This window comes from bacterium (assembly GCA_018812485.1).
Lineage (GTDB): Bacteria > JAHJDO01 > JAHJDO01 > JAHJDO01 > JAHJDO01 > JAHJDO01.
The window spans coordinates 1-46603 of the sequence record JAHJDO010000011.1; the positions used below are offsets into that span (position 1 = coordinate 1).

39 protein-coding genes and 1 tRNA gene are annotated in these 46603 nt (G+C 37.6%); 27 read left to right on the forward strand and 13 right to left on the reverse strand.

Going from position 1 to position 46603, the window contains the following annotated elements:
- Positions 1 to 62: 62 nt before the first annotated feature.
- From KKC91_00635 to KKC91_00675, 9 genes are all read right to left on the reverse strand, one after another.
- Positions 63 to 290, reverse strand: coding sequence for a type II toxin-antitoxin system HicA family toxin (locus KKC91_00635; GenBank protein ID MBU0477065.1), 228 nt, complete (start codon positions 288 to 290; stop codon positions 63 to 65).
- Positions 287 to 499 (reverse strand): type II toxin-antitoxin system HicB family antitoxin, encoded by a 213-nt coding sequence (locus KKC91_00640; GenBank protein ID MBU0477066.1) that lies wholly within the window; start codon positions 497 to 499, stop codon positions 287 to 289. The genes KKC91_00635 and KKC91_00640 overlap by 4 nt, the downstream gene beginning before the upstream one ends.
- Positions 500 to 735: 236 nt before the next feature.
- The gene (locus KKC91_00645; GenBank protein ID MBU0477067.1) at positions 736 to 6573 is read right to left on the reverse strand and encodes a LamG domain-containing protein; all 5838 of its coding nucleotides are present in this window, start codon (positions 6571 to 6573) and stop codon (positions 736 to 738) included.
- 110 nt (positions 6574 to 6683) lie between these two features.
- On the reverse strand, positions 6684 to 7031 hold the full coding sequence (locus KKC91_00650) for a four helix bundle protein (protein ID MBU0477068.1): 348 nt from the start codon (positions 7029 to 7031) through the stop codon (positions 6684 to 6686).
- 58 nt (positions 7032 to 7089) lie between these two features.
- Positions 7090 to 8511 carry an undecaprenyl-phosphate glucose phosphotransferase gene (locus KKC91_00655; GenBank protein ID MBU0477069.1) on the reverse strand — a complete coding sequence of 474 codons (1422 nt, stop codon included), beginning with the start codon at positions 8509 to 8511 and terminating at the stop codon, positions 7090 to 7092.
- A gap of 65 nt (positions 8512 to 8576) precedes the next feature.
- Positions 8577 to 9749 (reverse strand): glycosyltransferase, encoded by a 1173-nt coding sequence (locus tag KKC91_00660; GenBank protein ID MBU0477070.1) that lies wholly within the window; start codon positions 9747 to 9749, stop codon positions 8577 to 8579.
- Positions 9746 to 11023 (reverse strand): DUF1015 domain-containing protein, encoded by a 1278-nt coding sequence (locus KKC91_00665; protein ID MBU0477071.1) that lies wholly within the window; start codon positions 11021 to 11023, stop codon positions 9746 to 9748. Before KKC91_00665 ends, KKC91_00660 begins: the two co-directional genes overlap by 4 nt.
- A gap of 12 nt (positions 11024 to 11035) precedes the next feature.
- Complete coding sequence (locus KKC91_00670; protein ID MBU0477072.1) at positions 11036 to 12313, reverse strand: DegT/DnrJ/EryC1/StrS family aminotransferase; 1278 nt, start codon at positions 12311 to 12313, stop codon at positions 11036 to 11038.
- A gap of 15 nt (positions 12314 to 12328) precedes the next feature.
- Positions 12329 to 13654: a neutral/alkaline non-lysosomal ceramidase N-terminal domain-containing protein gene (locus KKC91_00675; protein MBU0477073.1), complete on the reverse strand. Its 1326-nt coding sequence runs from the start codon at positions 13652 to 13654 to the stop codon at positions 12329 to 12331.
- A gap of 278 nt (positions 13655 to 13932) precedes the next feature.
- Here KKC91_00675 and KKC91_00680 point away from each other — a divergent pair, with 278 nt between their 5' ends.
- The 26 genes from KKC91_00680 (at position 13933) to KKC91_00805 (ending at position 42366) form a co-directional block, all read left to right on the forward strand.
- The gene (locus tag KKC91_00680) at positions 13933 to 14754 is read left to right on the forward strand and encodes a sulfide/dihydroorotate dehydrogenase-like FAD/NAD-binding protein (GenBank protein ID MBU0477074.1); all 822 of its coding nucleotides are present in this window, start codon (positions 13933 to 13935) and stop codon (positions 14752 to 14754) included.
- The gene (gltA, locus tag KKC91_00685; GenBank protein ID MBU0477075.1) at positions 14730 to 16118 is read left to right on the forward strand and encodes an NADPH-dependent glutamate synthase; all 1389 of its coding nucleotides are present in this window, start codon (positions 14730 to 14732) and stop codon (positions 16116 to 16118) included. Before KKC91_00680 ends, gltA begins: the two co-directional genes overlap by 25 nt.
- Before the next feature lie 196 nt (positions 16119 to 16314).
- On the forward strand, positions 16315 to 16989 hold the full coding sequence (locus KKC91_00690; protein ID MBU0477076.1) for an amino acid racemase: 675 nt from the start codon (positions 16315 to 16317) through the stop codon (positions 16987 to 16989).
- Positions 16989 to 18344, forward strand: coding sequence for an adenosylmethionine--8-amino-7-oxononanoate transaminase (gene bioA / locus KKC91_00695; GenBank protein ID MBU0477077.1), 1356 nt, complete (start codon positions 16989 to 16991; stop codon positions 18342 to 18344). Before KKC91_00690 ends, bioA begins: the two co-directional genes overlap by 1 nt.
- Before the next feature lie 152 nt (positions 18345 to 18496).
- Positions 18497 to 19012 (forward strand): TlpA family protein disulfide reductase, encoded by a 516-nt coding sequence (locus KKC91_00700; GenBank protein MBU0477078.1) that lies wholly within the window; start codon positions 18497 to 18499, stop codon positions 19010 to 19012.
- Between the two features lie 197 nt (positions 19013 to 19209).
- Positions 19210 to 19668: a hypothetical protein gene (locus tag KKC91_00705; protein ID MBU0477079.1), complete on the forward strand. Its 459-nt coding sequence runs from the start codon at positions 19210 to 19212 to the stop codon at positions 19666 to 19668.
- A gap of 96 nt (positions 19669 to 19764) precedes the next feature.
- On the forward strand, positions 19765 to 20883 hold the full coding sequence (locus KKC91_00710; GenBank protein ID MBU0477080.1) for a pyridoxal phosphate-dependent aminotransferase: 1119 nt from the start codon (positions 19765 to 19767) through the stop codon (positions 20881 to 20883).
- Positions 20876 to 21625, forward strand: coding sequence for a glycosyltransferase family 2 protein (locus KKC91_00715; GenBank protein ID MBU0477081.1), 750 nt, complete (start codon positions 20876 to 20878; stop codon positions 21623 to 21625). Before KKC91_00710 ends, KKC91_00715 begins: the two co-directional genes overlap by 8 nt.
- 5 nt (positions 21626 to 21630) lie before the next feature.
- Positions 21631 to 22653 carry a lipopolysaccharide heptosyltransferase II gene (gene waaF / locus KKC91_00720; protein MBU0477082.1) on the forward strand — a complete coding sequence of 341 codons (1023 nt, stop codon included), beginning with the start codon at positions 21631 to 21633 and terminating at the stop codon, positions 22651 to 22653.
- Positions 22653 to 23390: an adenosylcobinamide-GDP ribazoletransferase gene (gene cobS, locus KKC91_00725; protein MBU0477083.1), complete on the forward strand. Its 738-nt coding sequence runs from the start codon at positions 22653 to 22655 to the stop codon at positions 23388 to 23390. Before waaF ends, cobS begins: the two co-directional genes overlap by 1 nt.
- Positions 23387 to 24316, forward strand: a complete 930-nt coding sequence (locus tag KKC91_00730; protein MBU0477084.1) for a bifunctional hydroxymethylpyrimidine kinase/phosphomethylpyrimidine kinase — start codon at positions 23387 to 23389, stop codon at positions 24314 to 24316. Before cobS ends, KKC91_00730 begins: the two co-directional genes overlap by 4 nt.
- Positions 24317 to 24452: 136 nt before the next feature.
- Positions 24453 to 24523: transfer RNA gene (locus tag KKC91_00735), tRNA-Gly, on the forward strand.
- 73 nt (positions 24524 to 24596) lie between these two features.
- Positions 24597 to 26180 carry a type IV pilus assembly protein PilM gene (gene pilM / locus KKC91_00740; protein MBU0477085.1) on the forward strand — a complete coding sequence of 528 codons (1584 nt, stop codon included), beginning with the start codon at positions 24597 to 24599 and terminating at the stop codon, positions 26178 to 26180.
- Positions 26181 to 26184: 4 nt separating this feature from the next.
- On the forward strand, positions 26185 to 26904 hold the full coding sequence (locus tag KKC91_00745) for a type 4a pilus biogenesis protein PilO (GenBank protein MBU0477086.1): 720 nt from the start codon (positions 26185 to 26187) through the stop codon (positions 26902 to 26904).
- Positions 26905 to 26973: 69 nt separating this feature from the next.
- Complete coding sequence (locus KKC91_00750; protein ID MBU0477087.1) at positions 26974 to 27543, forward strand: hypothetical protein; 570 nt, start codon at positions 26974 to 26976, stop codon at positions 27541 to 27543.
- Between the two features lie 18 nt (positions 27544 to 27561).
- The gene (locus KKC91_00755; protein MBU0477088.1) at positions 27562 to 30648 is read left to right on the forward strand and encodes a hypothetical protein; all 3087 of its coding nucleotides are present in this window, start codon (positions 27562 to 27564) and stop codon (positions 30646 to 30648) included.
- 175 nt (positions 30649 to 30823) lie between these two features.
- Positions 30824 to 31687, forward strand: a complete 864-nt coding sequence (locus tag KKC91_00760) for a hypothetical protein (protein MBU0477089.1) — start codon at positions 30824 to 30826, stop codon at positions 31685 to 31687.
- A gap of 26 nt (positions 31688 to 31713) precedes the next feature.
- Complete coding sequence (gene coaE / locus KKC91_00765; protein ID MBU0477090.1) at positions 31714 to 32304, forward strand: dephospho-CoA kinase; 591 nt, start codon at positions 31714 to 31716, stop codon at positions 32302 to 32304.
- Positions 32295 to 33569 carry a transcription termination factor Rho gene (gene rho / locus KKC91_00770; protein ID MBU0477091.1) on the forward strand — a complete coding sequence of 425 codons (1275 nt, stop codon included), beginning with the start codon at positions 32295 to 32297 and terminating at the stop codon, positions 33567 to 33569. Before coaE ends, rho begins: the two co-directional genes overlap by 10 nt.
- A gap of 250 nt (positions 33570 to 33819) precedes the next feature.
- Positions 33820 to 35475 carry a hypothetical protein gene (locus tag KKC91_00775; GenBank protein ID MBU0477092.1) on the forward strand — a complete coding sequence of 552 codons (1656 nt, stop codon included), beginning with the start codon at positions 33820 to 33822 and terminating at the stop codon, positions 35473 to 35475.
- Between the two features lie 117 nt (positions 35476 to 35592).
- Positions 35593 to 36795, forward strand: a complete 1203-nt coding sequence (gene nusA / locus KKC91_00780; protein ID MBU0477093.1) for a transcription termination factor NusA — start codon at positions 35593 to 35595, stop codon at positions 36793 to 36795.
- 12 nt (positions 36796 to 36807) lie between these two features.
- Positions 36808 to 38754 carry a translation initiation factor IF-2 gene (infB, locus tag KKC91_00785; protein ID MBU0477094.1) on the forward strand — a complete coding sequence of 649 codons (1947 nt, stop codon included), beginning with the start codon at positions 36808 to 36810 and terminating at the stop codon, positions 38752 to 38754.
- Positions 38755 to 38775: 21 nt separating this feature from the next.
- On the forward strand, positions 38776 to 39117 hold the full coding sequence (gene rbfA / locus KKC91_00790) for a 30S ribosome-binding factor RbfA (GenBank protein ID MBU0477095.1): 342 nt from the start codon (positions 38776 to 38778) through the stop codon (positions 39115 to 39117).
- Positions 39095 to 40078 carry a bifunctional oligoribonuclease/PAP phosphatase NrnA gene (locus KKC91_00795; GenBank protein ID MBU0477096.1) on the forward strand — a complete coding sequence of 328 codons (984 nt, stop codon included), beginning with the start codon at positions 39095 to 39097 and terminating at the stop codon, positions 40076 to 40078. Before rbfA ends, KKC91_00795 begins: the two co-directional genes overlap by 23 nt.
- Positions 40079 to 40082: 4 nt before the next feature.
- Entirely contained in the window at positions 40083 to 41240 is a 1158-nt protein-coding gene (gene lpxK / locus KKC91_00800) for a tetraacyldisaccharide 4'-kinase (GenBank protein ID MBU0477097.1), read from the forward strand.
- Positions 41230 to 42366, forward strand: coding sequence for a glycosyltransferase (locus KKC91_00805; GenBank protein MBU0477098.1), 1137 nt, complete (start codon positions 41230 to 41232; stop codon positions 42364 to 42366). Before lpxK ends, KKC91_00805 begins: the two co-directional genes overlap by 11 nt.
- On the opposite strand, the gene KKC91_00810 is transcribed toward KKC91_00805, so the two are convergent.
- The 4 genes from KKC91_00810 to kdsB form a co-directional block, all read right to left on the reverse strand.
- On the reverse strand, positions 42351 to 42914 hold the full coding sequence (locus tag KKC91_00810; protein MBU0477099.1) for a hypothetical protein: 564 nt from the start codon (positions 42912 to 42914) through the stop codon (positions 42351 to 42353). The two genes, KKC91_00805 and KKC91_00810, sit on opposite strands and share 16 nt — an antisense overlap.
- Positions 42915 to 42933: 19 nt before the next feature.
- Positions 42934 to 43512, reverse strand: a complete 579-nt coding sequence (locus tag KKC91_00815; protein ID MBU0477100.1) for an RNA polymerase sigma factor — start codon at positions 43510 to 43512, stop codon at positions 42934 to 42936.
- Positions 43513 to 43523: 11 nt separating this feature from the next.
- A complete protein-coding gene (locus KKC91_00820) occupies positions 43524 to 44045 on the reverse strand; it encodes a hypothetical protein (protein MBU0477101.1) in 522 nt (173 codons plus the stop codon).
- 144 nt (positions 44046 to 44189) lie between these two features.
- On the reverse strand, positions 44190 to 44969 hold the full coding sequence (gene kdsB / locus KKC91_00825) for a 3-deoxy-manno-octulosonate cytidylyltransferase (GenBank protein MBU0477102.1): 780 nt from the start codon (positions 44967 to 44969) through the stop codon (positions 44190 to 44192).
- Between the two features lie 150 nt (positions 44970 to 45119).
- Between kdsB and KKC91_00830 the strand changes: the two genes are divergently transcribed.
- The gene (locus KKC91_00830; protein MBU0477103.1) at positions 45120 to 46415 is read left to right on the forward strand and encodes a transposase; all 1296 of its coding nucleotides are present in this window, start codon (positions 45120 to 45122) and stop codon (positions 46413 to 46415) included.
- Positions 46416 to 46603 lie beyond the last annotated feature (188 nt).

Below are 46603 nucleotides of genomic sequence, written 5' to 3' on the forward strand. Positions count from 1 at the left end.
ATTAAAAAATTAAAAAATTAAGATTTGATTAAAAATTGAAAACTCAAAATTAAGAATTGTTTTTATTTGATTAGCTTGATGAATTCTTCTGCAGTCAGTCCAGCTTGTCTGATTATTGCTCTCAAGGTTCCCTTGGCAATTTCTTTATGATTGGGAACTGTCAATCTTCTGTATGGAAAAACATTTCTTCTAAGTATCATATGGCTGCCCGTTTGATGATCCAGCTCGTAACCAATCTTCGAAAAAGCCTTTGTAACATCCTTGCCTGATACCACAGGTAACCTGCTCATATAGCAACCTCAACTATCTCTTCTGTAATCCCAAGCGGAACAGGTTCTCCATGTTTTTTTAAACTCTCAAGATATCCTTTAATAGCATCCTTTATGTTTTCTTCGGCTTTTTCTCTTGAGCTGCCTTGAGAAATGCATCCAGGCAGACTTGGACATTCAGCCACAAAAACTCCGTCTTCATCCTGCTCTATATGGACTATATATTTCATAGAATTCACTCCTTTTCTTAATTTCATCTTAATTATAACATAAAACTTAATTTTTAATTACTAATTTTATAATCTCTAAGTGTCTGCTCGGCATATGTCTTGCCTCCGCAGCAAACACTCTCCTGTCTCCCTTACGACGCACTGGAGCTGGCAGGCTCAACATACACCTCGCATTCATAATTAAAGAATTAAGACTTGATTGAAAACTCAAAATTAAGAATTTAAAATTGTCTTTTCTATTCGCTTTCTTCTCTCCAGTACTTCACAGGATCGCTTGGAGGAGCAACGGCTGAAGGATGAGCAGGATCTTCGATTGTGAATGTAACTGAGGCAGGGGTTTGGTCTGTATCTGATGCGAGGCCAGTTACAGGGTCACCGCCACTATTTGCGGCTCGCACTCTAAAAGTATGATTGCCATATCCTAAAGAAGAAATCGTTACTGTGCCTGTAGTATTGTTCGTCCATGCACTTCCATCAATACTGTAAGCAAACGTGTATGACGGTGTTCCTCCCTCTCCTTTAAATTTAAATGTTGCGCTATATGTACTTGTAGGGCTTGTTATAATCCCCGACGGCCCTGAATATATGATTGTGTTGGGGACAGGAGTAAGGCACTGGAAATAATACACTGCGCTGTCTGCTTCGCTGCATTCGTTAAGCGCTTCATCCTTTGCCATGACAAAACACCTGTACCAATTTTGAGTAGCGGTAGTACTTAAATCTGTAAATATTGCTGAGCCCTCATCTGATGTTGGGGACCACGGCTGATAAGAGGTCCATGATCTGTAACTGGGGGCAACACTAGCGGGGTCAGCTTTGGTGGGTCCCTGCTGCAGCATTGTCTTGAATGCAGAGAGCAGCGGGCTGTCATTAGCAGAATTATCATCAAACTCAAAGCTTGCGGATGTTGAGTAATTCGCTTCCCTTGGACCCGCTGTGATTCTTGGGTCTGGCGCTAATAAGTCAACATTAATGTAATATCCTTTACCTGTAGTAGAACAGCCCGAAGTTTGAGTTGCGTAATAGGTGGCTGCTCTGTGCGAATAACCCCAGTTGCCAGCTTTGTCTTTTTGCGCAAGCTGAATTAGAACATTCTCTCCTTTAGTAGCATAGTCGCTTGCGCCTGGATCAAGACTGGCAACTGAATAGCGATAATTGTCTGCGCCTGTACCACTATTATCTGCGGTTTTTGCCTCAGCAGGAGCATCTTTTATAACTATGTATCTATCTGTCCATATATTCGTATCAGCAAATGCCCATTCTGCTATATCAGCGCTTATGTTTGTTTCTGAAGCTGACGCATTCCACGTGTTTCCACCGTCTAATGAATACCTATACCTTATGCTTGAGTCAGTTTCATCCAGATCTGAACAGTCAGTTGTTCTGCCTGATGCTTGATTCTGGTCAACAACCTTTACCCTTATGCCTGAATCATGCGTAACGCTGTCAATATTAAACCAGACATATTCGGAATTCGTATTATAAGAGGTATATGCCGTAGCGTTTTCAGGATAACTTATAACACTCTTTACACCCACATTTGTCCATAACGTATTTGTCCCACTGTTTGCGCAGGTAAGATAATCGTATCCTGATAACGATGCTGTTCCGTCCACTCCCCCTGTAGTATTTGCAGAACCGGGCGGTGTAATATCTCTCATCATATATATTATTGCCGTGTCGCGCCTGTCATTATCATCATTGGGCTGGAAATTTGTTGGATCCGGTTCTGTGCCATCGGAGGATACAGCCCTTGACTGCAGGATATATCCTCCCTCTGTTGCAAAATCCGTTGCAAGATTTGTGGTTGAATATGTGAGTTCCCATGTTATAGTGTCTCCGCTTACCGCTCCGTAACCGCTTTCATACTGCCTCCAGTCGCTCCAATCATAATCATCTATATCCTCAGGCCACTCGTCTGGATAGTTGACAGCGGTTGTCTTTCTTATACCGAGTCTGAGGTCTACTCTCGAAGCTGTTGTCGGAGTAGCTACATTGACTGTTATAGCGCCATTAGGAACGCCTATATTATCGCCCTGGTTATCATAATTCTCTAGGTTGTAGCACCAAACTGTGTCTGCGCCGTCTATATCCGTATAATTAAACTCAGCTGGTGTTATGCTAGTATCTCTTGGAGTAAGAGTTGAATATGTATACCTGTCCTGAATAATCCTGCTCCATATACTGTCATCGCTTGTTGTGTCCTCATATGTCAGTCTGACCCAGTAGAGATACGGAGTGGTGTCTCTACACACATTATCCGTAAGTGTCGCTTCGTAGCGGCAGTAGCGGTCTATTGGAAAAACCTTGAAGTCGTCAAAGCGAGCCTCCGCGTTATCAATTGTAGTACTTGCTATTAACCCTGCGTAGCCCTTGTAAGTATAAACCAAAGATGTAGAAGAAGGATATGTAATATAAATTTTATCCCCCATATACACTCTGATTCTACTTCCGTCATACTGAGCTTTGAGCGTGTACCATGTGTCTGCATTTAAGGTGTAGGTATAAGTTTTAAGAGGGGCTGCAGTAGTAACGCCGTTTGTATCCATAGCGTATAATCCGATCTGCTCTGCAGCCTCATCCAGCAGAGCTGCATAGCCGTTATTGCTTCCGGTACGGTTATAGTTCAAAATAATTCCTGCTTGACTGCCAGCTTTTAACTTTACCTTTGCCTCTACCTGATAATTATACCAGTTTGTATTATTCGCCTGTATTATTCCCGTATCGCCTGATGTTAAGCCTGTTATCTTCAATGCCCCGGTATCTGAGATAGTATTATCTATAAGCCATGTCCCTGTTCCATAGTCCTGCCAATAGCCTCCCATTCCCACATCTCCATCATTAAAATTATCCTTATAAAGGACAATCTCGTCCTCATCCGCATTCTTGTAATACGGCGACCATCGCGACCAGCCACGCGCATCCATGGCAATTTGAGTAGATGAGCGGGCATAGTTGTAGATTGCAACTTCGTCTATAAGGCCTTTCCATGCATACGTCTGACCTGCTGAAGCATCGAAATGGCCAATACATGCTACACGTGTTCCTGCTGTAAATCCTAATGCCCGATCATTCTTTTCTGCCCCATCAACATATATTCTATGAGTGGTTCCATCATTCGTTACAACTATAAAATGCCAGTCTGTATCTACGGTAACTCCGCTATCCAACCATGCACCAGTTGTTCCATTATGGGTATAACTTTGCCATTTGTCAGAATATATTACAATATTCAAACCAGTACCAGCCGCTGAGCCTCTGTGAATGGTTACGATTCTTGCATCTGGATTAGCTGCAGCATATGAAGCATCTGCTTTGACCCAAGCAGCTAATGTAATGCCAGAGTCAGAAGCCAGCACATTAGAAGCTGGCAACTGGATATAATCGTCTGTTCCGTCAAACTCTACGCATTTCCCGAACATCCCCCATTGATACCAAGCAGGTTCTCCTGTGCCTTTAAAGTCTCCATCATTTCCATATACTGACGAATCATAGGCAACTACTGATGTAGAACTGTTCTCCAGATTATCAAAATGCCACAGGCCTATCGGGCTGTCAGCGCCGGTTCCGTCAAGAATGCTTGATGTTGTCTGCGTCCTGAGCCGCGTCTGCGTTCCCCGCGCGTCCTGCCAGATCTCCTCAGCTGTTTTTGCGCGGCTGTAGATGGCGACTTCGTCAATTGCGCCGTCAAAAAATGAGCTATGACCTACACTGCAACCTATTCGGCATTTACCAGTAGTAGCACCAATAATTATATCTTGAGACTCCTTGAATTCACCATTAATATATAAATAATCTTTATCTGTTTCTCCACCTACATGAACAACAGCAACATGATACCATTGATTTACAGACGGAAATTTATATGTAGAATTTATTATTGGAGCACTATATGCTGAGTGAAATATTCCAGAATTTCTTACTCCAATGGCGGATTGTTCTCCAACCGCATTATTACCTATCGCAACAATGTAACGATAAGCAGTACCTGTTATTGATGCTGGATAAATCCAAGCCTCAAAAGTATGGTCTCCATCTCCTACATTAAAAACACTATTAGTCCCGCAATCAACATAATCATTCGTTCCATCAAAACTCAACGCGCTCTGAAACACTGCTGAATCCTCCGACGCATCTCCCCACACACAGCCGTGAACAATGCCTGTATTGCTGTTTGTGGATTCATCATATACCGTAGAATCATCAGCGCTTGTCCCGCCTGTTAAATTTTCTCCTTCATCAAAGTGCCATAGACCTACCAATCCTGTTGCCTCATCCTTTCTCAGGCGAGAATCTCCTCTTTCATATGGATTAGTTAAAGTGCTAGGGTCATTCCATTCTATTGTTTTCCACACAACAGGCGAATCCGCGTCAAATGTGGAGGAAAGCAGCACACCTCTGGGAGCATTATCTCCCAGACTCTGTATTATTGATGTATCTGCATGTGCGGCTATTTCATCCGCGCTCAGAGCGTGATCATAAATTTTGACTTCGTCAATGGCGCCGTCGAAATATCTATATTCTTGATTATCTTTGCCTATAACGGTATTGCCATTACTATCACCAACATCGACACTGCTTGTTCCTGATGCAGTAAAAATTCCATTAATATATCCATCAACATCCGTTCCGTCTCTTGTTACAGCTATATGAACCCATTCACTCGCTGGAATATTACCAGAATTTATCTCCGTAACATTATCTAATCTTACATATAATGCCCCGTTATGCGCAGAAATCCATAAATCCTGAGAAAAGGCACTTTGCCCGTTGTGGAAAATGCTTTGATAAGAATTGAGTTCATTTTGATAAACCCACGCCTCCACAGTAAAATCGCCAGTGCCAAAATCTAAACTACTCCCACTCTCGCAATCAACATAATTATCTATACCATTAAAGTCCAAAGCTTTTCCAAATACTCCATCAACCCATGTATAAGTAGGAGGCACAGAATATAAAGAGAAGTCATCAACTACCATGCTATGGGTGGGTTTGCCACTATTTAGCAGCATTATAACCCTGGCATATTTGGTTCCTGACCACCACTGAGTAACAGGGGAAATTCCAGAAACAAGCTCTCCTGTGATTGTTCCGCTATACTCTGTCCATACACCGGTATCGACATCAGCGTTAGAGGCAGCATTATATATATATGTACTGCCTGCTTTATGTTCTCTAACTTTAGTTCCTGCTGAATAGGATTGTCCACAAGTCGTATTGAACTCAACCTCCCAATAGATGCCCATATCTTCGACTCTGGTAATATTGTAATTGCTCACATTTCTATTCGGTAAATCGTTATAACTTCCGGAATCATCAACATCAAAAGCCACACAAGCATAGATGTAAACCCCCCAATTGGTTCCATCTACAATCTTAATTATCGTAGAGTCCGTACCACAAGCTTCATATAACGTGGTCTCCGTTCCGGCAGCATACGGTAAAACATGCTGCGGTCCGATCTGAACTTTATTTTCATCATAAGGAATATAGCCGAGATACAATTTGCCTACGCTTCCATCTCCGCCATACGCTTTAGCCCAGCCTGAAAGATAATATGTTTTATTTGTTGTATCTATTTCAATATAATCAATACCTAAGGCAGAGCCGGTAAGGTCGTGATAAAAAGCATAAGTACCCGAATGTGTAGTATCAGCAGTAACTCCATCAAAGCCACTCCAATGGTCAGTTGTGCCTTCTTCAGCTCCTCTATTTTCAAGTAGCTCTCCAGTACCATAAAGTGCTCCATCATTATCATATGAACTCAAATCATAAATATTGGTATCTCCATCTATGTTAAAACCCCAGAAAGCAACAAGCCCTGTATCTGTCATGGAAACAGCGCCTGCGGGATTATCGCCTACAACATTAACCCCTGTATCATATCGGGTTGTCTCACACCAGAAAAACTGCGAATCCCCGCCTGACCAGTCTGTCTGGGTCCACGAGAAACACACAGTGGGGAAAGAGAGTATTAAGATAGACAACAGACCGATTAGACCACAGACCATGGACCATAGACCACGGTCTGTTACTGTTGTCTGTCGTCTGCCGTCTGTTTTTTTATTTCTCATTATTTATTCCCCAACACATAAACAAGCAATTTTCATGCCAAAACGCTAGACATAAATTCTTAATTTTCAATTACTAATTTCCAATCAATTACTAATTTCAGAATTTCTAATTATTTCTTATTCATGGTTGAGATAATCTTTGAAAATATTAATGTTAACTCTTGGGCCTCTTTCCATAATTTTCTTGTATCTTCTTTAACCTCATCGCAAGCTTTTGTCAGCATTCTTAGCCAATACTTTGTCTCTTGAATTTCTTTTTTGCAGATATGGATTTTATTTTTAAAATCTTTCTTTGAACTTGCACCTGTTGCCTCGCAGTAATTTGCTCCCGGACTTGTGCCTGCCCTTATCAATTGAGAGATAATAGGCAAGGTTACTGTATTTTGGGGCACTTTCTTGGCAAGGACAATAATATCTTCACCAAACTTTGCTGTTCTCTCTTCTAAATCGTAATTCATAATTAAAGCATTAAAAAATTGATTAAAAATTTAAAATTAGAAATTGAAAATTGTCCCATCAGTATGCATGTTTATGAAAGCAGAACTCCAGAATTGTTCTTACAAGGATTTTCAGGTCAAAGGCTATAGACCAGTTCTCAATATAATACAGGTCGTATTTGGTTCTTTCTGCAATTGATGTATTGCCCCTCAGCCCGTTTACCTGCGCCCATCCTGTTATGCCCGGTTTTATCCTGTGCCTTGACATATACCCCAGTATATCATTCTTAAACTGCTCTACAAAGAATAGTCTCTCCGGTCTCGGGCCAATAAGACTCATATTTCCCCTGATTATATTTAAAAGCTGTGGAAGTTCATCAAAGCTCATCTTTCGCATGAACGAGCCAACTTTAGTCCGTCTCGGATCTTTTTCCTGCGCCCATACGGGGCCAGAATGTTCTTCTGCATCCATGCGCATTGACCGAAATTTATACATAGTAAAAATCTTATTGTCCTGACCGACTCTCTCTTGCTTGTACAAGACAGGACCCCTTGAATTCAGCTTTATAGCTATTAAAAGAGCTAATAATAAGGGGGAAAGTATGATCAGCAGTACAGCGGACAATATCAGGTCAAATGCTCTTTTCAGGAAAAGATTGAAACCCTGAAGAGGGGACTCCTTAAGCCCTATTACAGGTATGCCGTCTATGTCAGCCACATTTACTTTGCTTGTTACAATTTCATACAGACCCGGTACAATGGTGAAATCTACGTTTAGCTCAGTGCATTTTAATATGATGTCTAAAGTGTCTTTGTTTGACACATTAGGTGATGCAAAGATGATTTTATCAATTTTTTTTTCTCTCGCTATTTCAGGGATTTCGGAGATTCTTCCTAGAATTTCTGGTCCCAGATTTTCTGGATTATTTTTGCTTTCTGAAGAAGCAATTTCCTTATCTGAAATATACCCGATTATTTTGTAGCCCAGCGCAATATGTTTCTGGATTTTAGACGCTATTGCTTTTGCGGTTTCGTCTGTGCCGACAATAATTACATTTCTAATGCCAAAGCCTCTCTTTATAGCTGTTACTTGTATTTTCCTAATCACAACGCCCATAAGCGTAATACACAGGAAATTAAGTCCGGAAGAATACGCAAATGTTAATCTGGAATAAGAGAACTGGCGGTACAGGAAGGTTATAGCCATTAAAACCAGAGTGGCAAACAAGACTGCTTTAAAGATGAGGTACACTTTATCAATCGGTGAAATGAAAGAATTCCTCTGTTTATACAATCCGTGATATGAAAGAGATATCAGCCAGATAGGGATTACAATTATCAGCAGTTTTAGATAAGGATGGAAAGCAGGAATGTATTCTGCAGGAACCTTGTGTATGTAAAAGCGGATATAATAAGCTAATAAGAAGGATACTGCAGTCATTAGGGTATCTGAAATCACAGAGAGTATTATAAATGGAGACTGTTTTGGATTTTTAACCATCCTTCGAAATCCGAAATCCGAATATCGAAATCCTAAACAAATCCGAAATCCGAATTTTCAAAATCCTAAACATTGTTTTGATCATTTGTGTTTTGGTTATTTGATATTGTTTCGTATTTCGTGCTTCGTGCTTCGAATTTATTCATAATCGCATCCTTAATTTCCTTCTTGAATCTTTGCTTGTTAAAAGGAAGAGCGTTTTGGCGTATTTTATCTTTGTCAAATCTCATTTTTCCAAATATTCGTACAGCTTCAATCAAAGAATGCGGATTTTGTTCTTTAAATAGAACTCCATTTAGACCATGTTTAATTGTTTCCAGAACGCCGCCTTCGGCGTAAGCAATTACTCCTTTGCCGCATGACTGGGCCTCAATAGGAGTTATGCCGAAATCTTCCTTGCCCGGGAATATAAAACCTTTGCACATAGCATAGTATTCGTGCAGTATATTGTCAGGCTGCCAGCCTAAAAACGTTATGTTAGGCTTTGCTAAGGCTTTCAGCCTTTTTTCTTCCGGGCCGCTGCCGATTATTACAAGGGGCAGTTTTAACTCGTTGAACGCTTTAATGGCTATATCAATTCTTTTGTAATAGGTTAGAGCTGAGATCATAAGATAAAAGTTTTTACCCCGAGACATTGTCTGAGACATTGTCTCAGGCATCGGTGTATAGAAATCAGTGTCCACAGGCGGATATATAACGCTTGATTCTCTTCTGTAATAATGCTTAATTCTTGTTGCAACATGTTTTGAAATAGCGATAAAATCATCTACTCTGCGGGATGACGCTTCATCCCATACTCTTATGCGGTTCATAAAAAAAGGCACGGTAAACTTGGAAACAGGACCGAGCCGCTCGTGGGAGAAATACTCGTGATACATATCCCATGCATATCTCATTGGCGTGTAGCAATAGCATATATGATAGGTTTCAGGAGGTGTTAGGGCGCCTTTAGCAACACAATGGCTGCTGCTCAGGACAATGTCATATCCACGCATATCAAATGACTCTACAGCAATAGGAAAAAGAGGCAGGTAATTTCTGTATTTTGTTTTTGAGAAAGGCATGTTCTGAATAAAGGATGTTTTGATATTCATTCTGTTTATAGTATCTGTTATTTTTTCAGGTATATGAACAAGTGTAAAGATTCGAGCGTCAGGAAACAGCTCGCAGAATATCTCCAGACACTTTTCTCCACCTCGCATACCTGTGAGCCAATCATGGACTATTGCTATTTTCATAATTGATTAATTACCAGTCCAGTAAGCAATTTAGGATAGAAATATGTGGATTTTTGAGGCATAACTTCACCTTTAAGCGATATATCCTTAATCTGGCTGAGCTTTGTCGGATTTAAGAACAATAAAAGCTCATAGGAACCATTATCTATTTGTCTGATGCCTTCTTCTTTGTCAGATACGTATTTTATGTTCTTTTGGCTCTTTACTTCCTCTTCTGTAATTCCGAGTATGTTTTCAATAATTACCTTATGCAGGATTGCAACATCGAGTTCTTTCCATGCATCAGGTATATTTTCTTGAACAAAGGGTTGAAACCCCTTGTTCAAACTTAATGCGTAAAATTCTCCTTTTCCCATGTATAGGCCAAATACATGTTTATCTTTGTTTTTCTCCATATATTTGAACAGATCTTTTTTATTAGTCTGGATTACATCAAAATAGGTAGATAAATTTTGTTTGAATGCCTCCTTACGGAACGCAGGTAAATCTTTTATAAGCCTGTGTGTTGGGAGAACAACAAGACCTGAGTCATTCATTTCACATAGGTACGTCATGATAAAGTTATAAGGTTCATTACCTGTATGCGCACTATTAGTTTCAGCTAATTTTTTCTTATAATTAAGAGCTGTTTCATACCTGTGATGCCCGTCAGCAATAAAAACCTTTTTATTTTTTAGGACGCTGGTAATTGCAGCAATATCATTTTTGTCCCGAACTGCCCATAGTTTATGTTTTTCTCCTTTTATATCTGTAATATCTATAATAGGTGAGTCGGAAGTGTATTTTTTGAGTATTTGAGATATAGTATGATTTGTATCTTGATATAATCCGAATATTTGAGAGAGGTTCGCTTTACATGCGTTCATTAAGCGCAGTCTGTCTTCTTTAGGCGCGCTCAATGTTTTCTCATGCGGCAGAATAGTTCCATGTTTGAATTCTTCCAATTTCAGCAAACATATAAAACCTGTTCTTATTATATCTTCTCCATCAATACTAAAAATCTGCTGGTATATGTATATTGAGAGACATTCGTCTCTTTTTATAATATCAGAGCTTAACCACTGATTGAGCAGATTACGCGCGGAGTTGTATTTATCATTTTCTCCGTCAGACTCAGGCAATATAAGTCTGATGATATTATAGGGGCTGGAATTAAGATAGTCTCTTTTTTCCTGTTCAGGGATCACATCATACGGCGGCGAAACGACATTTTCTAGGTTCTGTATTTTTTCTTTATTGTACCTAATGCCTCTAAAAGGTTTAATAATAGCCATATTTATCTCCCATTAACGCATATATGCTTCTGCGACTTTTTTGAATGCATCTATCATGTATTGAATATGTTTTTCTTCATACACTGGATGAACAGGAAAGGTGCATGTTCTCTGCTCAAGCCACGAAGCATTTTTGCATATAAAGCCTGAATAGTCTACTGCTTCAGCTCGTGTATACTCCTTTGACTCAAATGGGAATTTAGCTGTGCCAAAGCCCATATGATCAGTAAATGCTTTTTCCCTGTAGGATTGCCACCACTGAACAGGCATAACAGGAACGCCCTCTTTTGCTATAGAATCTACAAAGGTCTGAATATCGCATGTCAAATTATCCATATTCAGTGTAATTGGAAAGAGCCAGAATGCATTTAATCTGTCAGATTTATGAGGCGGTAAATACTTAATCGCATTATGATTGGATAATGCTTTTATTATCATCTCTCCGTTTCGTCTTCTATTTTTTAAATGATAGCTGTCAAGTCTTGCCAGCTCTTTTAGTCCTATAGCTGACTGCATTTCTGTCATTCTATAATTAAAGCCGACCATCTCGTGAATATATGGGAGCCTCTTGCCCTCTGCTTGGGCTTTGAGTCTTGCCGGGATGTTATATCCATGGTCTCTGAATGACTTACATTTCCATGACAGGTCTTCATCATTTGTAATTGTGCATCCACCTTCACCACCTGTAGTGAAGTGTTTAGTTTGGCAGAAACTAAACGCTCCGGCATTGCCTATGGTGCCGACTTTTTTACCTTTGTAAACTCCTCCGAAGCATTGTGCACAGTCTTCAATTACAAAGAGGTTATTCTTTTTTGCAATCTCCATAATTGGATCCATATCGCAGACAATACCGTAGAGATGCACAACAAGAATGGCTTTAGTTTTTTTGTTTATTTTTTCTTCAATGCTCAAAGGGTCAATTGTATGATTTTCCTTTTTAACATCAGCAAAGATTGGTATAGCCCCTGCCTGAAGAATACAAAAAGAAGATGCTATAAAGGAATATGAAGGGCATATTACCTCGTCTCCGGGTCCTATTCCTAGGCATGAAACTGCTGTATGCAGCGCAGCAGTTCCGTTCATTACGGATATACCGAATTTTGCTCCGTTCCACTGGGCAAACTTATTCTCAAATTCCATTCCCAGAGGACCTGTCCAGTAATTAGTTTTTCCATTTTTTAAGGGACCCATTGCGGCCTGAATTGTTTCCTCTTCAAAATGTGGCCATTTTGGGAATGATTCTTTGCAAACTGGTTCTCCTCCGTTTATTGCAAGTTGTTCTTTACTCATATGTTCTTCTCCTCACTATTCACTTTTATATAGTTTATTAAGTAATTCTACTGCTTTATCTCTTAATATATAACCTGCTTCGGGCTTGAAAGCTGCCCCGCTTGATTCATATCCTCCCTGTTCAAAAGATTCCTTTCTAGCGATATATCCAAGGTAATCTCCAGCGAGTTCTATAATGAAAGTTTTTGAGAAAGGAGATTTTTCTTTTATCTCAAGCCCGAATTCTACAAAATATTCACATGGTACAGTTACGAATGCTGTATCTCCTATTCTGATGGCAGTAATTTCTGTGGTGTATTCACCTTTGCCAAGCTCTTGAGCTCTGAGCAATCCCCGGCTCGCAAGAAATTCTTCCATATGTCCAGGCCAATCTGAACCTGCGTAATTTTTTTTACTTGATACTATTTCTCTCGCTTTCCGGATAGAATTCTCATCATAATCTTTTAAAGGAAGTTTTAGCGAAATTCTTTCTCCTGAAACGGTAACATCCTCTCTGAATTTCTCCATTCTTGCAACAGTTTTAATTACCTCAGAACCTAGAACTCTTCCTGTGCGTAATGCATGTTCAAAATATTCGTATTTTTTATTTGGGTCTCCTTTTACATTATGATGATTGATATTGCCCATAGCTCCTGAAGTATAAGCAAATCCTATATCTCCCATTTCTCTCGCAACAACATTGTTTATGACTCCCGGGAAATCTGCCGATACCTCATATCCATCAACAGTATCTGTGTGCAGAGCAAAATTAACTATAAGCCCATCAATTTTATTATAGCCTTCTCCAAAAGCCAAAACTCCCACTTCAGGGTCAATTGGTCCGGCAGGCTTAACAATATCAGGATTTCCTATTCCGGGATTTGTTATGACTTTTCCATTTTTCATTATAAATCTGCGGTTAAAGGAAACACCATGCTCTTCTCCACTCAAGCATGCTACTTTTGTTTCTTTAGTTGAACAATCTGCCTGTATTGCTGCAGAAGCTATTTTTGATGGTAACGCTGTAAGCCATTTTTCATCCAGTCCATGTGTAATTCCAGGGTCATTTTTATATATTAATGAAGGACCTGTATGTGTGTGTGTCGCGCAGATAATGATATTCTCATCAGGGATTCCAGTTTCTTTTTCTATGAGGTTTCTGGCAGATTTAACTTCCTCCTTCTCCATTCCAACTAAATCACATGAAACTATGCAAATTTTGTTTTTGCCGTCATCAAATACTGCGGCTTTAGCAAATAATGGATCATGGATTTTTTTAGCTATTCTTACATCAAAATGCCCTTGAAGATAGCATCCAATATCTGGAGTGATGTCTATCTTTGAAAATCCTGCTTTTAACATTTCCCCTTTTTCTCCTTTCCTTTTTTGAAGAATCTAATAAGCATTATATCTGATATTTTATTTGTATCATAGAAAATTTTTGCGCTTGTAATTTGATAAATGCTAAAGTATATTAAATTCAAAGCACGAAGCACGAAATACGAAGCACGAAACAAATATAAATGACTAAAATGCCAATGTTCAAAACAATGTTTAGGATTTTGAGAATTAGAGTTTTGAATTTGTTTCGGATTTCGATATTCGGATTTCGGATTTTTTAAGCAAGAGGGCGATTCAATATGTTTGAAATATTAGATGCAAAACAGTTATCTAAAGAAATAAAGAGCATGGTAGTCTCAGCGCCGGAAATAGCCAAAAAAGCAAAGCCGGGACAATTTATAGTGCTTAGAATAGACGAAACAGGCGAGAGAATACCTCTTACAATAAATGATTTTGATTCAAAAACAGGCAGTATTACCATAATATTTCAGGAGGTTGGAAAAACAACAAAAAAATTGGGAATGTTAGAAAAAGGGGATTACTTAATTGATGTTGCAGGGCCTCTTGGGCATCCCGGAAGAGTAGAGAAGATTGGGACAGTTGTATGTATTGGAGGAGGAGTCGGCGTAGCGGTTATATATCCTGAAGCCAGGGCATTAAAAAAAATAGGGAACGAAGTTCTCTCAATAATTGGAGCAAGAGCTAAAGATATGGTTATTCTTGAAGACCAAATGCGGAAGATCAGTGATAAATTGTTTATTACAACAGATGATGGTTCATATGGAAGAAAAGGAGTTGTTACAGATCCGTTAAAAGAGATATTGACAGAAAGCAAGATAGATCTGGTCATAGCTATTGGGCCTATAATTATGATGAAGTTTGTATGTCTTATGACAAAGCAGTTCAACATTCCGACAATTGTTAATCTTAACCCTATAATGGTGGATGCAACAGGTATGTGCGGTTCATGCAGAGTGACTGTAGGGGATGAGGTAAAGTTTGCGTGTGTTGACGGACCTGAATTTGACGGGCATCTTGTTGATTTTGACGAGCTGACAAACAGAAATGCCAGATTTTTGGACGAAGAGAAGGAGCCATGCAGGTGCAAAAAAGACTCTTAATGCCTGAACAGCTGCCGCAGGAGAGAATAAAAAACTTTAATGAAGTTGCTCTTGGATATAATGAGGATCAGGCAGTTGCAGAAGCAAAAAGATGCCTGCAATGTAAAAAAGCTCCGTGTATGGCAGGATGTCCTGTAGAAATAGATATTCCGGGATTTATAGAACTTGTTGCAGAACGCAAATTTTCTGAGGCGCTAGATAGAATAAGAGAGAAGAATAATCTTCCTGCTATTTGCGGTCGTGTTTGTCCTCAGGAGACACAATGCGAAGTAGTGTGTACTTTGAAGAAAAAAAATGAGCCTGTTGCAATTGGGAGGTTAGAAAGATTTGTTGCAGACTGGGGGGAAAAAAATAGACCGCAGACCATGGACCATAGACCACAGACTATAGATGATAGACCACGAGCAGCAGTTATAGGGGCAGGGCCAGCCGGGTTAGCGTGCGCCGGAGACCTTGCAAAAGCTGGTTGGAAGGTAACTATCTTTGAATCCCTGCATGCGCCTGGAGGGGTGTTAAGATACGGCATTCCTGAATTCAGGATGCCGAGAGATGTTCTTGATTATGAAATAGAATATGTTAAAAATTTGGGAGTAGAGATCAAGACAAATATTATAGTTGGAAGGACTATTACAATTGAGGAATTATTTGACGTAGGCTATAAAGCTGTGTTTATTGGCACAGGTGCAGGATTTCCGTATTTTCTTGGAATACCGGGTGAAAACTATAATGGTGTTTATTCTGCCAATGAATTTCTTACAAGAGCAAATCTTATGAAGGCTTATAGATTCCCTGAATATGACACTCCAATCAAGATAGGAGAGAAGGTTGCTGTAGTTGGAGCAGGGAATGTGGCCATGGATTCAGCAAGAGTTGCGAGACGTCTTGGGGCAAAAAAGGTTTGCATAATTTATCGCCGTTCGCGTTCTGAAATGCCTGCAAGAGCTGAGGAAATTCATCATGCAGAGGAAGAAGGAATAGAACTTGATCTGCTTACATTGCCTATTGAGATAATAGGGGACGGGAAAGGTTGGGTTAAGCAGGTAAAGTGCCTCAAAATGAAACTTGGAGAACCTGATGATACAGGAAGAAGAAGACCTCTTCCCATAGATGGATCAGAGTATTTAGTAGATATAGATACAGTAGTTATTGCAATTGGGCAGGGGCCAAATCCTCTGCTTTTATCTATGACTCCCGGGTTGAAATTAACTAGAAAGGGGAATATAGTTGCTGATAATATTACAGGAGAAACCTCTCTTGAGGGAGTATATGCTGGAGGAGACATTGTAACAGGTGCAGCCACAGTAATTGAGGCTATGGGAGCAGGCAAGAGAGTTGCTAGAGCTATAGATGAGAAATATAGATAACAGTGTAAATTCGAAGCACGAAGCACGAAATACTAAACAATATCAAATAACCAAAATCTAAAATTCGAAACAGTTTGGAATTTCGAAAATTTGAATTTAGAGTTTGTTTCGAGTTTCGGATTTAGAATTTCGGATTTTTATGTAACGGAGTTCAGTGAATATTTACAAAGAAAAAATAATCGGTATTCTGGGCGGAATGGGCCCTGCAGCAACATCTGACGTTTTTCGCCGAATATTACAACTCACTCCCGTTGAAGAGGATCAGGAACATATTCATATAATTATTGATAATAATCCCAAGATTCCAGACAGATCTCAGGCAATATTCGGAAAGGGCGAGAGCCCTGTTTCTGCGTTAATAGAGTCTGGGAAAATGCTTGAGCGGGCAAAAGCAGATTTTATTATAATTCCTTGCAACACAGCGCATTTCTTCTATGATGAACTTAAGGGTCATCTTAAAATTCCGATAATTCATATGATAAAAGAAGTGGCAAAAAAGATTCACAAAGAATTCCCAGCTGTTAGGAAAGCAGGGTTACTATCTACTGTAGGTACAATAAAAGCAGGGTTGTATCAGAAAGAGTTAAAGGTTTTTGGTATAGAGGTAATCAAACCTGATGAGAGAGTACAGGACATGGTTACTGAAGCAATATTCGGCAGAGAAGGAATAAAATGCGGATGTTTGGAAGGAAAGAGCAAGAAGCTAATTTATAATGCAATTGATAATCTTATAAACAATGGTGCAGAACTTATAATAGGTGGATGTACTGAGATCCCGCTTGTGGTAGATTTTAAAACAGTCGTTCTGCCATTTATTAATTCCAATCAGGTATTAGCAGAAGTAGCTGTAAGCATAGCTAAAGGTGATTGATGCATAAGGATATAAAAAAGAAGCTTAAGCAGATTGATCTGGCCCATATCTGGCATCCCTTTACTCAGATGCAGGAGTATGGAAAAGAGGAACCAGTTATAATAGAGAAAGCGTATGATTCTTTTCTTATTGATATTGACGGCAAAAAGTATCTTGATGGTGTTTCATCTCTTTGGTGTAACATTCATGGTCACAGAAAAAAAGAGATAGACAGAGCAATAATAAAACAAATTAAGAAGGTGTCTCATACAACGCTTCTTGGATTGTCCAATACGCAGACAATATGTCTGGCTAAGAAACTTGTTGAGATTACGCCTCCGAATCTTAAAAGGGTATTTTTCTCTGATAATGGTTCTACAGGAATAGAAATAGCCTTAAAAATAGGTTTTCAATACTGGCAGCAGAAGGGAGAATCTCAAAAAAACAAGTTTGTCTCCTTTATTGGAGGATATCATGGAGATACTTTAGGCGCAGTTAGTGTTGGCGGCATGGATCTCTTTCATAGGAAATATAAACCGCTTTTGTTTAGTAGCTTTAAAGTACCATATCCATATTGTTATAGATGCTCAAAAACATTTCGGCTATGTAATATGGCTTGTTTAAGGAGATTAGAAAATATACTGGAGCAAAAACACGAAAAAATTATTGGTGTAATTATAGAGCCGTTAGTGCAGTGCGCAGGTGGAATTGTAGTAGCTCCAAAGGGTTTTCTGAGGGCAGTAAGCAAATTATGTAAAAAGCACGGTATTCTCTTGATAGCAGACGAAGTAGCTACAGGTTTTGGCAGAACAGGAAAGATGTTTGCTTGTGAGCATGAAAAAGTGAGACCCGACATTATGGTCGTGTCTAAGGGGATAACAGGCGGATATCTTCCTCTAGCAGCCACATTAACTACAGAAGAAATCTATAATCAGTTTTTGGGGCAGTACGATGAGCATAGAACTTTCTATCACGGACATAGTTATACTGGAAACTCTCTTGCCTGCGCAGCTGCATTGGCAAATATAAGAATTTTTGAAGAAGACAGAGTTCTTGAATCTCTGGAAGAAAAGATAGAATTTTTAAAGGTGGGGCTTAAAGGATTTAATAAACTGGCTCATGTAGGAGATATTAGAGAAAGTGGGATGATAATAGGAATTGAGTTGGTTGAGAACAAAGATAGCAGGAAACGATATCCTCTAGGAGCGCGAATAGGGCATAAAGTGATTCTAGAGGCTAGAAAAAGGGGATTGATTATTCGCCCTCTGGAAGATGTCATTGTCTTAATACCTCCATTGAGTATTAGAATTAAAGAACTTAGTCAGATTCTAAAGATAACCTATGATTCTATTCAGGCAGTTACAGAGACATTATAAAGAATGTTAAATTCGAAGCACGAAATACGAAACAATATCAAATGACAGGAATCCAAATGTCCAAAACAATGTTTTGAATTTTGAAAATTTGAATTTAGAATTTGTTTCGAGTTTCGGATTTAGGATTTCGGGTTTTTCTTTAAAGGAGTTCAGTGAATATTTATCACAGGACTATAATTGGGTTGGCGGTGTGTGTATGTTTTCTTATTACATCATGTGCCAGAAGTAAGCCACGGGTAACACTTGACAGACATCCTCAAGCCCCGGATTTTACGCTAACGAGTCTTGATGGGGACAAAGTATCTCTTTCTTCATTCATTGGCAAAGTTGTTATTCTGGAGTTTTGGTATAGTTGGGATCCTCTTTCAAAAAAACAGGCAGAATACTTGCAGTATATAAAAAATGTTTATGATAAACGAGGTGTTGTAATTCTGGCAGTTGTAATGGATGAAGAGAGTTTATATTCTGCAAAGTTGTTCACGAAAAAATTTGGCATAACATATAAAGTTCTTATAGGGGAGAAGTATGTATATGAGCTATATGGAGGTGTTAGAAGTTTTCCGACTATATTTATGATTGATAGGCAGGGCAGAATATATGGAAAGGGATTTGGCTTGCAAAAGCTAGATGTGTTGGAACCTGCTGTTTTGAAGTTGTTGGAGGAGTGAAGCTCAATATTGTGTACGCATTTGCATTTTATTGCTATTTTTGTTCATAAAAGTATGATACTATAAAGTTGTTATGGATAAAAAGTATTTTGAGGTTTTACCTTTAGGAAAAAATGATGACGATACATATTGGAAAACAAAATCTTATATAGAAAGACTTCAATGTATTGAAACGATGAGAAAGCATATGTTTAATTATGATAACCTTTCCGAAAGACTTCAAAGAATTTATACAATTGCTCCACTCAAAAAAGATTGAGTATCTTGTCATTGGTGGTTATGCAGTAGGTCTTTATGGTCATCCTCGCGCAACTGGTGATATGGATATATGGGTGGCAATTCACGAAAATAATGCTTTAAAATTGGTGGAAGCATTGCATGAATTTGGATTTACTTCTCAAGAAATAAAAAAAGATTTCTTCTTGAAAAAAGCACAGATAATTCGAATGGGGGTTCCTCCACTTAGACTTGAAATTGTTACTTCCATTGATGGTGTTCTTTTTGAAGAATGCTATAAAAATAAAAACACAGTATTAATAGAGAATGCCGAAGTTGATTTCATTTCCTATGAAGACTTAATAAAAAACAAAAAAGCGAGTAAGCGACATAAAGATTTAGACGATATTGATTATTTAGAAAAAATTAATGAGACATAATAAACTGATTTACTGAATGCTATTCCAATTTCGTTCCTATCAATGCTTGCCTAAGTCGCTGATTTTGGATTTTTAACATAGAAGGAGTGAAGCTTAATGAACAGTGCAATTGCTGAGAGGATGTCTTTAATAGATTCTTCTGGAATAAGGAAGGTTTTTGCTTTGGCTTCTAAATTAAAAAATCCGATAAATCTGAGTATAGGCCAGCCGCATTTTGATGTGCCGGAAGAGATCAAAAAAGCTGCCATACAAGCAATTCAAAATGGATTGAATAAGTATACACTCACTCAGGGTATACCTGAATTGAGGGAAAAGATTAAGGCTCAGCAAAAAGAGAAAAGGAATATAAGTCTTGAGGAGATAATGATTAGTTCTGGTACATCAGGACTGCTTCTACTGGCTTTTATGTGTCTCATTAATCCTGGTGATGAAGTTATTATATTCGACCCTTATTTTGTAATGTATAAACATTTGGTCAGAATAGTTGGAGGTGTCCCCGTGTTTATTGATACATACCCATCATTTAATATTCCTGTTGATAAGATTGAAGGGGTTATATCTAAAAAAACCAAAATTATTGTAATAAACAGTCCATGCAACCCAACAGGAGCCGTATATAGCAAAGATCAGTTAAAAAATCTTGCGGATATAGCTGCGAAACACAATATTCTTATAATTTCAGATGAAATTTATAATGAGTTTGTTTACGGGGAAGATTCTATTTCAATTGCAGAAATCTATGAAAACACATTGGTGCTGAATGGATTTTCAAAGACCTATGCTATGACAGGATGGAGACTTGGCTGGGCTGGGGGTCCGAAATGGCTGATTGATGAGATGATTAAATTGCAGCAGTATACTTTTGTTTGTGCCCCTTCAATTGTTCAATATAGTGGGCTTAAAGCCATGGATTATAATACAGCTCACTTAATAGATTCATATAAAGAGAAAAGAGATTTGATGTATAATGGCTTAAAGGATTATTTTGAGATATTAAAACCGGAAGGCGCATTTTATATGTTTGTAAAGATTCCAAATGGGGTGACTGATGAAAAATTTATTAACGAAGCTGTGAAGAACAATTTATTAGTCATACCAGGAAGTGTGTTTTCAGAAAGAAATACCCATTTTCGCATCTGTTATGCTGCAGAGAATAAAGTGCTCTATAAAGGTATAGAGATTCTTCAAAACTTATCAAGGAAGCAATATGTCTAATTTATCCGCAATAATTTTAACCCATAATTCATCCGACACATTAGAGAAATGTCTTGAAAGCATTAAATGGATAACCGACATAGTTATAGTAGATTCCGGAAGCACAGACAGAACAATTGAAATAGCTAAAACGTATACTGACAGAGTATATTATAACAAGTACGTAAACTATGGAAGACAACTGAATTGGGCACTGAAGAAGATAGCGAATGACTGGATATTGGTGGTTGACTCTGACGAAGCAGTAACAACTGAGTTATCCAGGAATATAGAAAAGCTTATAAAAAGCAGGCCTGCTCTGAATGGCTATTACATAACTCGCAAGAATTATTTTTTAGGAAAACCAGTTAACTATTGTGGATGGTATCCTGATTATGTCTTGCGACTATTTCAGTGTGAGAAAGCAGTATACAAAGATAGAGAATTAGGTTCAAGCGTTGAGTTGAAGGGGAAAAAAGGCTATTTGTGCGGAGATCTGATTCATCAGCCATATCGTAATCTGGAACATTATTTCCAGAAGTTTAATAAATATACTGATTTGGCTGCTAAAGAGATATTAAAGAGGAAACATAGGATAGGAATATTTCATTTAGTTCTATGGCCTTTTGGTAAGTTCTTCAAAATGTATATTCTTAAAATGGGTTTTTTGGACGGAGCGGTGGGAATAGTAGTGTGCACATTAGGCGCTTTTTATACGTTCTCTAAATATGCAAAGGCGTGGGAAAGAAAGTGCCAGAGATAAATACCATGCAAGTTAAAAAAATTGTTATCAGAGGTGTTAACTGGATAGGTGATGCTATTATGACTACGCCGGCAATCACACAACTGGCAGAGAATTTCCCAGATACAAAAATTACCATTGTTGTAAAAGAATGGGTTAAAGATGTATTTATTGGCAATCCATTTATTGACGATATTATTGTTTGCAATCCAAAGAACCTGATCGGATACATTAGATTGATTAAGAAGTTAAGAAAGGAAAAATTTGATATAGGAATAGTGTTCCCTAATTCTTTTAGTTCAGCACTATTTTTATTTCTACTTGGCGCAAAATATAGAGCGGGATATAAGACGGATTGTAGAAGCATGCTTTTAAACATAAAGACTCCACGCACACCAGATTTGGAGTTTGAAAAGCTCAGGATAGATTATTTTTTAAATATAGCTAATTTAATAGGCAAAAAGCAAGCAGATAGAGGACTAGTTCTAAATGTTTCAAAAGAGTCGGAAATCTTTGTGGAAAATTTTCTTAAGGAAAATAAGATAGATGAAACAGATACAATAATAGGATTTAATCCTGGAGCTGCGTATGGGAAAGCAAAGTGCTGGCCTGCTAAAAAATACGCAGAATTAGGTCTCAGATTGATTAGTGCTTATAACGTAAAATTAGTTTTGTTTGGCGGTTTCCATGATCAAAATGTTGTAAATGTACTGGCGAAAGGATTGAGAAACAAATGCGCTATAGCAGCTGGAAAAACAACTCTTCAGGATAGCATAGGTCTTGTTAATAAATGCAGATTATTTATAACAGGAGATACAGGGCCTCTGTATATTGCATCTGCGTTAAGAGTTCCAACAATGGCAATCTTTGGTCCGACGAATCCGGATACAGTTGCAGTTCCATCTGAAAAATTACAGATAATATATAAGAGAGTTAGCTGCTCACCGTGCTTTCTTCGAGAATGTCCAAATGACCACAGATGTATGGAAGAGGTGAGTGTGGAAGAAGTGTTTGCTGAGATTTCAAGAATGATGGAGAAGTTTGCATAATGAAAAGTCTATTCTTTGCAGTAAATTTTTTAACTATCCTTCCATTTGAGAAATTCTCAAGAAGTATTAAAGAAGAGAAAATAAAGGACTCCGTCCTGTTTTTCCCTGTTGTTGGCATACTTCTTGGATTAATGCTTTCAATCATCTACTTAATTCTTGGGAATATGTTCTCTCCACTCGTGTTGAGTGCGTTTATTGTAACATTCCTTGCAATACTAACAGGAGGACTGCATCTGGACGGATTTATAGATTCTGTAGACGGCTTATTTGGCGGCAAGAATAAAGATGATATTCTGAGGATAATGAAGGATCACAATGTAGGCGCGTTCGGCGTTATTGGAGTAGTATGCTTATTAATGCTAAAATTTGTGCTTATAGGTTCTCTTTCTAAAGATATATTTGCGAAAACAATATTCATAATGCCTGTTCTTTCCAGGAGTAGCATGAGTTTTATTTTATTATTAACTCCAAGTTCAAAGAATAATGGGTTAGGAAGCATTTTTGCAGGAGAAAGGAAGGCGGTGTATTGGTTAATTCCTGTACTTATTCCCTACATTCTTGCAATCTTGCTGTTCGGAGTAAAAGGGAATTTTCTTATTTTTTCTATTTTATTGTTTGCACTTATTGTACGAGGATATTTTTTAAGGAAGATAGGCGGTATTACAGGAGATACTCTTGGCATGTTGAATGAATTAGTGGAGGTGTTTGTTCTGTTTTGTGTGCAGGGATTTGTATGAGCATATTAGTAGTAGGTTCTGTGGCTTTGGATTCCGTCAGGACTCCGTTTAAGGAGGCGAAGGATGTTCTAGGCGGCTCGGCATCTTATTTTGCGTATGCAGCAAGCTATTTTGGAGAAGTCAGTTTAGTAGCAGCGGTAGGAGGGGACTTTCCGCAGAAGTATGTGAATCTGTTTGCAAAAAAGGGGATAGATGTTACTGGATTGAAAAAAAATGATGGAAAAACATTCAGATGGTCTGGAGTTTATAGGGAGGATATTAATCAAAGGGAAACATTATCTGTGAATCTGGGCGTTTTAGAAGACTTCTGTCCTGAACTTTCAGATAGACACAAGAAATCAGAATATATTTTTCTCGCAAATATTGATCCTGAACTTCAGCTCCATATCTTAAATCAGATTGAAAATCCGAAACTAGTTGTCTGCGATACAATGGATATTTGGATAGAGAATAAAAAAAGCGAACTTCTGGAGGTATTTAAGCGGGCAGATGTAGTTCTGCTGAACGATAGTGAGGCAAGACAGCTGGCTAAAGAATCTAATTTTGTGAAAGCAGCTGATAAAATATTAAAGTTAGGTGCAAGATATGTGGTGATAAAAAAGGGGAAACATGGAGTGATGCTCTTTACGGAAGATGCATGTTTTTCTTTGCCAGCATATCCAGTGAGGGATGTACTTGATCCTACAGGCGCAGGAGACAGTTTTGGAGGCGGATTCTTAGGCTATGTTTCTAAAAAGAATGATACAAGTTGCAATGCCATTCGTAACGCCCTGGTTTATGGAACAATAATGGCCTCTTTCACTGTGGAGGATTTTAGCCTTAACAGGTTAATAACTCTTAAAGAACATGAAATAGAAAAGCGTATCAAGGAGTTCAGGAAGATACTAGAGACAGAGAATTTGACACAGTCTTTTGGCTGTGTATAATAAAAGCATTAAATTCGAAGCACGAAGCACGAAATACGAAACAATATCAAATGACCAAAATAGTGTTTTGAGTTTTGAAAATTAGAATTTAGAATTTGTTTTGGATTTAGATATTCGGATTTTGGAATTTAAGGCCGCGGGTGTAGTTCAGTGGTAGAACTTTAGCCTTCCAAGCTAATAGCGTGGGTCCGATTCCCATCACCCGCTCCGGTCGGTCGCTTGTTGTTCTTGACAATATGAGATGACAATGATAAACTCCTGCTAAAAATATGGATACTGTATGCTTAAGACTAAAAGTGGAATAGGGCTCGATATTGGAAGTAATTCCGTTAAGATTGTAGAGCTTGTAAAAGCTTCTCAAGGAATAGAGCTTAAGAATGCAAACATTGTTAGTATAAAGACAAAGGATGGAAGGCCAAAAGAGGAAAATATACTCTCAGCACTTACAGAGGCAATCGCTCCTTTCGAAAAACTTTCAAAATCTCAGCTAGTAGTATCTATGCCCGGACGTTCTGTTATTGTCAGACATTTTAAAGTTCCATCCGTAGGAGCAAGTAGGATAAGGCAGATCATAAAGTATGAAGCTCAACAACAAGTTCCCTTCCCATTAGAAGAGGTTATTTGGGACTATCAGATTTTAGAAGATGATGATAAAGCAGCCCAAGAAATAAATATTGCTTTAGTTGCTGTAAAATCAGGGCTGATTAATGATCTTCTAGCCAGAATTTCCGGACTAGGAATTGCAGCGGATCTAGTTGAAGCTACTTCATTTGCAGTATTCAATTGTGCTAAATTTAATGATGTGTTAGATAACGGACCGATTGTGCTAATAGATATAGGAGCAACATCAGCGGATATTAGTGTTACAAAGGGGAAGCAATTAGTTTTTGCTAGATCAATACATATTGCAGGAAATGACATTACTAAAGCAATTCAAAAGGAGCAGAGCATAGGGTTTGAAGATGCCGAAAAGGTCAAGTTTAAAAAAGAAGACCTTAATGCGACTGTGTCTGTTTTAGAAACCTTGAGTAGTGAGATACATCGGTCAATTAGTTTTTATATGTCTCAGATGGATAGAAAATCGGAATTTAGGAAAGTTGTTTTAACTGGACAGACTTTTAATTTAAAAGAGATTGCAGCGTTTCTATCTAATAATCTCAAAATGGAAGTAGTCGGACTAAATCCTTTTTCAAATATTCTGATTAGTAGTAAGAGAGTACTTGATATTGTTGATCAAAACCCCAATGCTTGGAGCGTTGCTATTGGATCTGCGTTAACAGCACTTGGTGAATCTGATACAAAAGCAAATCTTCTTCCTCCAGAACTAATTACAGAGAAGAAACTTAAGAAGAAAAAAGTACCATTAATTATGTCAGCGGTTTTGCTAATATTAATCTTTATAACCGTGCATATATTTACACTCCAGAGTTATACGATTAAGGACTCCAAGCTTCAGAGGATAGATGATATATTGAAGAAATACGACTTTTTTATCCCGAGAATAAATGAGTTAAAGGAGGAGAGAACAAAGATAAAACAAAGATTAAATGTTTCTAAGTCTGTAATTTTAAAAAGAGATTTATGGACTAGAACACTAATGGAAATAAGCAGACTTATCTCTTCTAACATTGTTATTTCACAATTTTCTTCTACTGCGAAAAAGGGAAGCAATGCTCTGTCAGTAGTCGGAGTAGCCGGCTCATACCCTGCTATAGATGATTTTATTTCTCGATTGAAATTTTCGCCATATTTTGAAGATGTTAAATTGATCAATTACAAAGAGACTAAGGTTAAGGATGGGGCTGAGACGGGTGAACTAATTAAAGTCCAATTCGAATTAAATCTTGTGTTAAAGAAGGAATAAAAGATTGAGACGTGTTTCTGAAAAGTATGTACTGATAGGAATAGGTGTAATTACACTGGTTATTCTTGGTGTGTTGTATTTTACATTAGCTGGGCCTATACGAAAAAAGGAGCATATTGTGGAGCGTCAATATACTTCCAAATCTTCCAAGCTGAGGGAGTATTTGTCTGGAAGCGAAGGACCTCCGTCTAAAAGGATTATCGAGGTATTGGAGGAGGGGAATAAGAGGTTAGAAAAAGAATATGAATTGGTAAAGAAACGGCTGACTTTTGAACAAAGCAATCAGATACCAACATCGGGAAACCCTGTGCTTTTTTTCCAGCAGAGACTGTTAACTGTAAGAGGAGAGATGCTTAAGCTCTCCAATAAATCAGGTGTAGAGATTCCTCCATCATTGGGATTCTCAGATGCAATGCCTGATGGGAAACAGGTTCCTGCTTTATTAAGGCAGCTTAAAGTTGTACAGGATATTCTTAAACTGGGTATCAACAGCAACTTACTCTCGATTAGTAGCTTAGCATTTGATGAGATTTCCGATAAATCTTATTTTGAAGAAATTCCTATAAAGCTTACTGTGACTGGCAATCTCATGGTGACTGCTCAGTTTTTATATAACGTGCAAAATGCTTCTGAATTGTATGTTATAGAGAAAATCTCTATAACTTCAAATGAAGCAAATATACTTTCGCTTGAATTGTTGATAAATACAATTGTTTGGATTTAAACCCACGATTTTTAAACCCACGATTTAAATCGTGGGTTTAGAGATGTTGGAAAGATGTGGAGGAAAGAAGTGACAGCGCTATTAATTCGAGTTTTAGCTATTCTCAAGGACAATTTTGAAAGAGTGATTTTTTGGCTTATTCTGGCTGTTTTTCTCTTTATTTCTGTCAGGCTGGGCATGCAGTGGGGTCATAATAAAGAAATAGGCATATCTTTGGAGGCTGAATTTGGGTTGGAACAAAGATATAATCCAGCCGTCTTGAATAAGGATATTCCAAAAGAGGAAGCTTTAGATGCTTCTGCCGGGCTTTTTACCAAAAAGCCTATTCTATACTATCGTGATTTTTATAAACGTAACGCCTTTTCTCCTGTGCCGGGGCTTAAGATTAAAGAAGAGCCAGTAATAGAAAAGAAAATGGAAAAGAAAATAAAACCGGCAGTAGAGTATGAGTATATCGGTGTTATTGATATTGGAGGACGATTGGTTGCAACGATAAGGAATAAAAGCACAGGAGAAGGATTTTATGTGGAGAAAGGTGAACTTGTTGAAAATCTTAAAGTTCTTGACATAACAAAAACTTACATGCTACTATTCGACGAAAATAAGAAGAAGGACATAAAAATAGAAATTGGGAAGTAGTTTATCTTTGGGGGTTTAATGATGAAAAAATGTAGTTTAAGCGTAGTTTTGCTGGCTTTTTCTTTCCTAACTGTTCACTTTACGTGTCCAGAAGCATTTAATTTTTTCCCTCAGATTTCCTCAGCATTTTCCAGTCAAGTCGCTTATGCTGATACAGCTTTGTCAGAAAGTGATCAGGGGAAAGCAAATGAATATTATAAATTAGCCGGGCAGTATTATAAGCGAGGAGACTACGAAAGAGCAATTATCGAGTGTCAGAAAGTGCTCGAGATTGACCAGTATAACGCAGGTGCTCACCGTCTTCTTAAGAAGGCGCAAGTTTGTATGCAAAAGAAAAGGGATAAAGAACTAGAGGAACAGCGTGAGAAAGAGGAGCTGGCGAGAAAACAAGCTGAGAAGCTAAAACAGAAAAAGCTGGACGAATTGTTTGGTGTTGCAAAGAGTCTGTATTCAGACGAGAGATATGATGAGGCAATAGCGCAATGCAATGAAATTCTCAAAATTGACTCAGATAGCAGGTCTGCGCATAAACTAATTACAAAATCAGAAGAGAGAACTCAAATTGCCAGAGAAAGGGAATTAGCTAACAAGGGAAAACTTGCTGAGCAGGCGCGCTTAGAAGCGCAGAAGCAGGCAGAAAAAGAGAGCAAGTTAAAGGAAGAAGCGCTAGAAGAACAGCGTAGAAATGAAGCGAGGATAGAGAAAGAAGCGCAGGAGCAGGCAAAGCTTAAGGAAAAGGAAGAGGTAAAGAAATTAGCAAGGATGCAAAAAGCAGAAGCAAAAGCACAAATTGCCAAAGAAAAGGAGTTAGCTGAGAAGGAAAAGCGTGCCGAAAAAGCGCGTTTAGATGAGCAAAGGCAGGCAGAGAAAGAGAACAAGTTAAAGGAAGAAGCAGAGGAATTAGCAAGACAAAAAGAGGCAGAAGAAAAATCAGCAGCCGAGACATCAAAACTTGCAAAACAAAAAGCAGAGGAGGATACAGAGAAAGAGGCGGATTTAATAGCGCTTCAAAAAAAGAAGATAGAAGAGCGCAGGCAGATTGAAAGGGATGAATTAGAGAGTAAGATAGAAACACGTTACAGGAATGGCAAAAAATTATACCGTAATGACGAATATTCTGATGCAATTAAAGAATTCAATGCTGTTTTGAGTCTTGATTCTGCGCATGAAGGGGCAAAGGAATACTTGAAAGCCTCAGAGGAGTCGCTTAAAGAGCAGAATGAAAGGGAATCTGCTCAGCAGGCAAAGACTGCAAAAAAGCAGATAGAGAGAAAAGAGGTCTTAAAAAAGAGGGATATACAGGATAGGATTACGGATGCCAAGATAAAGGCAGACGCAGGAGAGTATGATGAAGCAATTAAAATACTTGAAGAGATTCTCTCTGATGTTTTAGATGAAAATATTCGCAGAAGTGTAGAGCTTCTAATATCAAAGGCCAGGACAGAGAAGACTGTTAAGGAAGAGAAGATTGCTGAAAAGCGACTTCGGACTATTTCTGACGAGCGGATGTTAGAGGTCACTAAAGCGCAGTTGCCACCGGCTGAGGCGAGAAGGATAAAAGAATTAGAACGCAAGAAAGAAAGGGCAGGAGCAGCTATAGAATTAAAAGATAAGGCAAGCAGCATTAAGGTCCCGCTTGTAAAGTATACAGGTACGGATTTAAGAGATGTAGTACTATTCTTAATAAAGCAGACTGGCATCAATATTGTTGTTGACGAAGCAATATTTTCTGGCGAAGCGTCTGCTCAGGCGGCTCCTGCAGCAGAACAGGCTGAGGGCTGGGCAGGAGAGACAGCAGCAGTTGCTCAGCAGCCAACAGGTCCTGTAAATACAAAGGTAACATGTTTTCTGCAGGATATGACTCTCTTAAGCGTGCTTGAAGCAATACTAAGGCCTAAGGGATTGGATTATAAATTTACAAAGGAGTATATATGGGTCTCTACCAGAGACAGGATTCTAACTCAGCCTCTTGAAGATTTGGAAACAAGAGTCTACACCTTGGAGTACGGGGCCTCAATGAATATAGTGCGTTTAGAAGATTCAGGTTTTAAGACTACGGCTGAGGATCAGGCAACTGGATTGGGAACAGCAGGGGAAGAGACTGGCGGAGAGGCTGGTGCAGTAAGCGGCGAAAGCATAAAAGCGCTTTTAGAAGCACTAGTTCCTCAGCCAACAGGCGCTAGCATCACTGTACAGAGCGAACTCAATAAGCTGTTTGTTAAGAACACTCCTGAGAATCTGGATAAAACAGAGAAGATATTAGCTGAGCTCAGAACGCCCGTTCAGGTCTCCATAGAGGCAAGATATGTTTATGTAAGATTGGTGGAAGGGGAGGAAATAGGTGTTGGATTTTCAGATATTTCAAGAACATGGAATGAAGACGCAGAAGGGCAGCACACACAGACTCATACTGTAACAGGAGATCTTCTTTCTGGTATTACAGGTCTTTCAACTGCTGGATTCTCTTTACAAAACGTAGCTGTTTTAAATAGATTACAGTTCACAGCTTATCTAAGAGCGGTCCAGTCCAGAGTAGATACCAATACTCTTTCAGCTCCAAAGCTGACAGTGCTTAATAATAAGCCTGGAATCGTCAAGTTTATTACTACAATAAGTTATGTAGATACTGTAACAAGCAGTAGTACAACTACGGATGGAGTAACTACTACGAGTTATGATTATACATTCACGGATAAGGATGTTGGTATGATACTAAATGTTACGCCGCAGGTGAATGAAGCCACAAATTGTGTTACATTATTTCTGCAGCCTGTGGTTAGCAATGTTGACAGTTGGACAAATTATACAATTTCGACAGTAGGAACAACAGCTTATACTCTTGCTAGACCTAATTTTTACAGCAAGGACATAGAGACATATGTAACTGTTCATGACGGCGATACAGTGGTTCTTGGCGGTTTTATGGAAGATACAAAGGGGAAAACTGTGTATAAAGTGCCTTTTCTTTCGGATATTCCTCTACTGGGTAAATTGTTTCAGTACAAATCCGGGTCTGGTGATAAGCAAAAACTATTGATATTTGTAACAGTGAATATATTAGATGCCAGCGGAAATGCGCGGATTGCCTCACAAGACACACTATAAAGAAAATTCTTAATTTTTAATTTCTAATTTTCAATCAATTATTAGTTCTTTAATTCTTAATTGTAACCATAATAAAGATAGATATCTGAAAAACACATGTCATTGCGAAGGACAAAGTCCTGAAGCAATCTCGTTTTAGATTTATGCAACGGAGTTCACTGAATATTTACTAGCAATGAGTCAAAAAAAATCGTTATATCTTATAGATGGTAATTCATACGCTTACAGGGCTTTTTACGCTATAAAGGAACTAAAGACGAAGGAAGGGCTTCCGACAAACGCTGTGTATGGATTCACTGTAAGTCTTACAAAAATATTGCGCATTAAGAAACCGGATTATATTGGAGTAGTTTTTGATCTGCCGGAGCCTACTTTCAGGCACAAGGAATTTGCTTCTTATAAAGCGAATCGTCCTAAAATGCCGGATGATCTAATTATCCAGTTTCCAATACTTAAAGAGGTAATACGTGCTTTTAATATTCCTATCTTTGAGCTGGGAGGATATGAGGCAGATGATATTCTTGCCACACTTGCCAAAGAGGGAGAGAAGAATGAATTTGATGTGTTTATTATGAGTCCCGATAAAGACCTTCTGCAGATTGTAACTGACAATATCAGGATTATACGCTCTGTTAAAGAAGGAGCTGTTTTTGATAAGAACAAGGTTCGCGAAAAATATGGTGTTGAGCCTGAAAAGCTTGTTGATATTGCAGCTCTTGGAGGGGACAGCTCTGATAATATTCCTGGAGTTATGGGGATTGGAGAAAAAACAGCAACAAAACTGGTTAAACAGTTCGGTGACCTAGAAGGGGTTTTGGAAAATATAGACAAAATACCAAGTGAAAAGATTAGGAAAAATTTGAGCCAGTTCTCTCATCAAGCAGAATTAAGTAAAAGATTGGTTTGCCTTAGGGCAGATGTTCCTATCAAAATATGCTGGGAGGATTGTGGTTCGAAAGTTTTTAGGGAAGATTTTGACAGGAGTAAAGTTAACAGGCTTTTTGCAGAGTTGGGGTTTAATAAACTGATTTTGACGTAAAAAAAGCAGTATTAAGTGATAAAGAAATGATAATTGGGCTAACGGGGGGAATTGCTTCGGGGAAAGATACAGTAGCTGTAATGTTTGCTGATCTTGGCGCAGAGATAATAGATGCAGACAAAATTGCAAATAATTTAATAAAGGCTAGGATTAATAGGAATAATGTTCCTGCAAGAATAGTTGGCTTCTTTGGCAAGGATATTCTTAATAACTCTGGAATGATTGATAAAAAAAGGTTAGCAGATATTGTTTTTAAAGATAGAAAGAAGCTTGAGAGTCTTAATCGCATAATGCACCCGGAAATTATTAAGATTATAAAAGAACAAATAACTTCACAGATTGCTTCTGTAATTATTGTTAATGCGCCTCTTATTGTAGAAGCAGAAGCTGTCTCGCTTGTTGATAAGTTAGTAGTAGTTTCTGTAAGTATGGAGAATCAGATAGCAAGATTGAGAGCAAGATCATCTTTAACCAAGGAAGAAGCTTGCCGAAGAATAAATGCGCAGTTGCCAATAAAAAAAAAGGAAAAAATTGCCAATTTTGTAATTGACAATAATGATGGATTAGAAAAAACAGAAAAACAAGTCAAAAAAATATGGAAGGAGTTATGCACATGAATAAACGTTTAAATGTTATAGAACTTAAAAAGATGAGTGTTGAAAAAGTTCAGAAAATAGCCGAAGAACTTAAAATTAAAGATTATACTAGTTTGCCTGAACAGGAACTGGTTTTAAAGGTTACTAGAGAACATGCAAAAATGGGTGGGCACATTCACGGAGAAGGGGTTCTTGAGGTATTAAATGAAGGATTTGGGTTCTTGAGGTCATCAGACTACAATTATCTTCCATGTCCTGATGATATTTATATCTCTCCATCGCAAATACGCCGTTTTAGCCTTCATACAGGCGATTTGATATTAGGAGAGATCAGACCGCCAAAGGAAGGCGAAAAATATTTTGCTTTACTTAAGATAGAAAAAGTAAATTCTGACGACCCGGAGATTGCAAGAAAAAAGATTAAATTTGATCGTCTTACCCCGATTTTCCCGCAGCCGAGAATTGTACTTGAGACAGAACCTGATGAAATATCTATGCGGGTCATGGATATTCTAGTTCCTATAGGAAAAGGGCAAAGAGGATTAATAGTATCTCCTCCAAGAGCAGGGAAGACTGTGCTTCTCAAAAAAATAGCCAACAGTATATCAAAGAATCATCCGGAAGTGGTTTTAATAGTATTGTTAATAGATGAACGACCTGAGGAGGTTACAGACATGCAGCGTTCTGTTAATGGGGAGGTAATAAGTTCAACCTTTGACGAACCCCCAGAGCGTCATGTGCAAGTGGCTGAAATGGTGATTGAAAAAGCAAAAAGATTAGTTGAGTGCAAAAAAGATGTAGTTATATTGCTTGACAGTATTACAAGACTTGCCAGAGCATATAATGTGCTGGTGCCGCATAGCGGAAAAATTCTCTCAGGAGGCGTGGATTCTAATGCTCTTCATAAACCAAAGCGATTTTTTGCAGCTGCTAGACGCATAGAAGAAGGAGGAAGCCTTTCAATAATAGCAACAGCGCTGATTGATACAGGCAGCAGGATGGATGATGTGATTTTTGAGGAATTTAAAGCAACGGGAAATATGGAAATTCATCTGGATCGGCGGCTTGTGGATAAAAGAGTTTTTCCTGCTATTGATATGGAACGTTCAGGAACAAGGAAGGAAGATCTCTTAATAGATCAAAAAGACTTAAACAAGATTTGGCTATTACGCAAGGTGTTGATTTCAATGGGTGTAACAGAAAGAATAGAATTCTTAATTGAGAAATTGAAGAAGACCAAAACAAATAGAAAGTTTATGGAAACCATGAATCAGGTGGAGGTATAAATTAAAAATTAAAAATTCAAAATTAAAAATTATCCTTGCCCTACTTCTCATATATCTAATCTCTGTATTTATAAGATTCCAGATACTCGACCACAGAGCAGAGGCTTATGGTTTTCTCCCTTTTTCTAACGAATCCGCTCCTCATTTTATCTATACCAAAATCATTGTTGAGACAGGTAACCTGCCCGTTATAGACAATAAAATTCAATATCCAGAAAACATTAATATTCGAAAGAAAGTTTTTGTTTTTATGGAATATTTCTATGGGTATCTGTATAGAATTTCAACATTTCTGGGCAAATTTCAACTAACTAGTTTTATAAGACACATTATTCCTTTACTTTTTTCATTGAGTATAATTGCGGTTTTTATATTGGCATATAATGTCTCTAAAAATCGGGTTGCAGCTTTAATTTCCTCAGCATATTATGGTGTGATGCTTCCTTCTGTGCTGGAAACTACAGGAGAAATTTTCCTGAAACAGACTTTTACTTTACCGCTTATATTCCTTAATTTAAGTTTACTGTTTTTTATTTCAAATCAGTATAGATACAAAACAAGGCTGATTTTATCAATTCTGGCTGGACTATTGCTTTATATTGCTGTTATATCATGGGATCTTACCCAACTCTATTTGGGGATTTTATTTGGGTCAGTAGCGTTTTTAATTATATACAGTAAGAGCAGCTCAAATTATTTAGAATTTGTTTTTATAGGTCTTTTATTTATGATGTTTGCAGGTTTTACCAACCTTAGGCTTAGAGAGATAGGATTTCTCTACAGTCATGGGATGCTTTTTGGATATTCTATAACTGCAATTGCTGTAGTGATGAAATTGAAGAGATTAAACAAATTAAAAATATTATTATTACTTCTTAGTGTATTTGCTTCTTTAGAGGTTATTAATTCTCTTGTGCCAAAAAATCAGTTTAGCACGTACTCTCATATAACGTCTCTATTTCTCTACAAACTCAGGTTCTTAGGAGTAAAACCAGATAATCCAGCTCTTTTGCCTTTTGATATAAACTTCATGTGGTTACCTGCTGATGTTACGCCTTCGCTTATAGAGATAGTAACTTTTTTTAGCTCAACTCTTTTTATTGGAATTACAGCTTTTATTTTGTTTTTCAAAGTATGCAGGAGGCGAAACTCTCTAAAAGAAGACATTCTTCTGGTATCTTTAACTTTTTTATTTCTGATTTTCTATCTTCTTTTTGCAAGAATGAGTGTATTTCTAATCTTCTTCCTATGTTGTTCTATCTCCCTTATATATAAATACATACCCCAATTCAAAATTAAAAATTCAAAATTAAAAATTCAAGTGCTGGTTACAGCTTTACTTCTAATGTTCCTGCCTTTTGAATATATAAAGACAGCCCATATTTGCAAAAAACTTGGATTTATTGAACATCCTTCGTCCATAATGGATGTATGTAAATGGCTTAAAGAGAACACTCCTGAAAATAGTCCTATTGCAACAAACTTTTCAGTAGCAGGATTTATAAGGTTGTATGCAGACAGACCTGTATTAATTCATGCAAAAGTAGAGTCGGATGATATAAGAAATAAAATAAAAAATTATATGTACTCAATGTTTTCAAGAGATGAAACTGAATTGTGGAGATTCTGTCAGGATAGGGACGCAAATTATCTTGTTTATACAATGGGGACTTATATTACTAGAGGAGTGTATTCATGGAGGTATATAACGGGCAATTTAAGATTTGATGAAGCAACAACTGCTTTTAAACTTGAATTCAAACCTGAAGAACTGAAAAAGTTCGAATTAAAGTATAAGAATAGGTATTATAAAGTTTATAAGATATTCTCAAGAGAGGAGATTGAAGAGGAGGGCAAAATAAGAAAAGCTATTGAAGCATTTAAAAAGGCGAGGATGCCTCGCTGAAAACAAATTTCTTGCAAGGTCTTCTAAATTGTGATATAAAATCCCGAGAAATAACCCGGCAAATAGAAAAGAGTGGGTGATACGTTTCCCGCTCTTTGTTATTAATAGAGGATTATCATGAATAAAGAAATTTTTGGAATTATAACAGCGCTTTGTAAAGAGAAAAATATAAAAGAAGATATTCTTGTAGAGGCTGTCGAGACGGCTTTATTATCAGCTGCGCAAAAAAAATTGGGAGACTCTATAGACCTTAAGGTGTCTATTGGTGGAGATAGGAAAGAGATTTGTGTTTTTTTGAGAAAAAAAGTTGTACGTAGTGTAGTAGATCCACATAAGGAAATTGGCATTAAAGAGGCAAAAAAGATAGATGAAAGCTTAAAAGTCGGCAGCATATATGTCGAGGAGATAACACCTCATGATTTTGGTAGAATAGCCGCCCAGACCGCAAAGCAGGTAATAATGCAAAAGATAAGAGATGTAGAAAATGACAATCTGTATGAAAAGTTTAGAGAGAGACAGGGCACTTTAATTAATGGAGTTGTGTATAGATTTGACTATGGAGATGTGATAATTGACCTCGGCGATGCTGAAGCTCGGATGCCGTATAGGGAGCGTTTGCAGAATGAGAGATACAGACAGGGTGATAGAATACGGGCATATATTTTAGAGGTAACAGATACCGGTAGCAAAGTTAAGATAATTGTTTCCAGAACGCATCCAGATTTTGTGAGACGATTGCTTGAGTTAGAAGTTCCTGAAATTGCTCAAAGTATAGTTGAAATAAAAGCTATTGCAAGAGAAGCAGGAGATAGAACGAAAATAGCTGTTTGCAGCAACAAAGAAAATGTTGATTGTGTCGGAGCGTGTGTCGGGATAAAAGGGACCAGGATAAAGGCAGTTATTGAGGAACTTGCTGGTGAGAGGATTGATGTTATTGAATGGGATAAAGATCTTAAAACCTTTATTAGAAAAGCATTAGCCCCAGCTGAAATAAAAAGTGTGAAATTGGATGCGGAAAATAAAGCAGCAACTGTACTAGTTGAACAGGATCAACTTGCTATTGCAATTGGCAAAAAAGGGCAGAATGTGAAGTTAACGTCACGGTTAGTTGATTGCAGGATTGATATCGTTGCTGATGAAAAGAAAGATGAAAGAGAAAAAATTGACATACCGGGCATTGGTAATGGAATAATAGGCATTTTAGAAACTCATGGATATGATACAATGAACAAGATTAGTAAGATATCAGTAAAGGATTTACTTAAATTGCCTGGTATTGGAATAAAAACAGCTGCAAAGATAAAAATGCTTAAAACTTAGGCTTATGAAAAAATGAAAGTACACAAATTAGCGAAAAAAGTTGGTCTGCCAAGTAAAGAGGTCATAAAAGAGCTGAAAAAGTTAGGGGTTAGTGTAAAAACCCATATGAGTGATATAGAGGATGACGCATGTAACCTTTTTGTTGAGATGTTAAGAGAAGAAGGGAAGCTCAAAGAACAGAAAACTGTAAAGAAAGAGAAATCTTCGTTGGATTACTCGTCGGATGGTCTTTCAATACCTTCGGGTATCACTGTTGGACAGCTCGCAACAATGATTAATGTAAATGCAACTGCACTAATTAAGAAGTTAATCGAAAGAGGCATTTTTGCTAATGTTAATCAGATGCTCAATCCTGAACTTGCTGTTGAAGTTGCTATAGAGTTAGGTTACGATCCCAATCTAATTAGAGTTGATGATGAAAAAGATATTATTGTCAGGGCAAAAACAAAAACTAAGGGATCCCTCTCAAGAGCTCCTATTGTAACAGTAATGGGTCATGTGGACCACGGGAAAACATGTCTCTTAGATGCTATTAGACATGCAGATGTTGCTGGTAGTGAAAAAGGAAGCATTACACAGCATATAGGGGCATACAAAGTAAATGTTAACAAAAGAGATGTCGTTTTTATTGACACTCCTGGGCACGAAGCATTCACCTCTATGAGAGCTAGAGGTGCACACGTTACAGATATAGTGGTATTAGTTGTGGCAGCAGATGATGGTATTATGCCGCAAACAATAGAGGCTATTAATCATGCAAAGGCGGCTAATGTGCCAGTTGTAGTAGCAATTAATAAGATTGATAAGCCGGATGCAGATGTAGAGCGAGTGAAACAGCAATTGTCAGAGCAAGACTTGACCCCTGAAGAATGGGGAGGGAAAACTGTATGCGTAGAAGTGTCAGCTATTAAGAAGCAGGGATTGGATAATTTATTGGAAATGCTGCTCCTGGAGGCTGATATGCTGGAGCTGACTGTAGACACCTCTTCTCCGGCAAAGGGCACAGTCATAGAATCTAGAATAGATAAAGGCAAAGGGCATGTAGCTACAGTTATTATACAAGAGGGAACTTTACGAATGGGAGATGCTTTTATTTCCGGGATATGTTGTGGTAAGGTGCGAGCTTTAATAAATGATGAAGGCAAAAGAGTGTATGAAGCAGGTCCGTCTACTCCCGTAGAAATACTTGGTTTTTCAGAAGCTCCAGAAATAGGTGAAGGGTTTTTAGCAGTAGAGTCTGAAAAAGTTGCCAAAGAAATAAGTTTGAGGTTAGAAGCTGGAAAGCATGGTAAAAGAGGTAATACTACTGATTTTAGTGGTTTGGTTCTAGACATTAAAGATAGCGGGATAAAAGTAGTTTCTCTTATAGTTAAAGGAGATGTTAGAGGATCCATTGAGCCATTATGTAACTCATTAGAGGTTCTGAGCCTAAAAAAAGTCAAGGTAAATGTTATTCATAGCGGAATCGGAAATATTAACGAATCGGATGTTTTACTGGCATCTTCTTCTGGCGCAATAATACTGGGTTTTGGCGTTCATGCAGAATCAGGAGCGTTAGATATTGCAGAAAAAAATGATGTATCTATAAGATATTATAGCATTATATATGAAGCTATTGATAATATTAAAAAACTGGTTGAAGGGTTGATTGAGCCTGAATATAAAAAAGTTTTAATAGGAAAAGCAGAGGTGCGTCAGATTTTTAAGATTTCAAAAACTACGTTAATTTGTGGGTCGTATGTTTTAGAAGGGAAGATCAGGAGAGATTGCGTAGCTACTTTAACAAGAGAAGGCAAACCTGTTTATCAAGGCAAAATATCTTCTTTGCGTAGATTCAAGAATGATGCAAAAGAAGTTAAAGCAGAGCTTGAATGTGGAATTGGGCTAGACAACTGCAAAGATGTTCAAGAAGGGGATATCATAGAAGCGCATGTCATGGAAAAGGAAAAGCTGAAATAATATAGAATTGGCTGAATTATTGTGTCAAAACGACGAACAGATCAAATAAATCAATCCTTAAAAAGAGAAATCAGCAGGATATTGCTTATAGATATGAATGATATAGCTGTAAAACTTGTTACAATCAATAGGGTTGAAGTAAGTTCTGATCTACACTATGCTAAGGTTTATCTAATTCCTTTTGGGGAAGATAAAAATAGAGTTATGAGACATATCCGGCAAGCTAGTGGATTTATCAGAACTCGTATTGCCAATAGTATGAATCTAAGGATTACTCCTGAGCTACACTTTATATATGATAAGGCTTTTGAAGACGGAATGCGTGTTCTAAAGAAGATAGATGAAATTTCTAAGCAAAAATGAGAAGATTATAAACAGGATTATCAGTCAAATAGACTGCCACAAAAAATTTCTTATTACCACTCATGTCTATCCTGACGGAGATGCAATTGGTTCCCAAATAGCTTTATATCTGCTTTTAAAGAGAATAGGAAAAGACGTTGAGCTAATTAATTCATTTCCCTTGCCAGCAAGATATAAGTTTCTTCCAAACAGCAGGTTAATTAAGCATAATGTAACCCTGCCGTATAGTGAAATAGCGTTCGTATTAGATGTTGGGAGCAAAGGCAGGCTGGGGAATATGAGAGACCATATAAATAATATAAAAACAGTAATAAATATAGATCATCATCTGAGTAATGATTGTTTTGGCATTATAAACTGGATAGATTCTCATATGAGTTCAGTTGGTGAACAAATTTTCCATCTTTATAAGTATATGAAATTAGAGATAAGGAAACCTGAGGCGGTTTGCCTATATACAGCTATTGTAACTGATACAGGGTCCTTTCAGTATTCTAATGCCAGCGCTGAGACGCATTTGGCAGTTTCTGAACTTCAAAAAACAGGCATTGACCATACTGAGATATGTAATCAAATATATCAGAACATTCCTGTAAGTAAACTTAAATTATTACAGCTTGCGTTGGAGACATTGAGTTTTGCGGCTAAAGGAAAGATAGGTTATATGTTTGTTACATCTGATATGTATGCAAAGGCATGTGCAAGAGAAGAGGACAGTGAGGAAATAGTTGAGTATGCGCGCAATGCGGAGGGAGTTGAGGTAGGTATTCTCTTCAAACAACATTCTCAGGAAAGTATAAAGATAAGCTTTCGCTCAAAAGGGAAAGTCAATGTTAATAAAATTGCATCGAAATTCGGAGGAGGCGGACACCACAATGCATCTGCATGCACAATTAGCGGAAAATTGAGCAGTGTATTAAAAAATGTTTTAAGAACTACAGTGTTAGAATTGAGAGTTTAATACTATGGACGACAGATCACAGACGACAGACCACGGTAAAAGACTATGGTCTATGGTCTATGGTCCATGGTCTGGTAGATATTGGCACGATTTTTTTTACAGAAATATAGTGTCTGATAATAGGAGGCATAGATTATTAAAACTGTGCCTTTTCTTTATTTCATTCTTAGTGACTATTAGCCAGAGTATACTGCTTTTTATGTATTCCATGAATCTTCTAAAGAAAAGGAAACTTTCTTCAAAAGTTATAAGTATCGGAGCTATAACATTGGGTGGAGCTGGTAAAACTCCTGTTGTAGAACTTCTAGTGAAAACGCTTATTAAAAAAGGGAAAAAAGTTGCAATATTGAGCAGAGGATACAGAAGAGTCGTAGAGAGTGATATAAAACTTGTTTCTAATGGCAAAGAGATTTTGTGTAATGTAGAAGAAGCAGGAGATGAGCCATATCTCCTAGCAAAAAACCTGAAAGACGCAGTCGTTTTTGCTGGTAAGAATAGATATGAAACGGGAAAAATCGCAGAAGAAAAGTTCAATGTAGATACAGTAGTTTTAGATGACGGCTTCCAACATTGGCGTTTACATAGAGACATAAATATAGTAGTTATAAATGCTTCCAGCCCTTTTGGTAATGGGTATGTTTTCCCAAGAGGGAATTTGCGTGAGCCATATAAGTGCTTAAAAAGAGCCGATTGCTTTATAATAACAAAGACTGATATGATTAAGGACGTAGGGATAATTAAGAAAAGGCTTCTTGATGTTAACAGTTCAGCACAAGTCATAACCACTATTCATAAGCCTGTATGTTTAAAGAATATTGCTGGAGAAGAACAGCTGGATATTGAATGTATAAAAGGGGAAAAGGTAATAGCGCTTTCAAGTCTTGGAGATCCAGTATCTTTTGAGAACACATTGGAACATGTTGGAGCCGAAATAGTAGCAAAGATTGGGTATCCTGATCATCATTGGTACTCAAAAGATGATATAGATAATATACAGGCAAGGCAAAAAGCGCTTAAGGCAAAATTTATCATTACTACACAAAAAGACGCTGTAAGGTTGCAAAGGTTGAATATTAGGAATCCTGAAATACTTGTTCTCAGAATTGAAGTAGAGATTATTTCAGGAAGCGATAGATTGGAGAAGTTGATTAATGCAATATAAACCTAAACTTTTAAGAATAATAACATGGCTGCCAGTCGGAGGAATAGAGAAAAGGCTGGTTAGAGTACTTTCTTTATTAAGGGATAAATATGATATAACGGTCTGCTGTATTCGAGATAAACAGGGAGCTTATGAGAATGATCTGGGAGATCTTGGAATAAGAGTGTGCAAGATACATATGAAGAGTAGATTGGATCCTGTGGGATTGTACAGGCTATACAAATTTATGAAGAATGAGAAATTTGACATAGTTCATACTCATATGTATCGGTCAAACACACCTGGCCGTATCGCTGCAAAATTTGCAGGCATACCAGCGATTATTGCCAATCTTCACAATATAGACACATGGAAAACAAGAAAACACTTTCTGATTGATAGGATGCTTTCAAGGTATACAGACAAGATAATAGCTGTTTCAGATGCCGTAAGAGAGTTTAACATTAAAAATTCAGGAATTGATCCAGATAAGTTTGTAACAATATATAATGGCATAGATATTGAAGAGTTTAATAAAGACTTTGGCTATCAGGTTAAGAAAGAGGAGCTTGGCATCGAGAAAGATGAGCTGTTAGTTGGGATTTTTGCACGTCTTTATCCACAAAAAGGGCATAAGTATTTTTTAGAAGCTGCGTCTAAAATCAATGGGATTATTGATAATGTAAAATTCATGATTGTTGGAGAAGGTCCGTTAGAATCCGAGCTCAAGGAACAGGCAATGCAGCTGGGGATAAGAGGAAGGGTAATCTTTACAGGACTTAGGCATGATATCCCTGACCTGCTTCATATCATAGATGTTTCTGTGCTTTCCTCTTTCGTAGAGGGGTTTTCAAATATTATATTGGAATCAATGGCAGCAGGCAAGCCTGTTGTAGCAACAGATGTTGGTGGGAATAGGGAAGCAGTAATTGATACAGAAACGGGTTTTATTGTTCCTCAGGCAAACAGTGATAAACTGGCAAATGCCATTATAAAAATTTTAAATAATAAGCAATTAAGAATTGATATGGGGAAAAAAGCCAGAGAATGTGTAGCCAAATTCAGCATTCAAGAAATGGCCTGCCAAACAGACATGCTTTATAAAACCTGTTTGTCAAATAAACGAAAGACCTATACTGGAAAATAGCCTGTTTTGTTTGAGGATTGTCTTATCAGTGTTTCTGAATCTGTTGTTTGTTCCCAGAATTCTATGTCCTTTACAAGTGATTCAACAGGTTTATTGTCGTCCCAAATAAATGCTACATTCACTCCCAACTCTTCAAGGATTGTATATTCGCTAAGCATTTGCTCAGTACTGAGTTGTTTTTTATTGACAAAGATGCCTGTTGTTATAAGAGCAATTACTAAAACAAACATAGCTCCAGCCAGCTTTAATTGCAAAGAAATTTCTGTATTAAATGCTGTGTTAGGAATATGAATAGGTGCAACTTTCTCCTGTTGTGTCTTATCCCATTTCTCCATTAGATCTTCTTTGTACTCTTCCCAGAAATCCTCAGGGAGTTTTTTAATCTCTTTATTGGAAAGTATCCTTATCAGGTTCTGGGTATCCTCATATTTTCTTTGGCATTTTGAACAGATCGATAGATGTTTTCTAATTTTATCAGCCTTTTTTTCAGATAGTTCTTTGTAACAGTATTCCAAAAGATTTTTTCTCATCATCCAGCATCTAAACATATATAACACCTCCTCTTTTTCATAAAAACATTCTTAATTCTTCCTGTAGTTTTCTGCAAGCTCTGTGAAGATGGCTTTTTACAGTGCCTTCAGTGCAGCCTAAGGTCTGAGCTATATTTTTTATTAATAAACCATTGAAGTTTTTTAATATAAACACGGTTTTCTGTTTCAAAGGCAATTTGGATATTGCATTATTCAGTTTTTCATTTAGTTCCGATTCTGATGCTTTATCTCTGGGGTTATTATCCATGCTTTTTGGCATGAAGAGAGTTTCAATATTCCTTTCTGGGGCATCTTCATCATCTTTATGCCAGAACATAAATTTAAAACGCAATTTTTGCCTGTAATAATCATTACATAAATTTATGACAATTCTGTGAAGCCAGGTGTTAAAAGATGATTTTCCATTAAATGTTCCCAACGAGCGAAATACTCGCAAAAAAGCTTCCTGAGAGATGTCTTTTGCGTCTTCGCTATTTCCGGTAAGGGCATATGCAACACTATAGGTTTTTTCCATATATTTCTCTATCAGTTGGGCAAAGGCAGACTCTTTGCCTGCCTTTGCTTCTTTTATTGTTTGGCTATCTTCACAGACCATGTAATCAAAGTTTACTTATTTTCAGATTCTTCTTCCAGCTTTTCAATATTTTTCTCTATATTGTTTTTCAGCTGTTTTAATTTGTCTATTTCCTTATTAAAAGCTTCAGGATCTGTATTTTTTAATTCTTTTAGTCTTTTCATTCTTGCGTCTTGAAATTTCTTCTGAAGCTGCGTAAATTTTTCAGGATCGTGCTCTTTGAGATATCCAAGCTTTTCCCTAAGATTTGATCCTCGTTTTTTCATTATCTGTTGAAATTTTTCAGGATTTTCTTCTCTCAGTCTTTTGAGTTGATCAATTTCTCTTTCTTCGGTCATAGAAACTCCGCGCTTCTCAAAAGTGCCCCTATCGTGTCTTTTTGCTTGTGGCATACGGGATTTTCTTTTAAAAAGATGTTTTTTTATTTGCTCTGCTCTTACGGCATTGGGTTTTGTGATTTTGGCAAGCTCCCTATAAATAAAGATACTCTGAAGATTCAGCCCAGCCAGTAAGATAAAACCTATTGTTATTAGAATAATATACTTTTTTGCCATGATAACTTCCCTCCATTTTGAATACTTAATTTACATTTTTTTAATTTTAGGGCTCCTACTTCTTCATTCCTCCTTTACGCCCTGAGATTTTCTATTTATTATGTTAGACGAGAAAAAAGAGAAAAAGTTTACATTAGAAATTTTTCAGGAAAGAATTTCCCGGATCTTTCTTAAATCTGCCGGAATATCAATACTCATTGAGTCGAATTCTGTTTCTGCCATTTTTATTCTATAGCCATGTTCAAGAACTCTAAGCTGTTCAAGCTTTTCAATTTTTTCAAGATAGGTTTGAGGCATTTTTGCATACTTTAATAAGAAATGTTTTCTGTAGGCGTATATTCCTAAGTGTTTATAGAATATATCTGTCGTACCAAGAATTAGTTTAGTGTTTAGATTCTTCCATTTATCCCTTGAAAAGGGAATAGGGGAGCGGGAAAAGTATAATGCAAAATTATCTTTATCCACAACCACTTTAACTACATCAGGACTCATTAATTCATTAATGTCAGATATTTTTGTCATTAAACTCGCCATAACGACATGTGAATCACAGGATATTATTTTTGCAAGTTTTTCAATAGCTTGTGGATCTATTAAAGGTTCATCTCCCTGCACATTGATGATAATGTCTTCTTCTCTGATATCGGGCATTTTCTTGATTATCCATGCAATTCTGTCAGTACCTGATTTACAGCTTTTTGGAGACATCTCAGCATTAGCTCCAAATTTTTGTGCTGCTCTTAGTATCCGTCTATCGTCTGTAGCTATGATTACTTGCTGAATAAGTTTGACATTGAATACTCTTTCATAGACATGCTGTATCATGGGCTTTCCGCAAATATCCTTGAGTACTTTTCCCGGAAGTCTGGTAGAGGCATATCTTGCAGGAATAACAGCAATTATTTTAGGCTTATGACTCTTCATAACAGTATATGCTATCATTATGCGCTGGTTTTGGCAAGGAGGAAAATCGTTGATTTTTGAAACGAACAGGAAAGATTATTTTTTTCTTGATAGCATAGGAAATTATATCAATCTATCTAATTTCAAATTATGCTATGATTGGTAGTAGCTATGTTGAATGACAGTCCTATCTACTACAAAAACAGGCTCATCCAGATATTTCGAGATCATTGGGAAGGGTTCAAAGAGTTTCATCCTGAGCATGTAGATGAAGATATTGAGGTTAATGTTCAAAAGATGCTGGGTTGTGGACTGTTCAAGAACGGCTATGCTGAATACCGTTGTAGCTGCGGTTATATCAAGAGAGTTCCTTTTAGTTGCAAATCAAGGTTTTGTCTGCGATGTTCCAAGGTATATACTGATAACTGGGTAGTCAGGATGAAGCAGACTATATTTGCCAAGATTGAGCATCGTCATATTATCCTTACCGTTCCAGGAAGTCTGTGGAAGTATTTCCACGATGGTCAAATACTTAAGCTTTTAGCTGACTCTGGAGCAAAACTGGTTCAAGAGGTTTGCTGTATATGCTCAAGAGGCAAGAAAATAGAGTTGGGCACTATCTTAATTACTCAGACTGCAGGGCGGAGGTCTACATGGAATCCACACCTGCATCTTCTGGTTACAGAGGGAGGTCTGGATAAAGATAATCACTGGAAAAAGTTTTATTACTTTGACTACAAAATATTACGCAAGAAGTGGATGTATATTCTCTTAAGTGCGTTAAAGAAGGCTTTAAGCAAGGATCTAGAGGCAATGAGGTTGATTGAAGAAGTATTTGAGCAGAGAAGCGAAACAGGGCTTATTGCCCGAGCTAAGAAAGAAAAAGTAAGAAAAACGGACATCATCGGATACTTGATCAAATACGTTGCATCGCCTCCCATAGCGTTATACAGAATAGCTGGTTATGATGGTGAATACGTGAGGTATTGGTATAGAGAGCATCCTACAGACAGGCAGGTTTTTGCCAAGGTTAATGCATATGAATTTATTGCAATGCTAATACAGCATATTCCTCCTAAGGGTTTAAAGCTTATCCGTCACTATGGTCTATATGCTCGTTGTAAGGTTAAAAAGGTAAGAGAAATAGTTGATAAAATATTTAGATTTACAAAAGCTATTTCCAATGAATTCATTTCTTTTTTAGGTACATCGTCTTTATCTGGAGACTATAGAAGCAGACTTCGGAAGAGTTTTGGCATAGACCCATTTAGATGTCCTAAGTGTGGAGGGGAGCTTATTCTTTATGAGGTGTGGCATCCTAAATACGGAAGAGTTTATGATATCTTTAGAGATGGGAAATGGGTAGAGGAGGAGAGAAAGGATGTGGTGGAAGAAGAGCCTAAAGAACAAAGGCCAATCAGACAGAACAATCAATTATTCTTGTTCCAAATGCAAGCATCAAATTAAAGTTCCAAGAGAATACATTGACCAGTTTAAACCTGGTGGTAAAGAATATCATGATGATGGTCAAAGCTATTTGCATTGTCCCAATTGCGGCGAGATGATAGAGATAAAGTGATTATTCTTGTGGAAAACCGTAACGGTTCCCCGCTTGTGAAAGCTTCCTGAGCAAAGCGAAGGATTTTTCTTGACAA

Coding starts and splice junctions, on each gene's coding strand:
- KKC91_00635 (MBU0477065.1), bottom strand. CDS start 290: ATGAGCAGGTTACCTGTGGTATCAGGCAAGGATGTTACAAAGGCTTTT.
- KKC91_00640 (MBU0477066.1), bottom strand. CDS start 499: ATGAAATATATAGTCCATATAGAGCAGGATGAAGACGGAGTTTTTGTG.
- KKC91_00645 (MBU0477067.1), bottom strand. CDS start 6,573: ATGAGAAATAAAAAAACAGACGGCAGACGACAGACAACAGTAACAGAC.
- KKC91_00650 (MBU0477068.1), bottom strand. CDS start 7,031: ATGAATTACGATTTAGAAGAGAGAACAGCAAAGTTTGGTGAAGATATT.
- KKC91_00655 (MBU0477069.1), bottom strand. CDS start 8,511: ATGGTTAAAAATCCAAAACAGTCTCCATTTATAATACTCTCTGTGATT.
- KKC91_00660 (MBU0477070.1), bottom strand. CDS start 9,749: ATGAAAATAGCAATAGTCCATGATTGGCTCACAGGTATGCGAGGTGGA.
- KKC91_00665 (MBU0477071.1), bottom strand. CDS start 11,023: ATGGCTATTATTAAACCTTTTAGAGGCATTAGGTACAATAAAGAAAAA.
- KKC91_00670 (MBU0477072.1), bottom strand. CDS start 12,313: ATGAGTAAAGAACAACTTGCAATAAACGGAGGAGAACCAGTTTGCAAA.
- KKC91_00675 (MBU0477073.1), bottom strand. CDS start 13,654: ATGTTAAAAGCAGGATTTTCAAAGATAGACATCACTCCAGATATTGGA.
- KKC91_00680 (MBU0477074.1), top strand. CDS start 13,933: ATGTTTGAAATATTAGATGCAAAACAGTTATCTAAAGAAATAAAGAGC.
- gltA (MBU0477075.1), top strand. CDS start 14,730: ATGCAGGTGCAAAAAAGACTCTTAATGCCTGAACAGCTGCCGCAGGAG.
- KKC91_00690 (MBU0477076.1), top strand. CDS start 16,315: ATGGGCCCTGCAGCAACATCTGACGTTTTTCGCCGAATATTACAACTC.
- bioA (MBU0477077.1), top strand. CDS start 16,989: ATGCATAAGGATATAAAAAAGAAGCTTAAGCAGATTGATCTGGCCCAT.
- KKC91_00705 (MBU0477079.1), top strand. CDS start 19,210: ATGATAACCTTTCCGAAAGACTTCAAAGAATTTATACAATTGCTCCAC.
- KKC91_00710 (MBU0477080.1), top strand. CDS start 19,765: ATGAACAGTGCAATTGCTGAGAGGATGTCTTTAATAGATTCTTCTGGA.
- KKC91_00715 (MBU0477081.1), top strand. CDS start 20,876: ATGTCTAATTTATCCGCAATAATTTTAACCCATAATTCATCCGACACA.
- waaF (MBU0477082.1), top strand. CDS start 21,631: ATGCAAGTTAAAAAAATTGTTATCAGAGGTGTTAACTGGATAGGTGAT.
- cobS (MBU0477083.1), top strand. CDS start 22,653: ATGAAAAGTCTATTCTTTGCAGTAAATTTTTTAACTATCCTTCCATTT.
- KKC91_00730 (MBU0477084.1), top strand. CDS start 23,387: ATGAGCATATTAGTAGTAGGTTCTGTGGCTTTGGATTCCGTCAGGACT.
- pilM (MBU0477085.1), top strand. CDS start 24,597: ATGCTTAAGACTAAAAGTGGAATAGGGCTCGATATTGGAAGTAATTCC.
- KKC91_00755 (MBU0477088.1), top strand. CDS start 27,562: ATGATGAAAAAATGTAGTTTAAGCGTAGTTTTGCTGGCTTTTTCTTTC.
- KKC91_00760 (MBU0477089.1), top strand. CDS start 30,824: ATGAGTCAAAAAAAATCGTTATATCTTATAGATGGTAATTCATACGCT.
- coaE (MBU0477090.1), top strand. CDS start 31,714: ATGATAATTGGGCTAACGGGGGGAATTGCTTCGGGGAAAGATACAGTA.
- rho (MBU0477091.1), top strand. CDS start 32,295: ATGCACATGAATAAACGTTTAAATGTTATAGAACTTAAAAAGATGAGT.
- KKC91_00775 (MBU0477092.1), top strand. CDS start 33,820: ATGGAATATTTCTATGGGTATCTGTATAGAATTTCAACATTTCTGGGC.
- nusA (MBU0477093.1), top strand. CDS start 35,593: ATGAATAAAGAAATTTTTGGAATTATAACAGCGCTTTGTAAAGAGAAA.
- infB (MBU0477094.1), top strand. CDS start 36,808: ATGAAAGTACACAAATTAGCGAAAAAAGTTGGTCTGCCAAGTAAAGAG.
- KKC91_00795 (MBU0477096.1), top strand. CDS start 39,095: ATGAAATTTCTAAGCAAAAATGAGAAGATTATAAACAGGATTATCAGT.
- lpxK (MBU0477097.1), top strand. CDS start 40,083: ATGGACGACAGATCACAGACGACAGACCACGGTAAAAGACTATGGTCT.
- KKC91_00805 (MBU0477098.1), top strand. CDS start 41,230: ATGCAATATAAACCTAAACTTTTAAGAATAATAACATGGCTGCCAGTC.
- KKC91_00810 (MBU0477099.1), bottom strand. CDS start 42,914: ATGTTTAGATGCTGGATGATGAGAAAAAATCTTTTGGAATACTGTTAC.
- KKC91_00815 (MBU0477100.1), bottom strand. CDS start 43,512: ATGGTCTGTGAAGATAGCCAAACAATAAAAGAAGCAAAGGCAGGCAAA.
- KKC91_00820 (MBU0477101.1), bottom strand. CDS start 44,045: ATGGCAAAAAAGTATATTATTCTAATAACAATAGGTTTTATCTTACTG.
- kdsB (MBU0477102.1), bottom strand. CDS start 44,969: ATGAAGAGTCATAAGCCTAAAATAATTGCTGTTATTCCTGCAAGATAT.
- KKC91_00830 (MBU0477103.1), top strand. CDS start 45,120: ATGTTGAATGACAGTCCTATCTACTACAAAAACAGGCTCATCCAGATA.